Source organism: Streptomyces incarnatus, from assembly GCF_001027185.1.
Taxonomy (GTDB): domain Bacteria; phylum Actinomycetota; class Actinomycetes; order Streptomycetales; family Streptomycetaceae; genus Streptomyces; species Streptomyces puniciscabiei.
The window spans coordinates 4,503,985-4,558,492 of the sequence record NZ_CP011497.1 but is presented as its reverse complement, the minus strand read 5'-3'; the positions used below and the strand labels follow the sequence as shown (position 1 = coordinate 4,558,492).

Genomic DNA, 54,508 nt, shown 5'->3' with positions numbered 1-54,508 from the left:
CCTCGTTGGGCCGTTCCGACGTCTCAAACCTTAGCGGATCCGCTCGGCGATTCCCAATCGGACCGCCGGGCTTCCATTCGAATTGAATTCGGGCACGCCGAATACAACCCGTCCGGGAGATCGTGCTGCAGGTGTGAGGGGTGCCGCTCGAGGCGGCGGAGGCTGTCGAAGAACCGTTACGGCTCCGTGGCAACCCGAAGAACTTTACGGATCGCCCTGGGGCGTGTCAACACCCGTCTGTCAAGATTTTTTGCGCCGGTCGCCGACGGCCTCAGTCGAGGTCGCTGAGCCGGCCGCCGGCGTCCGGCTGGGCGTGCTCCACCCTGATCAGCAGCCTGGTCAGGACCTCGCCGAGGACCGCACGCTCCGCCGGCGTGAGGTCCTGGAGCAGGTCCTCCTCGAAGACCGTCGCCAGGCGCATGGCCTCCAGCCACTTCTCCCGCCCCTCCGGGGTCAGCTCGACGATGACCCGTACACGGTTGGATTCGTCCCGCTCCCGGGTGACCAGTCCCTCGGAAACCATGCGGTCGATCCGGTGGGTCATCGCGGCCGGGGTGAGACCGAGCCGCTTGGCGAGGTCGCTCGGGCCCATGCGGTACGGGGCGCCGGAGAGGACCAGTGCCTTGAGTACCTCCCACTCGGCGTTGCTGATGCCGAGGGCGGCGGTCTGGCGGCCGTAGGCGACGTTCATCCGGCGGTTGAGCCGGGACAGCGCCGACACGATCTTCTCGACCTGCGGGTCCAGGTCCCGGAACTCGCGCTGGTAGGCGGCGATCTGCTCTTCGAGCGTCGGCTCTGTGAGGTCGGGGGCTGTGTCGGCCATGGCCGCAGTATCGCACGCACAGCCTTTGCGTTGAAGTCCTTCCATGTGTAGTCTTTAGCTTCGAACTTTAGCTTTGAAGTCTTCAGGTCTAACTAGTGAGAGAGGTGAACGTGACCAGGGCGATGGGCGCAGCGATGCGCCGGATCCACGTGGGCAACGCACTCAGCGCGTTCGGGCTCGGCTTCACCGTCCCCTACCTGTACGTCTATGTGGCGCAGGTGCGGGGCCTGGGAGCCATGACGGCGGGTCTCGTACTCGCCGTCTTCGCCGTGGCCGCGCTGCTCGTGCTGCCGTTCGCCGGCCGGGCGATCGTGCGGCGCGGCCCACTGCCGGTCCTGCTCGCCGCCCTGGTCACCGCCGCGTTCGGCGCGCTGAGCCTCGGCCTCGCGGGCAACGCCACCGCCGTACTGCTGTCGGCCGCGGCGCTCGGTGCCGGGCAGGCCGTGATGCAGCCGGCGCTGGCGACGATGATCGTGGACTGCTCGACGGCCGACACACGGTCGCGGGCGTTCGCGATGCAGTTCTTCCTGCAGAACCTGGGCCTCGGTATAGGCGGGCTCATCGGCGGGCACCTCGTCGACACCACGCGCGTGTCGTCGTTCACGCTGCTGTTCGCGATCGAGGCCGCGATGTTCCTGCTGCTGGTCGCGGTGATGGCGACCGTGCGGATGCCGCACTCGCCGCGTATCGAGGACGCCCCGGCCGGGTCGGGGAGAGGCAGCTGGAAGCAGCTGCTCGGGAACCGGGCGATGGTGCAGCTGTGTGTGCTGGGTTTCGTGCTGTTCTTCGCCTGCTACGGCCAGTTCGAGTCCGGGCTGAGCGCGTACGGCGTCGAGGCGGCCGGGATATCCACCTCCGCGCTGGGGACGGCCCTGGCCGCGAACACGCTGATGATCGTGGTCGCCCAGTTCGCCGTGCTGAAGTTCGTGGAGCGTCGGCGGCGGTCCCGGGTCATCGCCGGTGTCGGCCTGATCTGGGCCGTGGCCTGGCTGGCCGCGGGGTACGCGGGGCTGGGGCATGGCAGCCGGGAGATGGCGACGGCCGCGTTCGTGTCGACGTACGCGCTGTTCGGGCTGGGTGAGGCGATGCTGTCGCCGACGGTCGCTCCGCTCGTCGCCGACTTGGCTCCCGAGGGGATGGCCGGGCAGTACAACTCGGCGTTCGCGCTGGTCAAGCAGCTGGCGCTGGCCGTCGGTCCGGCGGTGGGCGGGCCGCTGGGTGCCGAGCTGCACGGGCCGTACGTGGTGACCTTCCTGGCGTTCTCGCTGGGGATCAGCGTGCTGGCGCTGCGGCTGGGCCGGCGGCTCACCCCGGTGCAGGACCGGCCTTGGCTGGCCCGCGGGACCCGGGTGGTCGCCCGGGGTGGGGCACCTGCGGAGTCCCTGGCCGCGTAGTCGTGCGGCACCCGGTGCGGGTGCTGGGCAGGCCCGGGGCGCTGCTCGCTGGGAGGTGCCGCTGCGCCCACCCGTGCCGCCCCAGCGGCACGACTGCCCGCAGCTACGCGGGGTACGACCACAGCTGCCGGGTGGGCGCCGCACCAGCGGCACGACTGCCGCAGCTACGGCGCCCCTCCGGATGGGGCGACTGCAACTCCCCAGGGGCGCGGGGAACTGCGCGACCGGCCACGGCGTGCCCGCTCCCGGCAGCGCACCTGCACCCCCACGGCGCCTAGCCCTTCGGCAGTACGAACTCGCACCACACGGCCTTGCCGCCGCCAGGCGTTCTGCGGCAGCCCCAGGTGGAGGCGATCGTCGCCACGATGGCGATGCCCCGGCCGGACTCGTCGCCCGGTTCCGCGCGGCGGCGGCGCGGGAGGTGGTCGTCGCCGTCGGTCACCTCGATGATCAGGCGGCGGTCGGTGCGGCGGAGCCGCAGCCGCATCGGTGGAGTGCCGTGCTGGAGGGAGTTGGCGACCAGCTCGCTCGCGGCGAGGACACCGAGATCGTGCAGCTCGGGCGGGAAGCGCCAGCTCGTCAGCACGCCGGAGGCGAACGCACGGGCACGGGGCGCCGCTTCGACGCCGCCGAGGAGTTCCAGGGCCGCGTTGCGGAAGAGGTCGCCGTCGGGGCCCGTACGGGCTGGGTGCTGGAGGACGAGGACGGCGACGTCGTCGTCGTGGTCGGCGGTGACGCCGGCCGAGCGGACCAGGCGGTCGCAGATCACCTGGGGCGTGCCCGTGGCGCCGGCGAGCGCGCCTTCGAGGGCCGCGATGCCCTCGTCCAGGTCCTCGTCGCGGCGCTCGACCAGGCCGTCGGTGTAGAGGACGGCCGTGGAGCCCGGGCCGAGGGCGATGGAGCCCGACGCGTGCATCCAGCCGCCGGTGCCCAGCGGTGGGCCGGTGGGCTCGTCGGCGCGGGAGACGGTGCCGTTCTCGTCGCGGACCAGGATCGGCAGGTGGCCGGCGGAGGCGTACACCAGCCTTCCCTCGTTGGGGTCGTGGATGGCGTAGACGCAGGTGGCGATCTGGTTGGCGTCGATCTCGGCGGCCAGGCCGTCCAGCAGCTGGAGCACCTCGTGCGGGGGGAGGTCCAGGCGGGCGTAGGCCCTCACGGCCGTACGCAACTGGCCCATGACCGCCGCCGCCCGCACGCCCCGGCCCATGACGTCGCCGATCACCAGGGCCGTGCGGCCGCCGCCCAGGGTGATGACGTCGTACCAGTCGCCGCCGACGGCCGCCTCGGTGCCGCCGGGCTGGTAGGTGGCGGCGATGCGCAGGTCGTCGGGCTGTTCCAGTTCCTGGGGGAGCAGGGAGCGCTGGAGGGTCACGGCCGTCTCGCGCTGGCGGCGCTCGCTGGCGCGCAGCCGTTCGGCGGCCTCGGCGTGGTCGGTGACGTCGGTGGCGAAGACGAGCACGCCGCCGTCGCGGTCGCCGTCCTCGTCGACCGGGGTGCAGGTGAAGGTGTACGAGCGGCCGTCGACGGCCTTGCGGGACTTCAGGGTGCGGGGCTTGCCGCTGCGCAGCACCTGGTCGAGGAGGGGAAGCAGGCCGAGTTCGGCGAGCTCCGGGAGCGCCTCCCGCGCGGGCGTGCCCATCGGCCGTACGCCGAAGGCCGCCGTGTACGCGTCGTTGACGTAGGCGATGCGGTGGTCGGGGCCGTGCACCAGGGCGACCAGGGCCGGGACGCGGTCGAGGACGTCGCGCGCGGGCAGTTCGTCGACGGCGGGCACCGGGGCCGTGCCGTCGGCCGTCCGTTCGGCGCGGGCCGCGGGCACGGAGCCTTCCCCCCGCCGGTCGGGGGAGACCGGGGTCTCGGTCCGCGCGGCGGCGCGGCGCTGCGTTCCGGGGAGCCGGGCGCTCCAGCGCGTGAAGTTCACTTGGGAAGAAGCCTCGTGGGTGCTTAAGGACGGGCGGGTGGCCCGTCCGAGGACGTGGGGCAGTCTGGCAGGGGGCGCGCCGCGGCGACATCCGTCAGACGCCTGGGCGGGCCGGGGAGTTCCTGGGTCCGGTCAGGACGACCCCTTCGGGTTGTCCGAGGGGCTGTGAGGAGGCTTTCCACCGGCAGCGAGTTCGAACTCGGCTCGCGGATGTTCGAGCGAACCGAGCGAGACGATCTCCCGTTTGAAGAGTCCGGCCAGGGTCCATTCCGCCAGCACGCGGGCCTTTCGGTTGAAGGTGGGCACCCTGCTGAGGTGGTAGACGCGGTGCATGAACCAGGCAGGGTAGCCCTTCAGCCTGCGCCCGTAGACCTGGGCGACGCCCTTGTGCAGGCCGAGGGAGGCGACCGAGCCGACGTACGTGTGGGCGTACGTCTGAAGGGGCTCGCCGCGCAGCGCGCGGGCGATGTTGTCGCCGAGGGTCCGGGCCTGGCGGACGGCGTGCTGGGCGTTGGGGGCGGTCTCGGTGCCGGGTTCGGCAGCCGTGACGTCGGGTACGGCGGCCGCGTCGCCGGCCGCCCAGGCGTGCTCCGTGCCGTCGACGGTCAGCTGGGCGGTGCATTTGAGCCGGCCGCGCTCGGTGAGCGGCAGGTCGGTGGCGGCGAGCAGCGGGCTGGGCTTCACACCCGCGGTCCACACGACCGTACGGGTCGGGAAGCGCTGGCCGTCGCTGAGGACGGCGACCCGGTCGGCGCAGGAGTCCAGGCGGGTGTTGAGCAGGACCTGGATGTTGCGGCGGCGCAGCTGGGTGACGGTGTAGCGGCCCATCTCCTCGCCGACCTCGGGCAGGATCCGGTCGGAGGCCTCGACGAGGATCCACTTCATGTCCTCGGGGCGGACGTTGTGGTAGTAGCGCGCTGCGTAGCGGGCCATGTCCTCCAGCTCGGCGAGCGCCTCCACGCCCGCGTAGCCGCCGCCGACGAAGACGAAGGTGAGGGCGGCGTCGCGGACGGCGGGATCGCGGGTGGAGGAGGCGATGTCCATCTGTTCGATGACGTGGTTGCGCAGCCCGATGGCCTCCTCGACGGTCTTGAAGCCGATGCCGTATTCGGCGAGGCCGGGGATGGGCAGGGCGCGGGAGATCGAGCCGGGGGCCAGCACGAGCTCGTCGTAACCGAGGAATTCGGCCGGTTTTCCCTCCTCGGCGGTGGCGAGTGTGTGGACGGCGGCGGTGCGCACCGCGTGGTCGATGGAGGTGACCTCGCCGACGACGACATGGCACCGGTCCAGGACGCGCCGCAGCGGTACGACGACATGGCGAGGGGAGATCGAACCGGCGGCCGCTTCGGGAAGGAACGGCTGGTACGTCATGTAGGGGTCCGGGGTGACGACGGTGATCTCGACCTCACCCCGCCTGAGCTCGCCCTTCAGCTTCCGCTGCAGACGCAGTGCCGTGTACATCCCGACGTAGCCGCCGCCGACAACCAGAATGCGCGCACGTTCCTTCACCATCCCATGACGCACCCGGCGCTGTTGTTTGTCCACAGCCCCGGCAATTTGTGTGACCGGCGGCCGGGTGTGCGCGGCGCCGGGCATGATGTCGGGGCGAGCTGAAAGGGGGCAGGTCAGCGGGGGCGGACGCGGGTGCGCGAACGTGCGGAAACGGGACGTACCAGACCCGTACTCCGATCGGGGGGCGCACTGTGCGGAACCTGCCCCTTCTGAATTGACTCCCTCTCAACTATGTTCGTGTGTCGACGGGGTGTAGGGAATGTGGTCGAACCGGTGTCGCGACGGGCGAGACCGGTGGTGATCGGTGTCAGTCCCGCGCACTTCGGACTCAGTGGCGGGGAGTCTCCGGGGGGAGACGTCATAACCGGGGGAAACACATGCATGTTCAGGACACGCATTGGTCATCTGCAGCCGCCGTCGCACCGGGTGCCGGGGCGATGAGCGCGGCGGTGGGCAACGGACGCGCGGACGGGTCGCGTACGACCCCGCTGCGGGTGGACGCACAGCGCAATCTGGAGCACGTGCTGCGTGCGGCACGTGAGGTGTTCGGCGAGCTGGGATACGGCGCGCCGATGGAGGACGTGGCGCGGCGCGCGCGGGTGGGTGTCGGCACGGTGTACCGGCGCTTTCCCAGCAAGGACGTGCTGGTCCGGCGGATAGCCGAGGAGGAGACCGCGCGGCTGACCGACCAGGCGCGGGCCGCGCTCGGGCAGGAGGACGAGCCGTGGTCGGCGCTGTCCCGGTTCCTGCGGACGTCCGTGGCGTCGGGGGCGGGGCGGTTGCTGCCGCCGCAGGTCCTGCGGGTCGGCTCCGCGCAGGGCTCCGCCGGTTCGGCCGAGGGACACGCTGCGGAGGGCCCCGCCGAGGAGGCCCGGGTTCCGCAGCAGCGGGTGCAGCCGGGGACCGGGGAGCTTCGGCTGGTGCCCGGGGAGTCCGCCGGCGATGACAGCGGGGTCGGGGCGTTGCTCGATGTGGTCGGGCAGTTGGTGGAGCGGGCTCGGGCGGCCGGTGAGCTGCGGGCGGATGTGTCCGTGGGGGATGTGCTGCTGGTGATCGCGACGGCGGCGCCGTCCCTGCCGGACGCGGCACAGCAGGCGGCGGCGTCCGCACGGCTGTTGGACATCTTGCTGGAGGGGTTGCGGTCGCGTCCCGCGTAGGGGGGCCTCAGCGTCGGCGGGCGCGGGTGCCTTGGTCGGCGGGCGCGGGTGCCTTGTGGGCGGTTCGGGGTGGTGCGTGGGGCGTGTAGTCGTCTGAGTGCGGGTGCGTGGGGGCTGTTGGCGCCCACGCGGCGGAGCCGCATATGAGGCACCGCCTCGCGCCCCTGGGGGGCTGCCGGACCGCCTGCCCCCTCGGCACCCCTCGTCGCGAGTGACCTTGATTCTGCGGTCCCCCTCGTTCGAGTGATGGCCGTAAGTCCGTGCTGCCCACGGCCCTCGGATGAGTGGATGCCGTGAACATGCGGGGCTCGGCCGAAAGGCGATGTGGCACCCTGAGCCGGTGACGGGTTGGGCTGGGCCGGGGGCGGGGGCGTTCCGCGATGAGCGTTGACGGGTGGGACGAGTCACGCGGGGACGACGCCGACGCGGAGACCGCCGCAGGCCCGACCCCGCCCCAGGTGCCGAGCCAGGGCGGGCGTCCGGCTTCCGCCGGCGGGCGGAGCGCGAAGAGCGTGCCGGCCCAGCGTGAGGGCAGCGCGCTGCCGCCGTCCGGGGCGACGCCGCCCGACGACGGCGAGCTGATCGAGCGGATGCGCGGCGGAGACGACTCCGCGTACGAGGAGCTCTACCGGCGGCACGCGGGCGCCGTACGGCGGTACGCGCGGACCTGCTGCCGGGACGGGCACACCGCCGACGACCTGACGGCCGAGGTCTTCGCCCGGATGCTGCAGGCGGTGCGCGGCGGATCGGGGCCCGAGCACGCCGTGCGGGCCTATCTGCTGACCTCCGTGCGGCGCGTCGCCGCGCACTGGACCAGGTCCGCTCGGCGTGAGCAGCTCGTGGACGACTTCGCCGTCTTCTCCCAGCAGGCCTCGCGCGCCTCCGAAGTGCCCGACGACACCGCGTCCTTGGGCTCCTTCGGCGCGGGCCTGGACCTCGGCGCCGATGTGCGGGCGATGCACGAGGCCGAGCAGTCCATGGCGATGCGGGCCTTCCGCTCGCTGCCCGAGCGCTGGCAGGCCGTGCTGTGGCACACCGAGGTGGAGGACGAGTCCCCGAGCGAAGTGGCCGTGCTGTTCGGGCTGGACGCCAACGGCACGCGCGTGCTGGCGAGCCGCGCCCGCGAGGGGCTCAAGCAGGCCTATCTCCAGGCCCACGTCAGCGCCTCCCTGGCCGGTGACGAGGGGTGCGCCCGGTACGCCGACCAGCTCGGCACCTACGCCCGCCGCAAACTGCGCCTCCGCGCCGAACGGGGCCTGCGCAAGCACCTGGAGGAATGCGCCAGGTGCCGGCTGGCGGCCGCGCAGATCGAAGAGGTCGCCGGCGGTATCCCCGGTGTCGTGCCGGTCGCGGTCATCGGCTGGTTCGGGGCCGCCGGGTACGCCAAGGCGCTCGGCGTCATCGCCGGCAGCGCCGGGGCGGGGGCGGCGGGTGCCGCCGCGGCGGCCACCGGGTCGTCGTCCGGCGGGGCCGGCGGTGCGGGCGGTGCCGCGGCCGCGGAGGGGCTCGGGGCGCCGGTGAAGGCGGGGATCGCGGCCGGTGTGGTCGCGGTGGCCGCCGCCGCGGTGGCGCTGGCCCTGGTGAACGACAGCCGTCCGCCGGCGAAGGAGGCCGCCAAGCCGTCACCGTCCGCGCCGGTCGTACGGCCCCCGGCGCCGACACCGGCCCCGTCGAAGAAGAAGCCCGCGCCGAAGCCGGTGGTGCCGGTGGTGCTCGCGCCCGAGCCGGCACCCACGCCGAAGCCGACGCCGACGCCCACACCCACGCAGACGCCGGCCCCGACTCCCCAACCCAACCCGACGCCCACACACGCACCCACGCCCACGCCGACACCGAGACCCAGGCCGACACCGACGCCCACTCCGCCGCCCGCGCCCACCGTCTACGAGCTGAGCGACCTCGACTACGACGTCGACGGCGACGGCACCGAGCCCGAGATCCAGCTCGCCGAGAGCAGCTGGGTGTGGCAGCGCCACGGGATGTCGATCGGCGACAAGCAGTACGCGCGCGGGGTGACCGTGCACAGCGAGTCCTCCGTCACCATCGCCCTCAACCGGCAGTGCACCGCCTACGACGCCCTGGCCGGCGTGGACGACATGACCCTCGGCCTCGGCAAGGTGTCCTTCTCCGTCTGGGCCGACGGGGTCCCGCTCTGGCAGTCCGGCATGGTCAAGGGACACGACCGGGCCGTGCCCGTCCATGTCGACCTCACCGGGCGCAGGACCGTACGGCTCGTCGTACGGCCGCACAGCAACGTCTTCGACCAGGCAGCGCTCGCCGACTGGGCGGAGTCACGGTTCACCTGCCGCTAGGGCGGGGGCCGGAGGACTGGCGGGGCGGCCGGAAGGCCGGTGGGTGGCGGGGGCCGATGGGTCAAAAGGCCCGGGCTGCGGGCCGGAAGTCCGGGCGCCGGGGCCAAGGGACCGCAAGGCCGAAGGCCGGGCGCCGGGGCCAAGGGACCGCAAGGCCGAAGGCCGGGCGCCGGGGCCAAGGGACCGCAAGGCCGAAGGCCGGGCGCCGGAAGGGCGGCGGAGCAGCCGGGCGGGGGGCGGTGGGGCGTCATCGGCCGGGGTCGGGGGGCGGGTCCGTGGGGGCGAGTTCCCGCAGTACGTCGGGCGCGCCGAGGGACGCTCCCCGGGCGTGCTCGGCCTCGTACCGCTCGGGTGGCAGGGCCGCGCGCGCGTCGGCCTGCACCCGGGCGGCCTCGCTGCACTCCGGCTCGGGGCGCGGATTGCCGTTGCGCCAGTGGTCGGCGGCGGCGAACAGCCGTACCGCGCCGGCCAGATCTCCGCACCGGGCCAGCAGACCGGCCGCGACGTCCACCAACCCCGCCGTGATCATCTCGGCGCACCGCTGGGTCACGGCCACCCGCAGCGCCTCGGCGATGACCGGCAGCCCGTGCTCGGGGCCCGACTCGTCGGCGGCGAGGAGCGCCTCCACCGTGCGCAGGGCCGCCTCGAACTGCGGGGGCGGAGTGCCGCCGCGGGCCACCGCGCGGGTCCGCTCGTACAGCTCGCGGGCCAGGGCGGGCTGCCCGTCGTGCAGGGCGATGTGGGCGCGCATGAGCAGGACGAAAGCGCGCGACTCCGGTACCGCGTACCGGTCGGCGGCCGTTCCCGCCTCCTCCAGGGCGGCCAGTGCGGTCTCGGTGTCGCCGGAGCGGTAGGAGATCTCGGCGAGCCGGGCCATCAGGAACGGCGACTCGGCGTATGCCCCGACCTCGTAGGCCAGGCGCAGCGCCTCCTCGTACTCACCGCGCGCCTCGGCGAACCTGCCGCGGGCCATGGCCGCCTCGCCGGCCGCGCTGCACACCTGGGCCCGCATCCAGCGGTCCCCGACGCGCCGGCTGAGCGTCCTCAGCTCGGCCAGGTCCTCGTCCACGCCCCGCAGGTTGCCCGGGGAGTCGACGATGACATGGGTGCGGAACATCAGGGAGACGCCGATCTCCCAGTCGCCGCCGTGGGCACGGCAGTTGGCCACGGCCGCGGTCAGGTCCGGGCCGAGGTCCGCCGGGTCGCCCAGGTAGTAGGCGGTCAGCGGCCAGACGATGCCCGGGAGCCGGGCGGCCTGGGGACCGCCGCACTCGAAGGCGGCGCGGATCCGGGCGATGTACGCACGGGCGCGCGGGTCGGGCGCGAGGTGCTCGGTGCTCGACTCGGAGGTCAGGAACAGGTCGAGCATCCGCAGATCCATCCGCAGCTCCCGCAGCGGATGCCCGGCCTCGCCGTCGGGCCCGGCGAGAAAGGCCCCTACGGGGTCGGCCGACTCCACCAGGGCCATCAGCTGGTCTCCTGCGCCGCCACCGAGGGGGACCGCAGTCGGCGACGCGTGCGGGGAAGCCGAGGGAGCCGAGGACACCGCCGTACCCGAGGGCGCCGAGGACGCCGCCGTGTCCGAAAGCGCCGGGGTGTCCAAGGGTCCCAGGGTGTCCAGGGCCACGCCCAGGCGGAGGAGCAGGCGGACCCAGGCGATCGCTTCCTGGCGGTGGTTGCGGAGCCACCAGAACCAGCCGATGGCCCGGACGATGGCGCCGGCCTCAGGTTCGTCGCCGGCGCGCACGGAGCGGTCCAGGGCCGCCCGGATGTTGTCGAGCTCGGTCTCCAGGCGGGAGATCCAGGGCAGTTGGTCCGCCGACCGCAGGCGCGGCTCGGCCTCCTCCACCAGCGCCCGCACCCAGGCACGGTGCCGGCGCTCGGCCCCGGCGCGCAGTCCGGGGACCTCGGCCGCACGCTCGGTGGCGTACTCGTGGATGGTCTCCAGCATGCGGTAGCGCATGCCGCCGGAGCCGTCGGGACCGCTGGGCGCGGCCACGACGAGGGACTTGTCGACGAGGGCGCCGATCAGATCGGCCGCCGGGCCGGTGCACACGGCCTCGGCCGCCGCGAGGTCCCAGCCGCCGGCGAACACCGACACCTCGCGCAGCACCGTACGCTCGCGCTCGTCCAGCAGGTCCCAGGACCAGTCGACGACCGCGCGCAGGGTCTGCTGGCGGGGCAGGACCGTACGGCTTCCGGAGGTGAGCAGGCGGAAGCGGTCGTCGAGGCGATCGGCGATCTGCCGCGGGGTCAGCAGCCTGAGCCGGGCCGCGGCCAGCTCGATGGCGAGCGGCAGCCCGTCCAGGCGACGGCAGATCTCCGCCACGGCCCCGGTGTCGGCGAGCACCGCGGCGGCGTCGGGACGGACGGCCTTCGCGCGCTCGGCGAACAGGCGGTGCGCCTGCTCCGGGACCAGGGGCTCGACCGGGCGCACCGACTCACCGGGGACGCCGAGGGGTTCACGGCTGGTCGCGAGGACCGTGAGCCCCGGGCAGTGGGTGAGGAGGGTCTCGGCGAGGGCTGCGGCGGCGCCGATGACGTGTTCGCAGTTGTCAAGGATCAGGAGTTGGCTGCGCGGGGCGCAGTACTCGATCAGCAGGGCGACGGGGTCGGCCTGCGGGGTCGCCAGCTCGTTGGTCATCAGCGCGGTCTCGCGCAGACCGAGCGCGCTGACCACGGCGCCGGGCACCGCCTCCGGATGGTCGAGCGGGGCCAGCTCGACCAGCCATGCCTGGGGGAACCCTGCGGCGGTCTCCTCGGCGAGGCGGGTCTTTCCCGAGCCGCCCGGTCCGGTGAGCGTGACCAGGCGGGCCCTGTGCAAGTCGGAACGAATGGCCTCGAGTTCTGGTTCCCGCCCGACGAAGGACGTCAGGCGGGGCCGGAGGTTGCCGGTGCGTTCGGGGGGTTGAGCAGGGGTGGGGGACGGCTCGGGCACCCTCGGCTGCCTGGGCTCCCGCTGCGTGAGCAACGACGCGTGCAGGGCTCTGAGTTCCGGGCCGGGGTCGGTGCCGAGGGTGTCGGCGAGGGTGCGGCGGGCGGACTCGTACGCGGCCAGGGCGTCGGCGGTGCGGCCGCTGTCGCGCAGGGCGCGGATGAGCAGGGCCTGCAGGGGCTCGTCCAGCGGGTGGGCGGTGGTGAGCTCCGTCAGCTCCGGTACGACGTCCGGGGCGCGGCCGAGGTCGAGCGCGGCGCCGGCGCGGGCACGGATGGCCTCCAGGCGCAGGGCCTCCGGGCGGGTGGCGGCGGTGCGGTCGGGGAGGTCGGCGAGGGCGGGGCCGTGCCAGAGGGCGAGGGCCTCGGTGAGGGTGCGGTGGGCGGTGGCCGGGTCGCCGCCGGCGAGGGCCTTGGTGCCGGTGTCGACGAGGCGTTCGAAGACGTACAGGTCCACGTCGTCCTCGGTCGCCTCCAGGCGGTAGCCGCCCGGGGTGGAGGCGACAGTGTGCCGGCCGAGGGCGCGGCGGAGGCGGCCGACGAGGGCCTGGAGGGCGGCGGGGGCGTCGCTCGGGTGGTCGTCGGCCCAGATCTCGTCGATGAGGGTGTCGGGGGTGGTGGTGCGGCCTGGGCGGAGTGCCAGGACGGTGAGGAGTGTGCGCAGGCGGGGACCGCCGACAGGTACGGGGGTGCCCTGGTCGTCTGCTGCTTGGGCCACGCCCAGGATTCTGTACCGCACCGGGTCATTGTCGCGGGGTAGCTGGGGGTGGGGCGACGCGGTTTCCCTCAGCTGTGCTGGATCGGTGCCCCGTGCTGGGGCTGGGCGGGGGTTGGGTCGCTTACCGGCGCGTGCAGGGTGCCGCTGCGCCCACCCGTGCCGCCTGGGGGTCCCCCCAGGCCCTTAAGGCACTGGGGGAGGCACGACTGCCCGCAGCTGCGGCGCGAGTGCGGGTGCGAATTCGGGGGCGGCAACTGCAATGCCCTAGGGGCGCGGGGAACTGCGCGATCAGCCCCCACCGGCCCGCGGCCGACATCCGGCGGGAGCCACCCGGCGGGGGTCCGGGGGCGGCAGCCCCCGGATGGGAGCGGACGACAGCCCGAGCCGTCAGGCTCCGGAAGCCAAGGCTCCCCGGCGCGGCTGAATCCCCGACGGCACCGCACGCGCGCGTGCCGGTGTCCCCGTCCAGCACGTCCCCCGGCGGGCCAGCAGGCGGTGGAGCCAGAGTTCGAGGGAGATCAGGTCGGCGAGGCCGTCCAGGGGGAGGGTCTCGCCGGCGGCCGCCGCGCGCAGCGCCTTGCGGACGACGCGGGCCTCCACCAGGCCGGCGTCGGCCAGCAGGGGGCTGGCGAAGAGGTCCTGGAGGGGTTCGGCCGCCACGCGCAGGCCCGCGCGTGCGGCCGCCGCCGAGGAGGCGTGCGAGGGGGCGCCCCAGCCGGGCGGGAGGTCGGCGACGCCGGCGCCCTCCAGGACCGTACGGAGGATCGAGGAGCGGGCGCCCGGGCGGACGCGCAGGGCCTCCGGGAGGGCGCGGCAGGCGCGGACGACCTGGTTGTCGAGGAACGGCGCGTGCAGGCGCTGGGAGCGGATCTCGGCGGCCTGCTCCAGGACGCGCAGGTCGGCGGCGTGGCGGGCGAGGGCGGCACGCGCGCGGTACTCGCCGGGACGCTGGTGCCCGGTGGCCGAGCGGTCCGCCTCCGCCTGCAGCAGAACCGATACTTCGGCCAGTGCCTCCCCGGTCAGCCAACGCGCCGCCGGCCCGGGTCTGGCCCAGGTCAGCGCGGCGAGGGACGCGCCGACCGCTCCCCCGGGCTCGTCGAAGCGGCGCCGCATCAGCCGCTCGGCCAGCGCCTCCAGGCCGGCCCGGTAGGGCGTGCGGGCGAGCCGACGGGCGGCGCCGTACACGCGCGCGGGGACCATCACCGAGCCGTCGGCCTTGGCGAGCGCGGCGACCGGGCGCACCAGGTGGCGCCGTTGGCGGTCCATCAGGAGGTCGGCGAGGCGCGCGGGGTGGGCGTCCAGGACCTGGCGGGCGCCGTGGCCGGTGAAGTGGTCGGCGCTGCCCGCGGCGAGCCGGGCGCGGTGCCGGACGGCGGTCACCAGCGAGGGTCCGGGTTCGTCGGTGAGGGGGCCGTCGAGGTCGGCGTACGGCAGGGTGTCCTCGGCGCCGGTCACGACGACGTGGTGCAGGCGCGGGTTGGCGGCCAGGGCGCCCGCGCGCTCCAGTTCGGCCTCCCGGCCGCCCACGGCCAGGTCGTTGAAGGTGACGGCGAGGAGCCGCTCGCCCGCGCCGGTGCCGTGGCCGAGGAGCGTGCCGGGTCTGCCGGGCAGCCCGGCGGCCAGTAGCGCGAGGGTGCCGGAGGCGGGGCCGCCGGAGAGGTCGGCGCCGATGCCGGGCACGGGCATGCCGCGCCGGGCCCGCCGCTCGGCCGGTCCCATGCCGGGCACCGGGCCGGGGTCGAGGTCGGGCACGTGCCGGGGCGCCGACAGCCGGGTGCGGACCGCCTCCACCAGGGCGTCCCGTACGGCGTCCACGGCGCGGTCGGGGTCGGCGGGGGCCGCGGCGACGGCGAGGGAGGCGACCGGCTCGTACCCGGCGATCTCGCGCGCCCCGGCGCGCAGCACGAGTGCGTGCCCCGGCGGAATGCGCCGGACGCCTTCGTACGGGGTGGTGTCGCGCAGCGCGGCGGGTACGTCCGGGGCGGCGAGCAGGGCGGCCAGGTGGGCGAAGTCGAGGTTGGCCTCGATGAGGTCGGCCAGCGGCAGCGCGGCGGTGGCGTAGGCGGTGCCGCCGGCCCAGGGGGTGTGGAACACCGGGCGGGCGCCCGCGAGATCGCCGCAGACGGTGATGCGGCGGCCGACCCTGACGACCGCCGTGTAGCTGCCCGGCCAGGCGGTCAGATGGCGCAGTGCGCCCCCGCGCGCGGTGAACAGGCCGCGTCTGAGCTCCTCGTCGGAGGCGCCGCAGATGCCGAGGACGGCGATGCTGTTGTCCGCGTCGGCCCGCACCACGCGCACCTCGTCCGGGCGCCAGTCGCCGACGGCCCACAGCGGATCCGGGTCGCCCCACAGGAGTTGGGAGCCGACCGGGTGCAGGGTCTCGCCGTCGTAACCGGTGGCGCCCGCGGAACCGATCCCGGCGACGCCCGCGGCGGTGCTGCTCCAACCCACCAACCACCGCATCGACGCCTCCACAGCCTGTGGACAACAGTGCACCGCACGAACCGGACCCCCATGCTGCCACGAGAGGCGCGTTGTGGAGGGGCGGCGGCACCGGCTTCGATCGAGGGAAATGCCCAGCGGGCGGAGGGTGGGTGCGACTCGAATGCGCCCCCTGTACGCTCCCCCAAAACGCCCTTCACGCCCTCAAGTTGCATGGTCGGAGCACATGTCAACCGCGACAGGCGGGGGCGATTTTCAGCCAAATATGTTGAGCGGCACGGGATTTGAGCACGCTCCGTACAGGCCTGCGGAGCGCGTGGCGGCGCGGACACGCGCACAGTCCGGGAGGCGGGCATCGCCTCCCGGACCGGTCCGCCACCCGCGGGGATGAAGGTGGCGGTGTCCCCCAGCCCACTGGATCCAGTACAGCGGGCCGACCCACGCAAGAGCCATGGAACCGCTCCCCCGGTGGCCGGAGAAGAGCGCACGGACGGGCGCACGGCCACACGCGCGGGGGCACGTGGCGACAGGCCGTGCACGGTGCGTACAGGGCCGCACTTCCGTACGGACCACAATCCCGCCAACCGGAACAATGCCCCTTAACGCTTGGGATGCGGCGAACTACGCTGGGTTTACGAATGCCGCGTGGTTATGCCAGCGCGGCAGCCGTCTGTGTCGAGGGGTGGCGCATGTCCAGGGAGCAACGCGGGCCGAACGAAAAGCTCGGCGCCGTTCTCGCCCTCGCGGGAATCAGCAACGCAGGACTCGCCCGGCGCGTCAACGACCTTGGTGCGCAGCGCGGGTTGACTCTTCGCTACGACAAGACCTCGGTGGCGCGCTGGGTGTCGAAGGGGATGGTGCCGCAGGGTGCGGCGCCGCACCTCATCGCGGCCGCCATCGGCCAGAAGCTCGGCCGCCCGGTGCCGCTCCACGAGATCGGCCTGGCGGACGCGGATCCCGCGCCCGAAGTGGGCCTCGCCTTCCCCAGAGACGTCGGACAGGCGGTGAAGTCGGCGACGGAGCTGTACCGTCTCGACCTCGCCGGGCGCCGGGCCGGCTCCGGCGGCATCTGGCAGTCCCTCGCCGGATCGTTCGCAGTGAGCGCATACGCAACGCCCGCCTCGCGCTGGCTGATAACCCCCGCCGACAGCTCGGTCGCGCGGGAGGCGGGCTCCGCCGAGGGGTCCGGCGCACCGATCAAAGTCGGCCACAGCGATGTGCGCAAGCTGCGGGAGGCCGCCGAGGACGCGCGGCGCTGGGACTCCAAGTACGGCGGCGGGGACTGGCGTTCGTCGATGGTCCCCGAGTGCCTGCGGGTGGAGGCGGCGCCGCTGCTGCTCGGCTCCTACTCCGACGAGGTCGGCCGCGCGCTCTTCGGCGCCTCCGCCGAACTCACCCGGCTCGCCGGGTGGATGGCCTTCGACACCGGCCAGCAGGAGGCGGCGCAGCGGTACTACATCCAGGCGCTGCGGCTCGCGCGCGCGGCGGCGGACGTGCCGCTGGGCGGCTATGTGCTGGCCTCCATGTCGCTGCAGGCGACGTACCGCGGCTTCGGCGACGAGGGGGTCGACCTGGCCCAGGCCGCGCTGGAGCGCAACCGCGGGCTGGCGACCGCGCGCACGATGAGCTTCTTCCGGCTGGTGGAGGCGCGGGCACACGCGCGTGCCGGGGACGCGCAGGCGGCGGGTGCGGCACTGAAGGCGGCCGAGGGCTGGCTCGAGCGGTCCCGGGAGGGGGACAACGATCCTTCTTGGCTTGGTTTCTATGGATATGACCGTTTCGCTGCGGACGCGGCCGAGTGCTACCGGGACCTGAAGGCACCCAGGCAGGTGCGGCGCTTCACCGAGCAGGCGCTGTCCAAGCCGACGGAGGAGTTCGTGCGGTCGCACGGGCTGCGGCTGGTCGTCTCGGCGGTGGCCGAGCTGGAGTCCGGGAATCTGGACGCCGCCTGTGAGCAGGGAGTGCGGGCCGTGGAGGTGGCCGGGCGCATCTCGTCGGCGCGCACGACCGAGTACGTGAAGGATCTCCTGCACCGGCTGGAGCCGTACGGGGACGAGCCGCGGGTGGTGGAGCTGCGGGAGCGGGCCCGCCCGCTGCTGATGGCTCCGGCATGAGAGCCGGCATGAGAACCGTCACCCCTGGCGTTTGAAGCCACTGTCAGTGGCGCAGTGCACTATCGGTAGCGGGAGGTGGTGCAGGTGCCGGTCGGGGCGTACGACTGTGACGTGCTCGTGGTCGGTGGGGGGATCGTCGGGCTGTCCACGGCGTATGCGATCACGCGGGCCGCGCCGGGCACGGCGGTCACCGTGCTGGAGAAGGAGCCCGGGCCGGCCCGGCACCAGACGGGGCGCAACAGCGGGGTCATCCACAGCGGGATCTACTACCGGCCGGGCTCCCTCAAGGCGCGGTACGCGGTGCGGGGCGCCGCCGAGATGGTCAAGTTCTGCGCCGAGTACGGCATCGCGCACGCCGTCACCGGCAAGCTGATCGTCGCCACCGAGCGCGAGGAGCTGCCCCGCCTGCACGCGCTCGTGCAGCGGGGGCGGGAGAACGGCATACCGGTCCGGGAGCTCGGCTCCGCGCAGATCGGTGAGTACGAACCCGAGGTGCGGGGACTGGCGGCCATACACGTCGGCACCACCGGGGTGTGCGACTTCGTGGGCGTCGCCCGGCAGCTGGCGCGCGCCTCGGGTGCGGAGATCCGGTACGGAGCGCGGGTCGTACGGGTGGACCGGCGGCCGGAGCGGGGCGTGGCCGTGCTCACCGCGGGCGGGGACGTCGTACGGGCGCGGGTGCTGGTGAACTGCGCCGGGCTGTACTGCGACGAGATCGCCCGGCTGACCGGGGACGAGCCCGAGGTGCGGATCGTGCCGTTCCGCGGGGAGTACTACGAGCTGGCGCGCCCCGAGCTGGTGCGCGGGCTGGTGTACCCGGTGCCGGATCCTGCCTTCCCGTTCCTCGGGGTCCATCTGACCCGGGGCATCGACGGAGGCGTGCACATCGGCCCCAACGCGGTGCCCGCGCTCGCCCGGGAGGGGTACGGCTGGGGGGTCGTACGACCCCGGGAGCTGGCCGGAACCGTGGCCTGGCCGGGGTCCTGGGCGATCGCCCGGCAGCACTGGAGATACGGCGCGGGGGAGCTGCACCGGTCGCTGTCGAAGGGGGCGTTCCTGGAGGCGGTGCGCAGGCTGCTGCCCGGGGTGGACGCCGACGACCTGGTGCGGGCCCCCGCCGGGGTGCGCGCGCAGGCGGTGCTGCGGGACGGCACGCTGGTGGACGACTTCCTGATCCGCGAGGGGAGCCGGGCGGTGCACGTGCTGAACGCACCGTCTCCGGCGGCCACCGCGTCCCTGCCGATCGGGCGGGAGATCGGGCGTCGGGTGCTGGACATGCTCGAAAAGGCACGCTGACGGGGCACCGTAAAATCGGAAGCACTGTGTCTGACTTCCTCAACGTCCCCGAAGCCCCCGCGCCGGCCCCCCGCACCGCCGGCGCGTCCGTCCGGCACACCCGGGCCAAGGGAGAGCCGCGGTTTCCGGACGGTCCCAAGGCCGATCCCGCCGGGTCCCACTTCGAGCGGCGGATCCGGAGTTTTCAGCCGCGGCGCAGCCGGGTGACCGCCGGGCAGGCGGACGCGCTGCAGCGGCTGTGGCCCACATGGGGACTGGACATCGACGGGCAGCGGGTCATCGACCTCGGCGAGCTGTTCGGGAACGACAGGCCCGTGGTGCTGGAGATCGGGTTCGGGATGGGCGAGGCCACCGCGCAGATGGCCGCCGCCGACCCGGACACCAACATCCTCGCCGTCGACGTGCACACCCCGGGACAGGGCAATCTGCTGGCTCTCGCCGACCGCGGCGGACTGTCCAACGTCCGGGTGGGCAACGGGGACGCGATCATCCTGCTCCGGGAGATGCTCACCCCCGACTCGCTCGACGGGCTGCGCGTGTACTTCCCGGACCCCTGGCCCAAGAAGCGGCACCACAAGCGGCGCCTCATCCAGCCCGAGTTCCTCACGCTCGCCGCGACGCGGCTGAAGCCCGGCGCGCTCGTGCACTGCGCGACCGACTGGGAGCCGTACGCCGAGCAGATGCTCGAGGTGCTCACCGCGCACCCGGACTTCGAGAACACGCAGGCGGACGGCGGTTTCGCGGCGCGCCCCGAGTTCCGGCCGCTGACCCGTTTCGAGGGGCAGGGACTGGACAAGGGACATGTGGTGAACGATCTGCTCTTCCGGCGCGTACCGCATCAGGACCGCGACCAGTCCGGTCCTCAGGACCGATAAACCGCTCCAGCCCCTCGTCCCGCCACCGTTAGGGTCGATGCCGTGGCCACCAGTCCTCCGTTCCCGACGTATCCCCCGGGCCCCCACGGCCCCGTGCTGCTCCGCCATCCGCACTGGTGGCAGCGCAGCTGGGTGCGGTACGGAGCACTGATCACCCTGCTCGCGCTGTCCGGTCTCGTCATCCTCGCGCTGGTACGCCGGCAGACCGGTACAGAGGGGTTCCTCGTCGGGCTCGGGCTCGCCGTGCTGCCCGTGCCCTGGCTGATAGCCGCCTTCCGGTGGCTGGACCGGGTGGCGCCGGGCCCCTGGCGGAACCTGGTCTTCGCCTTCGCCTGGGGGGCGTGCGCGGCGGCGCTGATAGCCATCGTCGCCAACAGCTTCGCGACCAAGTGGATAGCCACCGCCACCGCCGATCCGGCCAGTGCCGACACCCTCGGCGCCACCGTGATAGCGCCCATCGTGGAGGAGTCCGCCAAGGCCGCCGCCGTCCTGCTCGTCTTCCTCTTCCGCAGGCGTGACTTCACCGGGATCGTCGACGGGATGGTGATAGCGGGCATCACCGCCACCGGGTTCGCGTTCACCGAGAACATCCTCTACCTGGGTACGGCCTTCGGGGCCGACCAGATCAGCGGCGGCCGCGGTATCGCCTCCGTCACCGCCGCCACCTTCTTCGTGCGCATCGTGATGTCCCCGTTCGCGCACCCGCTGTTCACCACCCTCACCGGCCTCGGCTTCGGCACCGCCGCGCTCTCCGCCGAACGGCAGCGCGCCCGGCGGGCGCTGCTGCCGGTGTGCGGTCTGCTGCTCGCGATGAGCATGCACGCCTTCTGGAACGGCTCCTCCACCTTCGGCGAGTTCGGGTTCTTCGCCGTCTACGGCTGCTTCATGGTGCCCGTGTTCGGGCTGCTGACCTGGCTCGCGATCTTCACACGGCAGCGGGAGCTGCGGACCGTGCGGGAGGAGCTGCCGGCGTATGTGCTGGCGGGATGGCTGGGGCCGGCCGAGCCGTTCGCGCTCGGGTCGATGCGGGCGCGGCGGACGGCCCGGGACTACGCCCGGCACCACGGCGGCCGGCCGGCGGCGCGGGCGGTGGCGCAGTACGAGGGGTACGCCACCTCGCTCGCCGTTCTGCGGCACCGGGGGCGCAAGGGGAAGGCCGGGGCCGGCTTCGTCGTACGGGAGCGGGAGCTGCTGGACGAGCTGTGGAAGCGGCGGGAACTGGCCCGGCCGGCGCTGGAGTACGCGGCGCGGGTGGCTCCGCCGGTTCGGCCGGTGTATCCACCGCCGGTACCGATGCCGGTGCCCATGGCGTATGAGCCGGGGTACGGCTATCCGGCGGCGCCCTACTCCGCTTACAACCCGTATCGGTCGTAGCCGATCGGGCCGCGGAGAGTTCGGCACCGCCGGAATGCGCCGTCGTGGCTGAGCGCCGTCGCGGCGGAGAAATCAAGCCGCAGCGGAGAAATCGAGCCGCGGTGGGGAAGATCAAGCCGCGGTGGGGAAGATCAAGCCCCGGCAGGCAGATCAAGCCGCAGCAGGGAGATCAAGCCGCGGCGGGGAGATCGGGCGGAGCTTGCGGCTGGCGAAGGGTCAGGCCGACGCCTCTGTCAGCTTCCGCACTTCCTCCTCCGTCAGGGTCAGGCCCACCACGTCCAGGAGGGCCGGGAGCTGGTCCACCGTGCGGGCCGAGGCGATCGGGGCCGTGACCGTCGGCTGGGCCGCGAGCCAGGCGAGGGCGACCCTGGCGACGGGGGCGTCATGGGCGGCGGCGATCTCGTCCAGGGCCGCCAGGACCCGCTGGCCGCGCTCGGACTCCGCGTACCCCTGGGCCCGGCTCGCACGGGCGCTGTCGACCTTGGTGCCGGGGCGGTACTTGCCGGTCAGGAAGCCCGAGGCGAGGGAGAAGTAGGGCACCGCGGACAGGCCTTCCTTGGCGACCAGGTCCTGCAGCGGGCCCTCGTAGGTGTCGCGGGAGACCAGGTTGTAGTGGGGCTGGAGGGCGACATAGCGGGCCAGGCCCTCGCGGTCGGAGAAGTCCAGGGAGGCCTTCAGGCGCTCGGGGCTGATGTTCGAGGCGGCGATGTGGCGGACCTTGCCCGCCTTCACCAGCTCGTCCAGCGCGCCGATGATCTCCTCGACCGGGACCTCGGGCTTGTCGAAGTGGGTGTAGTAGAGGTCGATGTGGTCGGTGTCCAGGCGGCGCAGGGAGGCGTCGGCGGCCGCCTTGATGTTGGCAGCGGACAGGCCCTGGTACTCGGGGTGCTGGCTGACCTTGGTGGCGATGACGACGTCGTCGCGGTTGCCGCGGGCCTTGACCCACTTGCTGATGATCGTCTCGGACTCGCCGCCCTTGTGGCCGTCGATCCAGGCGGAGTAGGAGTCGGCGGTGTCGATGAAGTTGCCGCCGGCCGCCGTGTAGGCGTCGAGGACGGCGAAGGAGGTCTCCTCGTCGGCGGTCCAGCCGAAGACGTTGCCGCCCAGGCAGAGCGGGAAGACCTGGAGGTCGGAGGAGCCGAGTGTGCGCAGAGAGGTCATGCCCCAAGTCAACGCCGACGGTGGATCATCCCATTCCACCGTCGGCGCCGGATTCACACGAATGCCACGGTCAGGGGTTGAGCCCCTTGTCGCGCAGCCACGGCGCCGGGTCGATGGCGGTGGCCTGGCCGTTCGGGTGGACCTCCAGGTGCAGGTGCGGGCCGGTGACGTTGCCGGTGGCGCCGACGCGGCCGATGACCTGGCCGGTGGAGACCTTCTGCCCCACGGAGACGTTGATCGAGGACTGGTGGCAGAACCACAGCTCGGTGCCGTCGTCCAGGGTGATGACGGTGCGGTAGCCGTAGGCGCCGGCCCAGCCGGCCTGGGTGACCGTGCCGCTGTGGACGGCCTTGATGAGGGTGCCGGTGGGGGCGGCGAAGTCGAGGCCGGTGTGGTAGCCGGAGGACCACATCGCGCCGGGCTGCCCGAAGGTGCCGGTGATCGTGTACGAGACGACCGGCAGCGTGTACTGCTTGGCCAGCTCGGCCAGCCGCTTGGCCTCGGCGGCCTTCTTGGCGTCGGCCTCCGCCTTCTCCTTGGCGGCGGTGGCCTGGGCGGCGGCCTCCTTCTCCGCCTTGGCGGCCGCGGCGGCGGTCTGCTGGTCGGCCGCGGCGATCGTGGCGGCGATGGCCTTGGTGTCGGCCTGGCCCTTCTGCTGCTCGGCCTGGGCCATGATCCGGTTGCGCAGGGCCTCGCCCGCGCTGCCGCTGTCCCCGCTGTCGGTGGTCACGCCGACCTTGCTGAGACCGGTGGCGGTGGCCTGGTGCGCGTCGGAGGAGCCGCCGAAGATGTGCTCGACGGAGTCCAGGTCCGGCAGGGATATGGAGACCGGCGGCTTGCCGGTGTTGGCGCTGGCCATGCCGCCCGCGCCGACCGCGGCGATCACGCCGACGCCGAGGACGGTGGAGCTGCGCGCGAAGCCGCCGCGCTGCTTGCTGACGCGGTGCCGGCCCCGGGCCGCGGCGACGGAGTCCTCGGTGGGGTTCCACTCCTCCCAGGGCCCCTCCTCGGCGCGGTAGGCGCCGTAGCCGAAGGTCTCCGGCTGGGCTTGCGAGGGCACGAACGGGGCTTCTGGGGCGGGCCGGTTGGACGCCACTCGGGCGTACTCCTTTCCTTCCTCCGCCTACCGGGTTAGCTGACGGGTTCGGAGCAGGAAGGTCTCCTACGCGCGTATACCAACTGCGGCATTCGCGCGATTCACCCCAAGGTGGTGGTTCCCCGGTTCCCTCGCGGGATTCGGCGCGTGCGCACGGAGCCGCCTCTTGTGACGGCTGGGACGACCGCGCTGCGTTATCGAACGTTAATAGACCTGCCAGTCACTTTCCAAGCCGTTCGGCTTGATCATTAACGTTTTCCGGCCCGGACTTACCGGCCAGGACCACGGCAAAACGGGCGAGTTGGCCGCAGTTCAGGAGTCTCGGCGTTTTTGATGGTGTCTCAGATGTTATGCGGAGGGCTGTCGTCCGGTCACCCTCCGTGAAGACGATCAACCACCCCGGGAAAGTGGGTGTGCATGCTGCCCTGAGCATGGGGTACTCTGGAGTCACAACGACGCGGGGTGGAGCAGCTCGGTAGCTCGCTGGGCTCATAACCCAGAGGTCGCAGGTTCAAATCCTGTCCCCGCTACTGAAGACTCAGGGCCTGGAATCCACTGGATTCCAGGCCCTGAGTGTTTCCCGGCCCGGCCGGGCCGGGCATCAGCCCAGCAGGTGCCTGTTCGGCGCCTTGGCGAGTTCCGCCAGCTCAGGCAGTACGACCACCTCGGCACCTCCCTTGACCAGGACCCCCGTCCCGTCGGCCCCCGCCACGAACGTGTCCGGCTCCTGCCACGCCGTGACCACCCTGCGCACCCCCGCCCGCAGAATCAGCTCGGCGCAGGGTGCCGGGCGGGAGGCCCGCCGGGCGCAGGGCTCCAGGCTGCTGTAGACCGTGGCACCGGCCAGCCGGGGATCCGCCGGGTCGAGCTTCGCGAGCGCCGCCTCCTCCGCGTGGACCACCGGGTCCTCACCCTCCCGCGAATGCCCCCGGGCCAGCTCGGTGCCGTCTTCGGCCACGACGACCGCCCCGACGCTGAAGGCCGTCCGCGAGGGCGGACACAGCGCGGCCAGTTCGCACGCCGTGCGCAACCAGTGACGGTCGGCCGCGGCGGGCAGCGGGCCGGTGCCGGGGGCCGTGGGCTCATAGCGCATGAGGACGACGTCCTCGATCCTGCGGGTCTCGGTCAGGCGCAGCCGGCCGGCCTGGTAGCCGCCGGGGCCGAACAGGCGGGGTGCGGCCGGGTCGCCGACGAACAGCGGGGCGAGGACCAGCTGGAGCTCGTCGGCGAGGCCCAGCCGCAGCAGCTGGGTGTGGACCGTGCCGCCGCCCTCGACCATCAGCCGCTCGACGCCGCGCACGTCGTGCAGGTGGGTCAGCAGCGCCCGCCAGTCGAGCTCGGGGCCCAGCGGCACGATGCCGGCGGTGCCGCCGACGCGTCCGGCCGCCCGCTCGGCGCCCTCGTCGGTCGTGTAGACGAGCTTCTCGCCGCCGGTGTGCCAGAAGGCGGCGCCGGGGTCGAGGTCGCCGCCGGCGGTGACGGTGACCTTCAGCGGGTACTCCGGCCGGCCCGCCCGCACCCGCGCCGCGCGGCGCTCGGCGGAGTTGACCAGCAGCCGCGGGTTGTCGGCGCGGATCGTGCCGGCGCCGACCAGGATGGCGTCGACGGAGGCCCGTACCGCGTCGACCCGGTCGAAGTCGGCCGGACTGGACAGCAGGAGCCGGTCCGGGCCGGTGTCGTCCAGGTAGCCATCGAGGGAGACGGCGGCGGACAGCAGCACGTACGGGTACGACATCGGCGCGGTCTCCCTGCGAGGCGAGTCTTGGTTCAAGTTTGAAACAAACTTACACTGGCGGCATGACGACCCGCTGGCTCAGCCCCGAGGAGCAGCGCGCCTGGCGCGCGTACCTGGCCGCGACGCACCTCCTGGAGGACGCGATCGACCGACAGCTCCAGCAGGACGCCGGCATGCCGCACCTGTTCTACTCCGTGCTGGCCAACCTCTCCGAGGCGCCCGACCGGCGGCTGCGGATGACCGACCTCGCCGAGTCCCTGAAGATCACGCGCAGTCGGCTGACGTACGCGGTGACCCGGCTGGAGCGGGACGGGCTGGTGCGCCGGGAGGACTGCCGCTGGGACAAGCGCAGCAGCATCGCCGTGCTGACGGACGAGGGGCTGGCCGTACTGCAGCGTACGGCGCCCGGGCATGTCGAGACCGTGCGCGCCACCCTGTTCGACCGGCTCACGCCGGAGCAGGTGGGCCAGCTGGAGGAGATCTGCGCGGGGATCGCGCGCGGGCTGCAGGGCGACGGTGGCGAGTCCGGCACGGAGGACGTGCCCTGGCGGCGGCGTTCGTCCTGTTCGTGACCGGCCCCCTGATCGGATCGCCTGACCACCCCTGAGTGGATCACCTCAATCCGATTGCTTTAACTTTTAAGCATGGGGTAGGGTCCCCTGCGTACCGCTGCTTCAAAACTGAAGCACATGCCCGCACCCGGAGGGACCCGCATGCCCGACACCCCCGCCGCCACGCCGCGCGCCCGCGTCCGGGTACCGCTGCGCTTCCACGACGGCTACAGCGTCGACGCCGAACTCGTCACCTTCCACGGCCTGGCCGACGGCCAGGAGCACGTCGCCGTTGTCCTCGGCGACCCCACCCCCGGCACCGTCCCGCTGGTGCGCCTGCACTCCGAGTGCCTGACCGGGGACGTCTTCGGCTCGGCCCGCTGCGACTGCGGACCCCAGCTGCGCGAGGCGGTCGAGCGCATCGCCGACCGCGGCGGCGTCCTGCTCTACCTCCGCCAGGAGGGCCGCGGCATCGGTCTCTACAACAAGCTCGACGCCTACGCCCTGCAGGACCAGGGCCTCGACACCTACGAGGCGAACGCCGCGCTCGGCCTGCCGGAGGACGCCCGCGACTACACGGCCGCCGCGCAGATGCTCGCCGCCCTCGGCATCGGGGAGCTGGACCTGCTGTCCAACAACCCCGACAAGGCCGAGCAGTTGCGCGCACTGGGCGCGGTGGTACGGGACCGGGTGCCGACCGGTGTCTTCACCACGGCCCACAACGTGCGCTACCTGCGCGCGAAGGTCCTCCAGACCCGGCACACGCTGCCGCTGGCCGAGCTGAGCGTGGGCTGAGCCCGCCGGCGGGGCGGGGACCGAACGCCGCCCGTCGGCGGGGGCCGGGGGACCGATCACCACCCGTCGACCGGGCCCGGGGGACCGATCACCACCCGTCGACCGGGCCCCTTGACCGATCACCGCCTCTGGGCGGCGCCGTCACCGCGGCCGCCGACGGCCCGGGAGGGCCAGCGCCGGGAGGGCCGCCAGGGCCAGCAGGGTCGCCGCGACGGCGTCGCGGTGCGGAAGCCGGACGGGTGCGTGCCCGCACTGCCCAGCACCACCGACAGCACGGCCGTGCCGACGGACGCGCCCAGCTGGGAGTTGATGCTCAGCGCGGTGCTCGCCGCGGCGAGCCGCTCCGCGGGCAGGCCCCGGCTCGCCGTGGTCATCGTCGGCATCAGGACCATGCCGGTGCCGACGCCCATCACCATGGCCGACGCGACCATCCGCCAGGGGGCGATCCCGGGCACGCCCACCTGCCACGCCGTCAGCGCCATCCCGAGGGCGGCCACCGCGATCCCGGCCCCGACCAGCCGGCGCGGAGCCGTCCTGTCGATCCGTCGCGCCGCGATCTGCATCGTCGTACCGACGACGAGACCGACCGGCGCGCCCAGCAGTCCGGCCGCCGTGGCGCTCAGGCCCCGCTCCTGCTGCCAGTACAGCGGGCCGAGCAGCATCGAGCCGAAGTAGCCGCAGGTGAACAGGGCGAGCGTGCCGACGCCTGCGGCGAAGGTACGGTCGCGCAGCAGCCGCAGGTCCAGCAGCGGAGCGGACGTGGTGAGCGCCCGGCGTACGAAGGCCGCGACGAGGGCCGCGCCGACGAGCACCGGCACGAGGGCACCGGACGCGGTGAGGTCACCACGCTCGCCGCCCCGGGCGAGGCCGTAGAGGAGCAGGGCGAGGCCGGGGGACAGCATCAGCAGGCCGGGGAGGTCCAGGCGGGTGGGGGGTGTCAGGGTGCCGGTGGGAGGTGCGGTGCCGGTGGTCACGGTGCCGGCGGGTGTCACGGTGCCGACGGGCGTCCCAGCCCCGGCGGTCCTGCTGGACACGGCCGTACTCTCGGTTCCGGCCGTGCTACCGATCGCCACCGGCCTCCCGGCACCGGCCGTACTCTCGGTGCCGGAGGTCCTCTCGGTTCCGGCGGTCCTCTCGGTCCCGGCGGTCGTCCCGGTCCCGGACGACGTCCCACCGATCGCCCCCGTCCTCCCGGCCCCGGCGATCCTCCCGGCCTCAGGCGGGCTGCCGGCCCCCGGCGCGCTCCCGGCCCCCGGCGTCGGTGCGTCCGCGGGCAGCAGGCGTAGCGCGAGGGTCAGGGCCAGGGCGCCGACGGGCAGGTTGACCAGGAAGATCCAGTGCCAGGAGGCGGCGTCGAGGAGCCAGCCGCCGAGTACCGGCCCGGCGACCGGCCCGACCAGGATGGGCAGCCCCGCGACGGCCATCGCGCGGCCGAGCCTGGACCGGTCGGCGGCGCCCATCACCATGGCCATGCCGACCGGCTGCAGCAGCCCGCCGCCGAGCCCCTGGACCGCGCGGAAGGCGATGAGGCTGCCCGCGTCCCAGGCGCAGGCGGCGAGCAGCGAGCCGAGGGTGAAGAGGGTGAGCGCGGTCAGATAGGTGCGCTTGGCGCCGATCCGGGCCATGGCCCAGGCGGCGGTCGGGATGACGGCGGCCAGGGCCAGCGTGTACGCCGTGGTGGTCCACTGGATGGTCTCCAGTGAGGCGCCGAAGGACTGCGAGAGCCGGCGCAGCGCGACGTTGACGATCGTCATGTCGAGCACCGCCATCACCATGCCGACGACCGTGACGGCCAGGATGCGGTTCAGGGCGGTGGCCGGGCCCGGTGCCGGGCGGGCCGGGGCCGCCGCGGTGGGCGCGGTCGTACGCATCATTTCCCCCTCCCCGCCCTCAGCCGACGTACGGGCGCTCGGCCCGCGCGGTCCGCAACGCCCGTGCCCACCAGGTGAGTTGGCCGAGCATGCCCTTGGCGGCGCCGGTGCACACGGCCGCGTCCCGCGGTGTGCCGTCCTGGCCGAGGCCGGACCAGGGGCCGTGCAGGCTGACCGAGTCGCGCACGGTCGTCGCGTGCAGCTCGGCGAAGACCAGCCGGAGCTGCTCGACCGCGCGCAGTCCGCCGCCGAGGCCGCCGTAGGAGACGAAGCCCACCGGCTTGGCCCGCCACTGGGCGTGGTGCCAGTCGATGAAGTTCTTCAGGGACGCCGGAAAGCTGTGGTTGTACTCGGGCGTGACCACGACGAACGCGTCGGCGGCGGCGAGCCGCGGCGAGACGTCCCGCAGCGCGGCGACGGCCTCGGGGCTCGGGGTACCGCCCCAGTCGGGCAGCACCAGGGGGAGGTCGATCTCGCCGAGGTCGATGACGTCGAGGTCGAGGCCGGTGTCACCGGCGGCGGTACCGAGGAACCAGTCGGCGACCGCCCGGCCCTGCCGGCCCTCCCGGACGCTGCCGACGACCACGGCGACGCGCAGCGGTGCTTCAGACATACCGTCAACAGACATGGCAAATCCCCCAACTCCGGGTGAGTGGGCCGCGGCTCGCGGCCCTCCACACCGGAAGGTACAACGCTCGTTGTAGAAAGTGCAACGCTCGTTGTAAGTCGGCTAGAGTGGCCGGTCGGAGGAGGACGACAGGAGGCAGGCGTGGGCGAAACGAACGAGGCGCGGGTGGCGCAGGCGCGACGCGAGGTCTCACCGCGCAAGCTGGAGAAGCAGATGGCGATCGCGAGCGCGTCCTGCACGGTCTTCGGCCGCGAGGGCTACGCGCGCGCCTCGGTCGACGCGCTGGCCGCCGAGGCCGGCGTCTCCACGCGCACGCTCTACAACCACTTCCCCGGCGGCAAGGCGCAGCTCTTCCAGACCGTGGTGACCTGGACGTCCAGTGAGGTCCGTGACGCCCAACTGGCCCGCCTGCGCGCGGTGCTGGACCCGGAACGCCCCCCGCACCCCGGCGACCTGGAGCGCGATCTGGTCGCCCTGGCCCGCGGGTTCGCCGACCTCATGACCGAGTACCCGAACCACTTCGCCCTCGTCCGCCACATCCACGCCGAGGCCGACCATGTGCCGCCGGAGGTCCTGAAGGCCTGGCACGAGGCGGGCCCGGAGCCGGTCGGCCGGGCCGTCGCCGAGGCGATGACGCACCTCGCCGAGGCCGGCCTGCTCGACCCGCACGGCGACGCGCCCATGGCCGCCGCCCACTTCATGGCCCTGACGACCCACACCCTCGTCCAGTCCACCCACTACGGCGTCCTCCCCCTCCCCCCGGCGGAGACGGACCACCTGATCAGGGGCGGCGTGGCGGCGTTCCTGCGGGCCTATGGGGCGGCGGGGGGCGCGGGGCGGGACGGCGTGGGGCGCTGAGGGCCGCGGGCGGACGCCGCCCGACCGTGCGGTTACCCGCGCGCGAGCGGTTCGTCCGGTGGGGGCGGCCCTGACTCCCTTGCCGACCATGGCGGTTCCCTATCTGCCACACAGCACGTTGCGCCAGGCACTGCCCTGGCGGGCGCCGATCGCCTGGGGTATCAGCAAGGGCATCACGGATGCCGACCCCGCACAGGTCCTGTCGGCCGTCGGCGCCCAGCTGATGAGCAGCTCCATGCGTTGATCCTCGGTCTTCGAAGGCCGCGCGGACGCGGAGTGCGGCGGTGGGTCGGTGTTCGGTCGGTCGGTGGTCGGCGGGTTCGGCCAGGGCTGGAAGAGGTCCTTGGCGACGCCATGGCGGACATGGGGGGGGCCGGCCCGCGTAGCAGGCGAGGTGGGTGATCGCCTCGATCAGCTCGATCAGCTCAGCTTCCGTGACGCCGTTGTCCTTGCCCGGCCCAGGTGGTGGCGCAGCTGTTCGGTGCTGCCGCTGGGGGCGCGATTCACCGAACCTCCTGGCCGCGCCCAAGAGCGATGGCCATGCGGGGGGCGGCGAGGGCGGCGACGAGCGCCACCGCTGCGGCCAGCGAGAGGCCGACTTCCACCACCCCGACGTCGGCGACCTCGACCTCGACTACGACGCCCTCGAAATCCCCGCCGTCCCGGGCCTGACCATCGCCACCTACACCCTCGCCGCCACCGCACCCCACGCTCCCGCCTTCGCACGGTTCCAAGAACATGCCGAGCATCAATGCGTGGGACGGCCGGCTGACGCTTCTCTTTCGTCCGCTCACGCATCGCTCACGCACACGCCCGAAAACGCCGCAGCGCCCGAGCCAGCCGAAGCCGACTCAGGCGCTGCGTAGCAGGTCAGAGGCCATATCCCCCGCCTACCAGCCGTAGGCCCTGTGGGACTCGAACCCACAACCAATGGATTAAAAGTCCACTGCTCTGCCAATTGAGCTAAGGGCCCAGGCGATGTTGCCTGTCCGAGCATAGCCGGACGAGGCCGGGTCTCCGATCGGGTATCGGTGACGCGGCCGCGTCGGGCGGGCGGCGAGGCGCCGGATCGTCACTTTTCGACCAGGTTCGCGACCCGGGTCCGCTGCTCGGCGAGGAACCAGTGGCGGGCCGAGGCCAGCCACCAGGTCGCGGCGAAGCCGAGGACGACCAGGACGGCGACGGGGGCGTAGTTGAACGTCTTCGAGGTGACCGGGGAGACCTGCGGGAGCATGAAGAGGACCGTGATCGCGACCACCCACACCACCGAGACGACCCCGATCGCCCTCGACCAGCGGCCCAGGTGCCAGGGCCCGCGTTCGAAGGCCGCACCCCTGCGGACCCGCAGGAAGGTCGGGATGACGTAGGCGATGTAGAGGCCGATGACGGCGATCGAGGTCACCGCGGCGTACGCCGTCGAGTTGATCAGATAGGGCAGGCCGAGGGCCAGGGCGCCCAGTGCGGCCAGCCAGACCGCCGCCACGGGGGTGCGGGTGCGCGGGCTGACCGTGTGCCAGATGCCGGAGAAGGGCAGCGCGCCGTCGCGGGAAAAGGCGTAGATCATGCGGCTGTTGGCGGTCACCGAGGCCATGCCGCAGAAGAGCTGGGCGCCGATCACGACGAGGAGCAGGAGCTTGCCCGTCGTCGCTCCCAACGCGTCCAGCAGGATCTGGGCCGGGGGCGCGCCCGTCGGGGACGTCAGTTCCTTGTCGTACGACTGGATCGCGAAGGTGAAGCCGAGCAGGAGGACGAAGCCGGCGATCCAGGAGGTCCAGATCGAGCGGACGATGCCCTTCGGGCCGGCCGTGGCCGCGTCGTGGGTCTCCTCGGTCATGTGGGCGGAGGCGTCGTAGCCGGTGAAGGTGTACTGGGCCATGAGGAGGCCGAGGAGGACGACGTACGGGCCGCTGCCCCAGCCCGTCTCGTTGACGAACTTCGTGAAGACGAACGTCGCCGACTGGTGGTGGTCGGGGACGAAGGCAAGCGCGCCGACGATCACCGCCACGCCCAGCACGTGCCACCACACGCTCACGTCGTTCAGGAACGCGACGATCCGCACGCCGAAGGTGTTCAGCAGGCCGTGCAGGACGAGGATCGCCGCGAACAGCAGGACCGTGCGGCCCGGGGTCACCTCGAAGCCGAACTGCAGGTTCAGGTACGCGCCGAGGAAGGAGGCCGCGCCGAAGTCGATGCCGGCGGTCACCGCGACCTGGCCCAGCACGTTGAACCAGCCGGTGAACCAGGCCCAGGCCGCCGCCGAGCGGGGTGGTGCGAGGCGGTGCGCCCAGAAGTACAGGCCGGCCGACGTCGGGTACGCCGAGCAGATCTCGGCCATCGACAGGCCGACGAACAGTGTCATGAGGCCCACCGCCACCCAGCCCCAGGTGATCACCGCGGGGCCGCCGGTGGTCATGCCGAAGAGGTAGAGGGTCAGGCAGCCGGACAGGACCGAGATGATCGTGAAGGAGACGGCGTAGTTCGAGAACGCCGACATCCGGCGCGCCAGGACCTGGGTGTAACCGAGCTGGGCCAGCCGTTCCTCGTCCGACGGCCCACTCACTCTCGCATCTTCTGTCATGCCCCCAGCAATTCCCTCGGCGGGGGCGTGACATGCGTCACCCGGTGACGGAAAAGGGCCCGTACGACCGGAGTCGTACGGGCCCTTCCCGGGTCACCCGGAAGTCACTCGGCGTCAGCCGTTGCGCTTCCAGCGCGGCTTGTCCTCGCGGCGGCCGAAGGAGGAGCCGTTGCCACGGTGGTCGTCACGGCGGCCGTAGGGGCGCTCGTGGCCGCCGGAGCGGAAGCCCGGGCGGTCGTCGCGGCGGTCACGGTTGAACGGACGGTCGCTGCCCCGGTGCCCGCCGCGCTCGTCCCGGCGGAAGCCGGCCCGGTCGCCACGGTCGCGGTCGAAGGAGCGGCCACCGCGGTCGTCACGACGGTCACGGTCGAACGGACGGCGGTCGTCCCGACGCTCGTCGCGACGCTCGAAGCCACGGCCACCACGGTCACCGCGGTCCCGGTCGAAGGAACGGCCACCGCGGTCGTCACGGCGGTCACGGTCGAACGGACGGCGGTCGTCCCGGCGGTCGTCACGGCGCTCGAAGCCACGGCCACCACGGTCGCCCCGCTCCTCACGGCGCTCGAAACCGCGGTCACCACGGTCGCGGTCGAACGGACGGCGCTCGTCGCGACGCTCGAAGCCGCGGCCACCGCGCTCGCCCCGCTCCTCACGGCGCTCGAAGCCCCGCTCACCACGGTCCCGGTCGAAACCGCGGTCCCGGTCGAAGCCACGGCGCTCCCGGCGCTCGTACGGCGCCGAAGCCGCCGGACGCTCCTCGCGCTCGGTCTCCCGCGCCACCGGCTCCTCGGCCACGGCCGCGAGCTCCTCCGCCGCCGTCGCCTGGGCCTCGGCCACCGCGGCCTCCGGGTCCTCGCCGCGCTCACGGGCGACCCGGGCGACCAGCCGGTCGGCCTCCTCGCGCAGCTCGGTCGCACGGCGCTGGGCGCGCTCCAGCTCCTTGGTGAGCTGGGCGACCTCGCGCTCGGCCTGCTGGGCGGCGTTGTTCGCGGACTCGGCCTGGACCTCGGTCATGGAGCGGGCGCCGGTGATCTCGGCGACCTCCGGGTCGAAGGCGCCGGCGCCCTGGATGATGTGGCGGGCCGCGTCGACGCCGGCGTCCTCCATGAGGCGGAAGATCTGGCGGCGCTGGTGCGGCAGGGAGAGCGACACGACCGTGCCGGTACGGCCCGCCCGCGCGGTACGGCCGGCGCGGTGCAGGTAGTCCTTGTGGTCGCCGGCCGGGTCCACGTTCAGGACCAGGTCGATGCCGTCGACGTGGATGCCGCGGGCGGCGACGTCGGTGGCGACCAGGACGTTGACGTAGCCGTCCTTGAAGTCGGCCAGGGTGCGGGTGCGCGCGCCCTGGGTCATGCCGCCGTGCAGCGCGTCGGCCTTCACACCGGCGTCGCGCAGCTGCTCGGCGACGCGGTCGGCGCCCAGCTGGGTGCGGACGAAGATGATCGTGCGGCCCTTGCGGGAGGCGATCGCGGCGGTGACCGGCGCCTTGTCCTTGGGCTTCACGATGAGGATGTGGTGCGACATGGTCGTCACCGCGCCCTGGGCCGCGTCCACCTCGTGGGAGACGGGGCTGTTCAGGTAGCGGTCGACCAGGGTCTGGATCTCGTTCTCCATCGTGGCGGAGAAGAGCATGCGCTGGCCGCCGGCCGGGACCTGGTCGAGCAGCTCGGTGACCTCGGGCAGGAAGCCCAGGTCGGACATCTGGTCGGCCTCGTCGAGGACGGCGATCTGCACGTCCTCCAGGGAGCAGGCGCCGCGGTTGATGATGTCGCGCAGGCGGCCCGGGGTGGCGACGAGGATGTCGACACCGCGCTCCAGGGCGTAGATCTGGTTGCCCATCGAGGTGCCGCCGCAGACGACCTTCATCTTCAGGCCGACGACGTCGCCGTACGGCTGGAGGGCGTCGGCGACCTGCATGGCCAGCTCGCGGGTCGGGGTGAGGATGACCGCGCGGGGCCGCTTCTTCTCGGTGCGGCCGCCGGCCAGCTGGGCCAGGGTCGGCAGACCGAAGGAGAGGGTCTTGCCGGAGCCGGTGCGGCCCCGGCCGAGGATGTCCTTGCCGGCCAGGGCGTCCGGGATGGTCGCGGCCTGGATCGGGAAGGGGGTCGTCACACCGTTCTGCGCGAGCTTGCGCACGACGCCCTCGGGCAGGCCGAGGTCGGCGAAGGTGATCTGGGGGGTCTGGGTCTGGGTGGTGTCAGCGGCCTCGGGGGCCTCGGTGATCTCGGTCGTCGCGTCGGCGAGGTCGCCCTCGAACTCGGCGAGCTCGTTCTCGGACACGACGAACTGATCAGTACTGGACACGGACATGCGAATGCGAAACCTTCCGGAGTCTCTTCGGCACGCGCCCGTCAACTCCGTGATTCGCTCACGACCGCCTCAATGCGGTCCGCCACGGCAAAGGAGAGTACGCGCCACACGGCGCGCTCTGTGGTGGCGCCGGGCAAATGGGATCAAACGATCTACCACCATACGCACCCACCACCCCTGAAGGCAAACCGGCGCCGTTTCCGCAGGTGAGCCGCGTATCCATCAGCCCCGGAGATCACGCTCCGCCGTCCACCCCGGGCTCCGGAGCCGGTTCGCGCTGGACGAGCTGGGTTCCCGTCGCCTCGTGGGCGGAGGAGGACGGCTCGGCCGACGGGGGCTGTGAGGTCGCCGGCGGCGGGGTGGAGGCGGGCGGCTCGGGCGGGGCGGAGGTGACCGGCGGGGTCGGCGGGGCGTTGGTCGGCCCTGGGTTCCCGGGGTCGACGGTCCTGCCGGGCTTGCCGGGCTTCGCCGGGGCCGCGGGCGAGCTGCCCGCGCCGGACGGGGCGGTGGCCGACGGGGAGGCCGACTCCTTGCCCGGCTCGGTCTTGCCGCCGTGTTCGTGCTTTCCGTCACCGGCCGCGCCGCCGTGCCCGCCGAAGCCTCCGGAGCCGCCCCCCGGGCCGCCGTCGGGCGCGGCGCCGCCATGCTGCCCCGCCGAGTGCGCGGGCCTGGCCCGGCCCGCGTCGTCACCCACGTTCACACAGCCGGCGGCAGCGGCGAGGGCCAGCACCGTGACGGTGAGCCGGACGGGTACGGACAAGGGGCGCACGGCGGCCACCTCCGGAGCAAAGGAAAGGAGTCAACCTTCCCAACTCCCGCCGCCCACAAGAGGACACGCGCCCCGCAGGACGACGACGGCACGGACGCCCCACAGGGGCCACCCGCACCCGACGACGCAAGCCCGCGCCCCCCGGCAGGTCAGCCGTACCCGAGGGCGTGCAGCCGGGCGTCGTCGATGCCGAAGTGGTGGGCGATCTCGTGCACCACGGTCACCTCGGTCTCCGCGACGACGTCCTCGCGGTTGTCGCACATCCGCAGCGTCGGCCCCCGGTAGACGGTGATCCGGTCGGGCAGCACGCCCGCGTACCACTCGCCCCGCTCGGTCAGCGGCGTGCCCTCGTACAGGCCGAGCAGCCCGGGGTCATGGGCGGGCGGTTCGTCCTCCACGAACACCGCCACGTTGTCCATGAGCCGCATCAGCTCCGGCGGGATCCGGTCGAGCGCCTCGGCGACCAGTTCCTCGAACTCCTCGCGCGTCATCTCCAGCACACCGTCATTGTCCGGTACGAGGGCCCGTACGGGAGGGGTGCGGCACCGCATATCCGGCCCGGTACACGGGCATACGGCACCAATGGTCCGCGTCTTTGCCGCCGCCCTCCGCACGATGACGAACCGCATACGTCCCGCCGACCCCGCCGACCCCGCCCGCCCCGGCACCCGCGGGCTGCCCGCCCTGGAGCTCGCCGCCCGCCCCCGCCCCTGGCTCCACGCCCTCGCCCTGACGGCCGTCGTCCTGGTCGGCGCGTGGCTGGGCCTGCTGATCGTCGGAAACGTACGGGCCCCGGTCGGCCCGATGAACACGACCATGGCGCTGCGCCCGTCGCTCAGCGGCGGCACGAAGATCAACGTCTCACCGCTGGGCGCCCTCACCCTGGACAGCCATGTGGCGCCCCTCCGCCTGGACGTCAACGTCGACCAGCTGGACCCGCTGCGCTCCCAGGCCCTGGTCGACCACCCGGAGCGGATCTCCGGCCTCCAGGACGAGGTCGCCAGGGACGTCGAGCACGGCACGCTGGACCTCGCCCTGCGCTCCTGTGTCGCCGTGGTCGCCGGCGCCACGGCCCTCGGCCTCGCCGTCTACCGCAGCCCCCGCCGCGCCCTGACCGCCGGCGGCCTCGCCCTGGCCCTGCTGGCCGCGTCCGGGGCGAGCGCGTACGCCACCTGGAACCCGAAGTCGATCCTCGAGCCGAAGTTCTCCGGGCTGCTCAGCTCGGCGCCGTCGGTGGTCGGCAACGCGCGCAGCATCGTCACGGAGTTCAACGTCTACCAGCAGGAGCTGGCCCGCCTGGTGACGAACGTGACGAAGCTCTACGACGTCACCTCCACGCTCCCGGCCTACCAGCCGGACCCCTCCACCATCCGGGTCCTGCACGTGTCGGACATCCACCTCAACCCGGCGAGCTGGAAGATCATCGCCTCGCTCGTGGAGCAGTACAAGGTGAACGTGATCGTCGACTCCGGCGACACGATGGACCACGGCACGGCGGCGGAGAACGGCTTCCTGGACCCGATCCGGGACCTGGGCGTGCCGTACGTCTGGGTGCGCGGCAACCACGACTCCCGGGTCACCCAGCGCTATCTGCAGCGGATGAAGAACGTGCACGTCCTGGACGACGGCCGGGCGCAGACCGTCGCGGGCCTGCGTTTCGCGGGCATCGGCGATCCGCAGTTCACCCCGGACCGCTCGGTGGTGCCGGGCGGGAACGCGGCCGAGCAGCTGGCGGGAGACCGTCTGGCCAGCGCCCTGCGCGACCAGAAGGCGGCCGGCACCCCGGTCGATGTCGCGATCGCCCACGAGCCGTCCGCGGCCCGGGAGACGGACGGCGAGGTGCCGCTGGTGCTGTGCGGCCATCTGCATCACGAGGGGGACGAGATGCTGCCCTACGGCACCCGGCTGCGCATGGAGGGCTCCACGGGCGGCAGCGGGCTGCGGGCGGTGGAACACAAGTACCCCGCGCCCATCGAGGCCTCGATCCTGTACTTCGACCGCGACAGCCACCGTCTCCAGGCCTGGGACGCGATCAAGCTGGGCGGGCTGGGCGAGACGACGGCCGAGGTCAGCCGCCATCTGGCGGACGAGAACCGACCGAGGAGCACGCCTTCCCGGAGCACCCCGTCCCCCTCCTCCGCCACCTCGTCCGCCCCGGCGCCGTAAACCGTTTTGGCGATACTCCCCGCCATCCCATATGCTTCTCACGTCCCCGACGCGCTGAGAAGCGCCCAGGCGGGCCGATAGCCCTCATCGTCTAGCGGCCTAGGACGCCGCCCTTTCAAGGCGGTAGCACGGGTTCGAATCCCGTTGGGGGCACGCAATACCGTGTGCGACACTGTTGCACGCAAGCTTGGTCCTGTGGAGCAGTTTGGAGTGCTCGCCACCCTGTCAAGGTGGAGGCCGCGGGTTCAAATCCCGTCAGGACCGCTGGTGTTTCACGTGAAACACCGTGGCTGGGTAGCTCAGTTGGTACGAGCGTCCGCCTGAAAAGCGGAAGGTCGCCGGTTCGACCCCGGCCCCAGCCACAGCCGCCCTGTCCGGGCATGAGCCCCTCCCCGATTCCACCGGGGAGGGGCTCTTTCGTGCCGCGTACGGGCTCTTTCGTGCCGCCTACGCCAACCGGTACACCGACGATCCTCAGCTGGGACCGGGGCTGCTGGGATCGCTGCGGATCGCGGCAAGCTCGATGCCCCGGATCTTCCGCAACCAGCCGACGAACAGCCGGAGCGCCACACCACAACCGGCACACCAGCCCCAGCCCTCGGTCACCAGGGCATGGAATCCGTCCTGGTACTCGACGTACACCACCTGAGCACCGACGGTGAGCGCGACGGCTCCTCGCGTGCGCGACTCGGCCGACAGGAGCCAGTCGACAGGCATCCACAAAGGAGCGGCAAGGTCACGCATCCGCATGCGAAGCGCCGCCCAGAGGAAACCGATGGCGTAGCGCATCCTGCGCCCCGGAGAAAGCACGATGCCGTTGTCCGGGTCGCCGGTGAGGACCGCGGCCCACTCCTCCCTGAGGTGTGCCCTGCGTTCGCCGACGACGAGGTAGGCCAGTCCCAGGGTTCGGCGGGCCGCACCGCCAAGGGGGCGGGCCGGGCTCTCTGACGCCTCAGGGTCCTCCTCCGCCGACAGGCGATGACGCAGGGCGGTGAGCAGCAGCCCGACGGATGCGACGAGGAGCGCCGCCGCACTCACGGCTCCGAACACCCAGCCGCTGGTGATCACCGTCTGGGCGATCGGCGCCCCGGGGAAAACCGTGTCCAGGAGGTAGCCGACGAGCAAGAAGACCGCTGCCAAGGTGCCGGCCAGGAACGGTGCGACCACCGCCGCGACAGCGAGCGCTCGCGCACGAGCGGTCCCGGCAACGTCGGCAAGCACTCCTTCGAACGCGGCACGCGCCTCATCACGTGCCTGTTCGAGCCGCTCGTCCGCATTCACGACCCGCCCCCCTCAGCTGCCGTGCGCAGCCCGAACAAGCGGGGCTTGCGCTGCCCGGCCTCGTGGGCGGCTTGTCGGCCGACCGCGGTCAGCTCGTAGTAGAACCGCTTGGGTCGCCCCGGATGATCACCCTTCTCCTCGTACCGGGTGACCCAACCGGCGTCCATCAGCCGCTCCAGGATGGGGTAGACCGTCCCCGAGCCCAGATCGGCCTCCTCGCAGATCTTCAGCCCCCATGCGGGGTTGTCGGACGTCGACGCCATCAACACCTTGATCACTTCAAGTGTCGGGCGCGTCAAGCGAATTGATGCCATATCAGAAGTGAAGCAGCGGACCGACCATATGTCGAGTACGACACTTGCCCAGCAGCCGTCGTCCGCGTGGAGGGCCCTATGATCAGGCCGCGCCCCATTCAGCGGACGGGGCCTTCGTCGTGGGGGACATTCATGGCTGACGGCTTCCAGGATTTCCAGGGTTTCGACATCGCCCGGCGTGGTTACGACCGCGCCCAGGTGGACGCGTATCTGGCCGGGATGGCCGCGGGTACGGCATCCGGGGCGCCGCCGGTTTTCGACATCGTCCGGCGCGGGTACGACCGAGCGCAGGTGGACGCACGGGTGGCGCAGCTGCGGAACGGGGGAACGGGGAGATGAACCAGGACCAGGTCAGAGCGATACCGGAGACCGAGCTGGAGAAGGACCGGGCGCGGTACGGGCTGCTCGCGGTCGTCGTCAGCAATCTCGCGATCGCCGGTGTCGCGATCTTCGGGGTGTGGCGGCTCGACGGCGACAAGTCCGTGATCGTCGGCGTCCTGACCGCCGCGTTCACCGCCGTGAGCAGCATGACGACCGCCTACCTGGGCATCAAGGCCGTCTCCAACACGGCGAAGTCGATCGCCCTCAGGGACGCGGCACCCCGGCAGCACACCGAGCCGGCCGCCTCCACGGCACCCGCCCAGCGCACCCCCTAGGCACCCCCGGTGAAATCGTTCGCGTGTTTTTCGGGCGGGGTGCGATCCTGGATCCCGTATGTCTACGCATCCCGCCCCCGCTCTCGGCACCCTCGCCCCCCGTCTGACCGAGTTGTCGCTGCGCGACGCGCATCGGCTCGGCCGGCGGCTCGAGGGCGCGCGCAAGATCCGTAAGCCGGAGGCCCGTGCCGCCGTCCTCGCCGAGATCGAGGCGGAGGTCGGCAAGGCCGAGGCCCGGATGGCCGAGCGGCGCTCCCGTGTGCCCGCCATCGGCTATCCGGAGCAGCTGCCGGTCAGCCAGAAGAAGGACGAGATCGCGGCGGCCATCCGCGATCACCAGGTCGTCATCGTGGCCGGTGAGACCGGCTCCGGCAAGACCACGCAGATCCCGAAGATCTGTCTGGAGCTGGGGCGCGGCGTGCGCGGCATGATCGGGCACACGCAGCCCCGGCGCATCGCCGCCCGTACGGTCGCCGAGCGCGTCGCGGAGGAGATGCGGACGCCGCTCGGCGAGGCCGTCGGCTGGAAGGTGCGGTTCACCGACCAGGTGAACCCGGAGGCCACGTTCATCAAGCTGATGACGGACGGCATCCTGCTCGCCGAGATCCAGACGGACCGCGAGCTGCGCGCCTACGACACGATCATCATCGACGAGGCCCACGAGCGGTCCCTCAACATCGACTTCCTGCTCGGTTACCTGGCCCAGCTGCTGCCGAAGCGGCCGGACCTCAAGGTCGTCATCACCTCGGCGACGATCGACCCCGAGCGCTTCTCCCGGCACTTCGGCGACGCCCCGATCATCGAGGTCAGCGGGCGGACGTACCCGGTGGAGGTGCGCTACCGGCCGCTGCTGGAGGAGGACTCGGACGACGCCGACCGGGACCAGATCACCGCCATCTGCGATGCGGTCGAGGAGCTCCAGGCCGAGGGCCCGGGAGACATCCTGGTCTTCCTCTCCGGTGAGCGGGAGATCCGGGACACCGCGGACGCGCTGGAGAAGAAGAAGTACAGGTTCACCGAGGTGCTGCCCCTGTACGCCCGGCTCTCGCACGCCGAGCAGCACCGCGTGTTCCAGCCGCACACCGGGCGCAGGATCGTTCTGGCCACCAACGTCGCCGAGACGTCCCTCACCGTCCCCGGCATCAAGTACGTCATCGACCCCGGCTTCGCCCGGATCAGCCGCTACAGCCACCGCACCAAGGTCCAGCGGCTGCCCATCGAGCCGGTCTCGCAGGCCAGCGCCAATCAGCGCAAGGGCCGCTGCGGCCGTACCAGCGACGGCATCTGCATCCGGCTGTACTCCGAGGACGACTTCCTCGCCCGCCCGGAGTTCACGGACGCGGAGATCCTCCGTACGAACCTCGCCTCCGTCATCCTGCAGATGACCGCGGCCGGCCTCGGCGACATCGAGAAGTTCCCCTTCATCGACCCGCCGGACCACCGCAACATCCGCGACGGCGTGCAGCTGCTGCAGGAGCTGGGCGCGCTGGACGCCACGCAGAAGGACCCGCGCAAACGCCTCACCGACACCGGCCGCAAGCTGGCCCAGCTGCCCGTCGACCCGCGTCTTGCCCGCATGGTGCTGGAGGCCGACCGGAACGACTGTGTCCGCGAGGTCATGGTCATCGCGGCCGCGCTGTCCATCCAGGACCCGCGCGAGCGCCCGGCCGACAAGCAGACCCAGGCCGACCAGCAGCACGCCCGCTTCAAGGACGAGACCAGCGACTTCCTCGCCTACCTCAACCTGTGGCGGTACGTCCGCGAGCAGCAGAAGGAGCGCGGATCCAGCTCCTTCCGCCGGATGTGCAAGCAGGAGTACCTGAACTTCCTGCGCATCCGCGAATGGCAGGACATCTACACCCAGCTGCGGACGGTCGCCAAGCAGATGGGCATCCACCTCAGCGACGAGGACGCCCCGGCCGACCGCATCCACACCTCCCTCCTCGCCGGCCTCCTGTCCCACATCGGGATGAAGGACGTACGCGAGGGCAACAAGAACGAGTACCTGGGCGCCCGCAACGCCAAGTTCGCGATCTTCCCGGGTTCGGCGCTGTTCAAGAAGCAGCCGAAGTTTGTGATGTCGGCCGAGCTGGTGGAGACGAGCCGGCTGTGGGCGCGGGTCAACGCGAAGATCGAGCCGGAGTGGGTCGAACCGCTCGCCGGGCACCTGCTGAAGCGGACGTACAGCGAACCGCACTGGGAGAAGGACCAGGCGGCCGTGATGGCGTACGAGAAGGTCACGCTGTACGGCGTCCCGATCGTCGCCCAGCGCAAGGTGAACTACGGCCGCATCGATCCGGAGACCTCCCGCGAGCTGTTCATCCGCAACGCGCTGGTGGAGGGCGACTGGCGCACGCACCACAAGTTCTTCGCCGACAACCGCAAGCTGCTGAGCGAGGTCGAGGAGCTGGAGCACCGCGCCCGGCGCCGGGACATCGTCGTCGACGACGACACGCTCTTCGACTTCTACGACCAGCGGGTGCCCGAACACGTCGTGTCCGGCGCGCACTTCGACTCCTGGTGGAAGCGGAAGCGGCACGAGCAGCCGGACTTCCTGGACTTCGAGCGGGAGATGCTCATCCGGGAGTCGGCGGAGGCGGTCACCAAGGCCGACTACCCGGACTCCTGGCGGCAGGGGCAGCTGAAGTTCCGGGTGACGTACCAGTTCGAGCCGGGCGCGGACGCGGACGGCGTGACGGTCCACATCCCGCTCCAGGTCCTCAACCAGGTCACGGACGAGGGCTTCGACTGGCAGATCCCGGGGCTGCGCGAGGAGGTCGTCACGGAGCTGATCCGCTCCCTGCCGAAGCCGATCCGCCGCAACTACGTGCCCGCGCCGAACTACGCCAAGGCGTTCCTGGAGAAGGCGGTGCCCCTGCAGGAGCCGCTGACGGTGACGATGGCCCGCGAGCTGAAGCGCATGGTCGGCGTCCCCTTCGAGGCCGACGACTTCGACTGGTCGAGGGTCCCCGACCACCTCAAGATCACCTTCCGGATCGTCGACGAGCGGCGCCGGAAGCTGGCCGAGGACAAGGACCTCCAGGCGCTGAAGCTCCGGCTGAAGCCGAAGGCGCGCAAGGCCCTGTCCCAGGCGGCAGCGGCGACCGCGTCCCGTGAGGGCGGCGAGTCCCTGGAGCGCAAGGGTCTGACCGACTGGACGATCGGCGCGCTGACCCGGGTCTTCGAGACGCGCCGGGCCGGCCAGCCGGTGAAGGCGTACCCGGCGCTGGTGGACGACGGCGACACGGTCTCGGTGCGGCTCTTCGACACGGAGGCCGAGCAGGCCGAGGCCATGTGGCAGGGCACCCGGCGGCTGATCCTGCGCAACATTCCCGTGAACCCGGCGAAGTTCGCGTCCGAGAAGCTGACGAACGCCCAGAAGCTGGCGCTCTCCGCCAACCCGCACGGCTCCATCCAGGCGCTGTTCGACGACTGCGCGATGGCGGCGGCCGACAAGCTGATCGCCGACTTCGGGGGTCCGGTGTGGGACGAGGAGTCGTACCGGAAGCTGTACGACAAGGTGCGCGCGGAGATCGTCGACACGACGGTCCGTACGGTCGCCCAGGTGCAGCAGGTCCTCGCCGCCTGGCAGGCGTGTGAGCGCCGTCTGAAGGCCGTGCGCAGCCCCGCGCTGCTGGCGAACCTGACGGACGTACGCAAGCAGCTGGACGCGCTCGTGAAGCCGGGGTTCGTCACCTGGGCGGGCATACGGCGGCTGCCCGACCTGATGCGCTACCTGGTGGCCGTGGACCGGCGTCTGCAGCAGATGCCGACGAACGTCCAGCGGGACACCACGCGCATGGAGAAGGTCCACGAGATGCAGGACGAGTACGCCTGGCTCCTGGAGCAGCTCCCCCAGGGCCGCCCGGTCCCCTCCTCGGTCCTGGACATCCGCTGGATGATCGAGGAGCTGCGGGTCAGCTACTTCGCCCACGCCCTCGGCACCGCGTACCCCGTCTCCGACAAGCGGATCGTGAAGGCGATCGACGCGGCCGTACCGTAATCGGACGGGCACAGGGGGTGAGTTCGACCAGGCGGCCTCACCTCCTGTACAGTCTCTTCTCGCAGCGCAGTGCACGCACCAAGCGCCGCGAAACCTGGTCCTGTGGAGCAGTTTGGAGTGCTCGCCACCCTGTCAAGGTGGAGGCCGCGGGTTCAAATCCCGTCAGGACCGCATCAAAGAAGGGCCCGCATCCGGCAACGGAAGCGGGCCCTTCCGCGTACCACCGCTCCAACCCTGCCGAGGCGGAGGGCCCCTCATGAGGTCCTTCTTCGTGTTCCGGGACGGTGGGTCGCCTGGAGGCCCCTGCGGGGGGCGCCTCCCTCTTCCTCAGCGGGTGCCGGTGGCCTTGACGGCGTCACTTTCCGTCGGTACCCAGGGAGACAGGGCCCGTTCCCCTGTGCGGTCCGCGGAGGTGGCGTATGGCGGCATCGGTCAGGCACGAGACGCGGGCGCTGCTGAGGGCCCATCTCGCGGCCGCGTCGTCCTACCGGCATCTCACCCGCCACTGCCCCATCTGTCATCACCTGCTGCGGCTGGCGATGGACGCCGGCCCGCGGGTCCCCGAAGCGGGCGACGGGGAGGGCGAGGACCAGCGTCCCCGCAGCGCGTGACCGGCGCCGGCCCAACACCCCTTCCCGCGTGGGACGCTGGAGCGTGCCGCTCCACTAGCGCACCCGTGCCGTCGGCAACAACCGCCGGGGTGTGTGACGGGAGTCACCGCATGAGTTTTTGAAAGGGCGGTACTTACCCCTGCCCTACAACGGGTCAATTTAATATGTGCAATTGCACCCTGCTCAGGCCTCACACACAGCCGTTCCGACAGCCCTGCCCAGACTCCGACAAGGCCGCTCACAGCGCCCGCCCGCACCCCCGACCAGCGCACAAAAAAGATCGCGCTGGACCCGGCGGAGTCCAGCGCGATCTACGACGCACCCTGTGTCGCTGCCTGCAACGTGCTGTTCGGCTTGGGCGAGGGGCCTGTTGGGGCAGGTCCCGCGTCGCTTGGAGCTAGGGTTCGGGCGCCTCGGCCGGTTGGGGGACCTGCCGGTTTGCCCGGTTATTCGGTTGTTCAGGCCTCGCTGCGCTGCTGCGGGATGCCCGCGAGCAGTGCGCGGACCTCGGCCTCGCGGTAGCGGCGGTGCCCGCCGAGCGTACGGATGGACGTGAGCTTGCCGGCCTTCGCCCACCGCGTGACCGTCTTGGGGTCGACGCGGAACATGGTGGCGACCTCAGCCGGGGTCAGCAGCGGCTCGGCATCAGGGGTGCGAGCGGTCATGAGCGGCCTCCTCGGGAGAACCGAACCTTCTCGGTTCTTTCCTCTAAATTCTGCACCTTGACCCGCGTTGCCCGAAATGGCGGACGCGAGTCGAGTCGGTTATAGGACGAACGGCTTGTCCTCGGCACTACAACTACACCATCTGTCCAGCCGCGTCGGCCAAACCGATGGAATTGCCCTCCCAGGTGTTCATCAGCGACGGAAGCCGATGGACCATGCCATAGCGGACAGTCACGCCACTGTGACGATCAGTCACAGGACGATCAGGAGCCACAAGACCCCCCAAAGCGCGCAATGCCGAGAATCCGCCCGCAGTGGAGCACAGTTGGACGGAAGGAGCCCTCCCCGGACTCCTTGTCCTATTTTGGCATGAGGGGTGGCAAGAGGCGCAAGGGCCGTGTAAGTGCCGTCCATCACCCTTGGGGCAAAAGTCCAGATCGGGACCAACGTCCCGTCACATGGTCAAGTGGCCTAGACCGTACGTCGTTCGGCGCCGTTTGGGCCGTGACCTACGTCACTCTTCGATCGCGTCCGGAACCTCAGTTCGCCGAGCGCCGGTCCCGGACCGCCCGCCACCGCTCCACGAGCCGCGCGTAGGCCTCCCCGGCCGCCGCGCCGTCGCCCCGCCGCAGCGCCTGGATGCCCTCGGCCACGTCCGCCGCCGAGTGGTCGCCCTCCAGCTCACCGGCCGACAGCACATGCACCAGGCCGCCGTAGTCCAGCTCCACCAGCGAGCGCGGGTGGAACTCCTCCAGCCAGCGGCCGACGTCCACCAGGCCGTCGATCAGCGGGCTCTCCTCGACGGTGTCCCGCAGCGTGCGCAGCGCCCGCGCCACCCGCCGCCGGGCCTGCACCATCGGCGTGCGGTAGCGCAGCAGCGGCGGCACCTCGGCGGTGCCCTTCTCATAGCGCCGCTCCTCGTCCGAGACCAGCACGAACCAGTTCAGCGGCACCTGCCAGGTCGCCGTGCGGATCCACGGGCGGGCGTCGGGGTTGCGGGCCAGCCAGCGCTCGTAGTCCTGGGCGGCCTGACGGCGTACGACCGGCGGCAGCACCGCGTCCAGCACCGGCGCCGGCAGCTCCTCGGCCAGCTCGCCGAGCGCCAGCCAGCCGCGCAGCCGGGTGCGCCACGGGCACACGCAGACCACGCCGTCGACCTCCAGCACGAAGGCGTCGCTGGACTCGTGCACCGGCACGGCGACCGGCGGGGTGGGCAGCAAGTCGGCCAGGGACCGGCGCAGTTCGTCCTGGTACGAGGGGCGGTCGGAGCGGCGGGCGTAGCGCGCCCAGTGGCCGCGCTCCGGCTCCGGGAAGGCGCCCAGCGGCTCGTACACGCGCAGGTACGCGGCATAGGGGACGACCACGGAGGACACCTTCGGCACGCCTGCTCCCTCCCCAGCGGACCCGGCTCGAAACACTGCAAATCGTGCCACGGTCCTACGTGCGCGAGCGCCTCGCGAGAGTGATCCTGAACACTGCACGGATGGTGGTCGTGCCAAGGCTCTACGCTCATGCCACGGCACCCCGCCACCCGTACGGGGTTCCACCCCACTCGCCGCTCTTTACACAGGAGTCACCACAGTGACCGACGTAATTGGGGCACCTGCTGATGTCCTGCACACCCTGTTCCACTCGGACCAGGGCGGCCATGAGCAGGTCGTGCTCTGCCAGGACCGCGCGAGCGGCCTCAAGGCCGTGATCGCCATCCACTCCACCGCCCTGGGCCCGGCCCTCGGCGGCACGCGCTTCTATCCCTACGCCACCGAGGCCGAGGCCGTCGCCGACGCCCTCAACCTCGCGCGCGGAATGTCGTACAAGAACGCCATGGCCGGACTCGACCACGGCGGCGGCAAGGCCGTGATCATCGGCGACCCGGAGCGCGACAAGACCGAGGAGCTGCTCCTCGCCTACGGCCGCATGGTCGCCTCGCTCGGCGGGCGCTACGTCACCGCCTGCGACGTCGGCACCTACGTCGCCGACATGGACGTCGTGGCCCGTGAGTGCCGTTGGACCACCGGCCGCTCCCCCGAGAACGGCGGCGCCGGCGACTCCTCGGTGCTCACCGCCTTCGGTGTCTACCAGGGCATGCGCGCCTCCGCCCAGCACCTGTGGGGCGACCCCCTGCTGCGCGGCCGCAAGGTCGGCATCGCCGGCGTCGGCAAGGTCGGCCACCACCTGGTGCGCCACCTGCTGGACGAGGGCGCCGAGGTCGTCATCACCGACGTGCGCCCGGACGCCGTCCAGCGCATCCTCGACCAGCACCCCGAGCGCGTGACGGCCGTCGCCGACACCGAGGAGCTGATCCGGGTCGAGGGGCTCGACATCTACGCCCCCTGCGCGCTCGGCGGCGCCCTGAACGACCACAGCGTGCCGGTGCTCACCGCCAAGGTGGTCTGCGGCGCGGCCAACAACCAGCTCGCCCACCCGGGCGTGGAGAAGGACCTCGCCGACCGCGGGATCCTCTACGCGCCGGACTACGTGGTGAACGCGGGCGGGGTCATCCAGGTGGCCGACGAGCTGCACGGGTTCGACTTCGACCGGTGCAGGACGAAGGCGGCGAAGATCTTCGACACCACGCTGGCCATATTCGCACGTGCGAAGGAAGACGGGATTCCGCCGGCCGCCGCGGCCGACCGGATCGCCGAGCAGCGGATGGCCGAGGCACGCGCCGGACACGCTGTGCACTGACCCGGTCGCACAGCTGAGCGGTACCCGCCGGTGGGCACTTCGAGAGAACTCTCACTTCCATCGGCGGGTCGTTCCCCGATAAGTGGTTAAAATCGCCACTGACCAGCGAGGACGGGGCGCCTCGAAGGTCCTGGGCACACGCGCGTGCTGCGGGCGACGTACCGTATGGGCGCGGGCTCAGGTACCGTGGAAGCCCTACGGACCGGCCTCTCTACGGAGGGTCCGTTCCGGATCATGAACGCGTGTCAGACTCTGGGGCCGTGAGCCCCGTCACCGAGGGGGTCGAGCCATGGGGCGCGGCCGGGCCAAGGCCAAGCAGACAAAGGTCGCCCGCCAGCTGAAGTACAACAGCGGTGGGACTGACCTGTCACGTCTGGCCAGTGAACTGGGCGCATCGACTTCGAGCCAGCCGCCGAACGGCGAGCCGTTCGAGGACGATGAGCATGACGAGGACGACCTGTACTCCCGTTACGCCGACCTCTATGAGGACGACGACGACGAGGACGAGGGTCCCTCACAACACCGTCGCGGCGCTTGACCTTGCACTGAGCACCAGTCCGGTCGGTGGCACAGCCACCGACCGGCTTCTGTGCTACCCGCAGACTCGGCGGGCGCAGTCACCCGCCGACGCTCAGCGGGCGTAGTCCCCCACCAGCTCCGCGCCCGTCTCCTTGGCGCCGCGCTCGGTGATCTCGCCGGCCACCCAGGCGTCGACCCCTCGGTCGGCCAGGGTCGCGAGGGCCACCTCGGTGGATTCCGCGGGGACGATCGCCATCATGCCGACGCCCATGTTGAGGGTCTTCTCCAGCTCCAGGCGCTCGACGTTCCCGGTCCTGCCGACCAGGTCGAAGATCGCGCCCGGGGTCCAGGTGGAGCGGTCGACCACGGCGTGCAGCCCGTCCGGGATCACGCGGGCCAGGTTGGCCGCGAGTCCGCCGCCGGTGATGTGCGAGAACGCGTGCACCTCGGTGGTCCGGGTCAGCGCCAGGCAGTCCAGCGAGTAGATCTTGGTCGGCTCCAGCAGCTCCTCGCCGAGGGTGCGGCCGAACTCGGCGACCTCCGACTCCAGGGCCAGCCCGGCCGTGTTCAGCAGGACGTGGCGGACCAGGGAGTACCCGTTCGAGTGAAGGCCGGAGGACGCCATGGCGATCACCGCGTCACCCGTACGGATGCGATCCGCGCCGAGCAGCCGGTCGGCCTCCACGACGCCCGTACCGGCCCCGGCGACGTCGAAGTCGTCCTCGCCCAGCAGGCCCGGGTGCTCGGCCGTCTCGCCGCCCACCAGGGCGCATCCGGCGAGCACACAGCCCTCCGCGATGCCCTTCACGATGGCCGCGACGCGCTCGGGGTGGACCTTGCCGACGCAGATGTAGTCGGTCATGAACAGCGGCTCGGCGCCGCACACCACGATGTCGTCCATGACCATGGCGACCAGATCGTGGCCGATGGTGTCGTAGACGCCCATGCGGCGCGCGACATCGACCTTCGTGCCGACGCCGTCCGTGGCGGAGGCGAGCAGCGGGCGCTCGTAGCGCTTGAGGGCGGAGGCGTCGAAGAGGCCGGCGAAGCCGCCGAGGCCGCCGAGGACCTCGGGGCGCCGGGTCTTCTTCACCCACTCCTTCATCAGCTCGACCGCGCGGTCGCCCGCCTCGATGTCGACGCCCGCCGCTGCGTAGCTGGCACCGGTTGTCTCAGACATGACTGTGAGAGCTTTCGTGTCGTCCTGCTGGATGTGCAGGGTGTTACGGGCGGCGGATCGCGTCGGCGGCGGCCGTCGCGGCCGGGCCGGCGGCCAGCTCGGTCTCCAGCAGCTGCTTGCCGAGCAGCTCCGGGTCCGGCAGCTCCATCGGGTACTCGCCGTCGAAGCAGGCGCGGCACAGGTTCGGCTTGGCGATGGTGGTCGCCTCGATCATGCCGTCGATGGAGATGTAGGCGAGCGAGTCGGCGCCGAGCGAGGTGCCGATCTCCTCGATGGTCATGCCGTTGGCGATGAGCTCCGCGCGCGTGGCGAAGTCGATGCCGAAGAAGCAGGGCCACTTCACGGGCGGCGAGGAGATCCGGATGTGGACCTCGGCGGCGCCCGCCTCGCGGAGCATGCGGACCAGGGCCCGCTGGGTGTTGCCGCGCACGATGGAGTCGTCGACGACGACCAGGCGCTTGCCCTTGATGACTTCCTTCAGCGGGTTCAGCTTCAGGCGGATGCCCAGCTGGCGGATGGTCTGCGAGGGCTGGATGAAGGTCCGGCCGACGTAGGCGTTCTTCACCAGACCCGCGCCGAAGGGGATGCCGGACGCCTCCGCGTAGCCGATGGCGGCCGGGGTGCCGGACTCCGGGGTCGCTATGACCAGGTCGGCCTCGACGGGGGCTTCCTTGGCGAGCCGGCGGCCCATCTCCACGCGGGACAGGTACACGTTCCGGCCGGCGATGTCGGTGTCCGGGCGGGCCAGGTACACGTACTCGAAGACACAGCCCTTGGGCTTCGCTTCTGCGAACCGAGAGCTGCGCAGGCCGTTCTCGTCGATGGCGACGAACTCGCCCGGCTCGATCTCGCGCACGAAGCTGGCGCCGCAGATGTCCAGGGCGGCGGTCTCGGAGGCGACCACCCAGCCGCGCTCCAGCCGGCCGAGGACCAGCGGGCGGATGCCCTGCGGGTCACGGGCGGCGTAGAGGGTGCCCTCGTCCATGAAGACCAGGGAGAAGGCGCCCCGCACCTTCGGGAGGACCTGGTGGGCCGCCTCCTCGATGGTCAGCGGCTTGCCGTCCTCGTCGACCTGGGCGGCGAGCAGCGCCGTCAGCAGGTCGGTGTCGTTGGTGGCCGCGACCCGGGTGGAGCGGCTGTTGTTGTCGTTGGGCAGGTCGGCGACCATCTCGGCGAGCTGCGCCGTGTTGACCAGGTTGCCGTTGTGGCCGAGCGCGATCGAGCCGTGCGCGGTGGCGCGGAACGTCGGCTGGGCGTTCTCCCACACGGAGGCGCCGGTGGTCGAGTAGCGGGCGTGTCCGACCGCGATATGACCCTGGAGGGAACCGAGCGAGGTCTCGTCGAAGACCTGGGAGACCAGGCCCATGTCCTTGAAGACGAGGATCTGGGAGCCGTTGCTGACCGCGATTCCCGCGGATTCCTGACCCCGGTGCTGGAGGGCGTAGAGCCCGAAGTACGTGAGCTTTGCGACCTCTTCACCCGGAGCCCAGACACCGAAGACGCCGCAAGCGTCCTGGGGGCCCTTCTCGCCGGGAAGCAGATCGTGATTGAGTCGACCGTCACCACGTGGCACGCCACCGAGTGTAGGCGAGATCGACCACTGGTCCGAATTGGGGATCCGTGCCCCTGACGGGCAGGGCCTTCCCGATCACCTTGTCGGTTTCCTCGTCTGCGCAGGTCAGCGAGGTTCGCTCGGGGCTTCGAGAGCCGACGGCGGCTGCGCTGACGCCGGTCACGGTCCGGTTCGCCGGATGCGTGAGTGAGGTGTCGCACATCGACCGACGGTCACTCGGAACCCGGTCATCGCTCTGCGCCTCGCCGTCACTCGCGGCCCGGCGGTCACTCGGAGGCGTTGCGGCTGAGGTGGATGCGGTCGCCGTCGCCGTCGGTGAGCGTCAGTTTCGCGTGGTCGGCCTTGGCGACGAGCGTGCCGGTGGTGAGGGCCCGGGCGAGCGCGCGCTCGAAGTCCATCCGGTCCGGGGCGCAGGCCATCCGGGTCGTGCGCAGGTCGCCGAAGGTGAGGTGGTCGCCGTGGACGGTGACCCGGGCGCTGAACTGGTTGCAGCCGAGGTTGCCGGCCGCCTTGCCGTTCGCGTCGATGCGGAGGCGGGCGGCGGCGGGCGCGTGCCGGGTCGTACCGCCGACGGTGAGGCCGTCGACCCGCCAGTCGACGCCCGTCACGGGCTGCGGGGGCGGCTGCTGGACGGTCACCGCTCCACTGTCCGCCCTCCCGGTGCCGCACGCCACCATGAGCGCGGCGAGCGAGACGGCCCCCGGTCCGAGGATCATGCGCTTCTTGTACCGGTTCATGGCGATTCGACGGTAGAGCGGTCCCGCCGGTTCCGCTACGAGTTCCGCTACGAGTTCCGCTACGACATGAGCGGCAGCAGCCCCCCGAGGTCCGCCCGCTCCCCGCTGGCGCTCACCTTGGCCTCCGCCAGGGCGTCCTTCCAGCTCAGGCGCCCGGTGGCGAGCCGGATCCAGGTCAGCGGGTCGGTCTCCACGACGTTGGGCGGGGTACCGCGGGTGTGCCGGGGCCCCTCGACGCACTGCACCACGGCGAACGGCGGCACCCGCACCTCGGTCGAGCCGCCGGGCGCCTTCACGGCCAGGGCGTCGGCGAGCAGCCGGGTGGCGGCGGCCAGGGCCTGCCGGTCGCAGGGCACGTCCAGGCCGGGCACGGCGGCGTTGAGGTCGTCGGTGTGGACGACGAGCTCGGCGGTGCGGGTGACGAGGTAGTCGTCCAGGGACATCGCACCGGCACTCGTCCGCAGGATCCGGCTGCCGGGATGCTCGTCGAGGGCGGCGCGCAGGGACCGCTCGACGTCCGCGAGGCAGGAGCCGGGGTCGGGCTCTCCGGCGGCGAGGTTCCGGGTGAACTCGTCGATGGCGGCGGCGTTGGCCGCGGTGGCGAAGGGCCAGTCGAGCGGGACGGCGTCCGCCTTCGGCGGCTCGGGCTGGTCGAGCGCCCGGGGGATCGCGGTGAGCGCCATACCGATGTGCGCGATCAGGTCGCGTACGGTCCACTCGCCGAGCCGGGTGGGCAGGGCGAGCTGTTCGGGGCCGAGGCCTCGTACGGCCTCGCGCACGTTTCCGAACTGGGCGAGGACCGCTGCCCGGGTCCTGGCGGGGTCGTAACTGCGGGCGCGCTTCTTGGCCGGTGGCATGGCGGTGAGCCTATGCCCTGACGGTGTCCCCCTTCAGGCCGTTTTCGACCAGGCCGAAGGCGCGGTGCGCCCGCTCGGCGGCGTCGGCCGCGACCGACTCCGGACTCTCGCCCGCGGCGATGCGCCGGTGGCGCTCCTCGATCAGCGCGGTGCGCCCGGCGCTCAGGGCGGACACCGCGGTCCGCTTCTTCCAGACCTTCGGCGGAGCCCTCGGCGCGAGCGGCTTCGGCACCCCGCTCAGCCGGCTCTACGACGGCCCCGGCGGCGTCGGCTCCCCGGCCGTCCTGCGCGGAGCGGACCGCGCGGCGGGTGTGGCGGCGTACGTCTCCGCGCTGGACACGGTCTTCCTGTGCGGGGCCGCGGTCATGGTGCTGGCCGTGCTGCTCGCCCTGCGGCTGCCGGGGACGCGCCCGGCCCGGTCGGAGACCGTCACGCGCACCGCGGCCGCGTGACGAGGGGCCCGCCCCGGCCTCCTCACCTCGCCGCGGGCCGGTGGACGGGCGGTGCCTCCCCGTCGGTCGGCCGGGTGCCGATCAGCCGGATGGCACAGGAACCGACCGCACGGCTCAGCCCTCAACCGCCCAGGCCGCGCCCGGCCCAGCCGAAGACCGTCACGCACCCCGCAACCGCGCGACGACCATCCATCCCACCCCCGACCCCCTCACCGCACCGCGGGCGGTGGGCGGGCGGTTCCTCCCCGTCGGTCGGCCGGGTGCCGGTCAGCCGGGTGGCACCGGAAGTGTTATGAAGGGTACGTGGAGGTGCCTTTCGGGCGATATCGGATACAGTCGCATGATCCGCTCGCCGCCCGCTCCCGTCGGCTTCCCCGCCTGATCGACCCCCGCAGCTCGGCCGGGCAGGTGTTCCTCATCCAGGTCCTGATCGTGCTGCTGCTGGTCTGCGCCGGAGTGGCGGGGCTGGTGATGCAGGCGGCGAACGACGCCGTCCGGCAGGGGCGCCGGGCGTCGGTGATCGCGGCCCAGTCCTTCGCGAACGCCCCCGGCACGGCCCAGGCGCTGCTCGGCCCCCATCCCAGCGCGGTGCTGCAACCGCGGGCCGAGGCGGCACGCAAGCGAGCCGGCGTGGACTTCGTCGTCGTCATGAACACCCAGGGGATCCGCTACACCTATCCCTACCCGCGGGAGATCGGGAAGAAGTTCGTCGGCACCATCGAACCGGCGCTGCACGGCCGCACCGTCATCGAGCAGGCCGGCGGGCCGCCGCTGCCCGCGGGCAAGGGCACGGCCGTGCAGTCGGTGGTCCCGGTGACCGACGCGCGCGGCAGGATCGTCGGGCTCGTCTCCGCGGGCATCACGGTCCGGAACGTGGCCCACCTGTGGCTGCCGGAGCTGGCGATGGCCCTCGGCGCCGGCGTGGTCGCCCTGGTGCTGGCCGGGACGGGGACGACGCTGGTGGCCCGGCGGCTGCTGCGGCAGACGCACGGCCTGGCCCCGGCGGAGCTCGCGGGGATGTACGAGCACCACCACGCGGTCCTGCACGCCGTACGGGAAGGCGTGCTGATCACCGACGTCGACGGGCGGCTGGTGCTCGCCAACGACGAGGCGCGGCGCCTGCTGGCCCTGCCGGCGGACGTACGGGGCACCGACGTGCGGGACCTGGGCCTGCCGGAAGGCCTCACCGGCCTGCTCACCTCACCGGACGCCGTCACCGACGCGGTGCAGCCGGTGCGCGACCGGCTGCTGGCGGTGAACAAGCGGCCCACCTTCCCCGGCGACCGCCCGAGCGGCAGCGTCGTGACGCTGCGCGACACCACGGAGCTGGCGGCGGTGTCGGGGCGGGCCGAGGTGGCGCGGTCGCGGCTGCGGCTGCTGTACGAGGCCGGCATGCGGATCGGGACGACGCTGGACGTGCGGCGCACGGCCCAGGAGCTGGCCGAGGCCGCCGTGCCGCAGTTCGCCGACCTCGTCACGGTGGATCTGCTCGATCCGGTGCTGCACGGGCGGGAGCCGACGGCGGAAGGCTGGCACCACCTGCGGCGCACGGCGATCGGCGGCGACCGGGAGATGCTGCCGG

Annotated in this window: 44 protein-coding genes, 6 tRNA genes and 1 riboswitch (1 of these 51 cut by a window edge); of the genes, 26 read left to right on the top strand and 24 right to left on the bottom strand. The window is 72.2% G+C overall.

Features of this window, described 5'->3' with window-relative positions:
• Window positions 1-271 precede the first annotated feature (271 nt).
• Complete coding sequence (locus tag ABB07_RS20445) at window positions 272-823, bottom strand: MarR family winged helix-turn-helix transcriptional regulator (RefSeq protein ID WP_142218721.1); 552 nt, start codon at window positions 821-823, stop codon at window positions 272-274.
• 110 nt (window positions 824-933) lie between these two features.
• On the opposite strand from ABB07_RS20445, the gene ABB07_RS20440 reads away from it, so the two are divergent.
• Complete coding sequence (locus tag ABB07_RS20440) at window positions 934-2,217, top strand: MDR family MFS transporter (protein ID WP_244189440.1); 1,284 nt, start codon at window positions 934-936, stop codon at window positions 2,215-2,217.
• 274 nt (window positions 2,218-2,491) lie between these two features.
• On the opposite strand, the gene ABB07_RS20435 is transcribed toward ABB07_RS20440, so the two are convergent.
• Both ABB07_RS20435 and ABB07_RS20430 read right to left on the bottom strand, forming a co-directional pair.
• Complete coding sequence (locus ABB07_RS20435; RefSeq protein WP_208900051.1) at window positions 2,492-4,138, bottom strand: ATP-binding SpoIIE family protein phosphatase; 1,647 nt, start codon at window positions 4,136-4,138, stop codon at window positions 2,492-2,494.
• A gap of 132 nt (window positions 4,139-4,270) precedes the next feature.
• Window positions 4,271-5,650 (bottom strand): NAD(P)/FAD-dependent oxidoreductase, encoded by a 1,380-nt coding sequence (locus tag ABB07_RS20430; RefSeq protein ID WP_208900050.1) that lies wholly within the window; start codon window positions 5,648-5,650, stop codon window positions 4,271-4,273.
• Window positions 5,651-6,027: 377 nt separating this feature from the next.
• Here ABB07_RS20430 and ABB07_RS20425 point away from each other — a divergent pair, with 377 nt between their 5' ends.
• Complete coding sequence (locus ABB07_RS20425; protein ID WP_208900049.1) at window positions 6,028-6,807, top strand: TetR/AcrR family transcriptional regulator; 780 nt, start codon at window positions 6,028-6,030, stop codon at window positions 6,805-6,807.
• Window positions 6,808-7,187: 380 nt separating this feature from the next.
• Window positions 7,188-9,119 carry a sigma-70 family RNA polymerase sigma factor gene (locus tag ABB07_RS20420; protein ID WP_208900048.1) on the top strand — a complete coding sequence of 644 codons (1,932 nt, stop codon included), beginning with the start codon at window positions 7,188-7,190 and terminating at the stop codon, window positions 9,117-9,119.
• Window positions 9,120-9,366: 247 nt separating this feature from the next.
• On the opposite strand, the gene ABB07_RS20415 is transcribed toward ABB07_RS20420, so the two are convergent.
• Together ABB07_RS20415 and ABB07_RS20410 are read right to left on the bottom strand one after the other, a co-directional pair.
• Complete coding sequence (locus ABB07_RS20415) at window positions 9,367-12,792, bottom strand: BTAD domain-containing putative transcriptional regulator (protein ID WP_208900047.1); 3,426 nt, start codon at window positions 12,790-12,792, stop codon at window positions 9,367-9,369.
• 366 nt (window positions 12,793-13,158) lie between these two features.
• Window positions 13,159-15,234 carry an asparagine synthase-related protein gene (locus ABB07_RS20410; RefSeq protein ID WP_208900046.1) on the bottom strand — a complete coding sequence of 692 codons (2,076 nt, stop codon included), beginning with the start codon at window positions 15,232-15,234 and terminating at the stop codon, window positions 13,159-13,161.
• A 668-nt stretch (window positions 15,235-15,902) separates the two neighbouring features.
• On the opposite strand from ABB07_RS20410, the gene ABB07_RS20405 reads away from it, so the two are divergent.
• The 4 genes from ABB07_RS20405 (at window position 15,903) to ABB07_RS20390 (ending at window position 20,872) form a co-directional block, all read left to right on the top strand.
• A complete protein-coding gene (locus tag ABB07_RS20405) occupies window positions 15,903-17,327 on the top strand; it encodes an NsdA family TPR-like regulatory protein (protein WP_208900045.1) in 1,425 nt (474 codons plus the stop codon).
• 75 nt (window positions 17,328-17,402) lie between these two features.
• Window positions 17,403-18,623 (top strand): L-2-hydroxyglutarate oxidase, encoded by a 1,221-nt coding sequence (gene lhgO, locus ABB07_RS20400; protein WP_208900044.1) that lies wholly within the window; start codon window positions 17,403-17,405, stop codon window positions 18,621-18,623.
• Between the two features lie 26 nt (window positions 18,624-18,649).
• On the top strand, window positions 18,650-19,498 hold the full coding sequence (trmB, locus tag ABB07_RS20395) for a tRNA (guanosine(46)-N7)-methyltransferase TrmB (protein WP_208900043.1): 849 nt from the start codon (window positions 18,650-18,652) through the stop codon (window positions 19,496-19,498).
• A 42-nt stretch (window positions 19,499-19,540) separates the two neighbouring features.
• Entirely contained in the window at window positions 19,541-20,872 is a 1,332-nt protein-coding gene (locus tag ABB07_RS20390) for a PrsW family intramembrane metalloprotease (protein ID WP_208900042.1), read from the top strand.
• A gap of 216 nt (window positions 20,873-21,088) precedes the next feature.
• Here the strand turns inward: ABB07_RS20390 and ABB07_RS20385 are convergent, their stop codons facing one another.
• Window positions 21,089-22,033: an aldo/keto reductase gene (locus ABB07_RS20385; RefSeq protein ID WP_208900041.1), complete on the bottom strand. Its 945-nt coding sequence runs from the start codon at window positions 22,031-22,033 to the stop codon at window positions 21,089-21,091.
• A 70-nt stretch (window positions 22,034-22,103) separates the two neighbouring features.
• Complete coding sequence (locus ABB07_RS20380) at window positions 22,104-23,129, bottom strand: M23 family metallopeptidase (protein WP_208900040.1); 1,026 nt, start codon at window positions 23,127-23,129, stop codon at window positions 22,104-22,106.
• Between the two features lie 9 nt (window positions 23,130-23,138).
• Window positions 23,139-23,285, bottom strand: a riboswitch (cyclic di-AMP (ydaO/yuaA leader).
• A gap of 300 nt (window positions 23,286-23,585) precedes the next feature.
• Between ABB07_RS20380 and ABB07_RS20375 the strand changes: the two genes are divergently transcribed.
• A tRNA-Met gene (locus ABB07_RS20375) sits at window positions 23,586-23,659 on the top strand.
• 71 nt (window positions 23,660-23,730) lie between these two features.
• Here the strand turns inward: ABB07_RS20375 and ABB07_RS20370 are convergent.
• Window positions 23,731-24,864 (bottom strand): dihydrofolate reductase family protein, encoded by a 1,134-nt coding sequence (locus ABB07_RS20370; protein WP_208900039.1) that lies wholly within the window; start codon window positions 24,862-24,864, stop codon window positions 23,731-23,733.
• Between the two features lie 62 nt (window positions 24,865-24,926).
• Here ABB07_RS20370 and ABB07_RS20365 point away from each other — a divergent pair, with 62 nt between their 5' ends.
• Together ABB07_RS20365 and ABB07_RS20360 are read left to right on the top strand one after the other, a co-directional pair.
• Window positions 24,927-25,436, top strand: coding sequence for a MarR family winged helix-turn-helix transcriptional regulator (locus ABB07_RS20365; protein ID WP_208900038.1), 510 nt, complete (start codon window positions 24,927-24,929; stop codon window positions 25,434-25,436).
• A 141-nt stretch (window positions 25,437-25,577) separates the two neighbouring features.
• On the top strand, window positions 25,578-26,210 hold the full coding sequence (locus ABB07_RS20360) for a GTP cyclohydrolase II (protein ID WP_208900037.1): 633 nt from the start codon (window positions 25,578-25,580) through the stop codon (window positions 26,208-26,210).
• A 119-nt stretch (window positions 26,211-26,329) separates the two neighbouring features.
• Here ABB07_RS20360 and ABB07_RS20355 read toward each other — a convergent pair whose 3' ends face one another.
• The gene (locus ABB07_RS20355) at window positions 26,330-28,084 is read right to left on the bottom strand and encodes an MFS transporter (RefSeq protein WP_208900036.1); all 1,755 of its coding nucleotides are present in this window, start codon (window positions 28,082-28,084) and stop codon (window positions 26,330-26,332) included.
• A 16-nt stretch (window positions 28,085-28,100) separates the two neighbouring features.
• Window positions 28,101-28,694, bottom strand: coding sequence for an NADPH-dependent FMN reductase (locus ABB07_RS20350; RefSeq protein WP_425264739.1), 594 nt, complete (start codon window positions 28,692-28,694; stop codon window positions 28,101-28,103).
• Window positions 28,695-28,850: 156 nt separating this feature from the next.
• Between ABB07_RS20350 and ABB07_RS20345 the strand changes: the two genes are divergently transcribed.
• The 3 genes from ABB07_RS20345 (at window position 28,851) to ABB07_RS20335 (ending at window position 30,433) form a co-directional block, all read left to right on the top strand.
• Window positions 28,851-29,567, top strand: a complete 717-nt coding sequence (locus ABB07_RS20345; protein WP_208900034.1) for a TetR/AcrR family transcriptional regulator — start codon at window positions 28,851-28,853, stop codon at window positions 29,565-29,567.
• Window positions 29,568-29,655: 88 nt separating this feature from the next.
• The gene (locus ABB07_RS20340) at window positions 29,656-29,811 is read left to right on the top strand and encodes a hypothetical protein (RefSeq protein WP_208900033.1); all 156 of its coding nucleotides are present in this window, start codon (window positions 29,656-29,658) and stop codon (window positions 29,809-29,811) included.
• Between the two features lie 154 nt (window positions 29,812-29,965).
• Entirely contained in the window at window positions 29,966-30,433 is a 468-nt protein-coding gene (locus ABB07_RS20335) for an MmyB family transcriptional regulator (protein ID WP_244189439.1), read from the top strand.
• A 34-nt stretch (window positions 30,434-30,467) separates the two neighbouring features.
• Here ABB07_RS20335 and ABB07_RS20330 read toward each other — a convergent pair.
• From ABB07_RS20330 to ABB07_RS20310, 5 genes are all read right to left on the bottom strand, one after another.
• Window positions 30,468-30,540 (bottom strand) — tRNA-Lys (locus ABB07_RS20330).
• Window positions 30,541-30,639: 99 nt separating this feature from the next.
• Window positions 30,640-32,145: an amino acid permease gene (locus ABB07_RS20325; protein WP_208900032.1), complete on the bottom strand. Its 1,506-nt coding sequence runs from the start codon at window positions 32,143-32,145 to the stop codon at window positions 30,640-30,642.
• Between the two features lie 114 nt (window positions 32,146-32,259).
• Entirely contained in the window at window positions 32,260-34,455 is a 2,196-nt protein-coding gene (locus ABB07_RS20320) for a DEAD/DEAH box helicase (RefSeq protein ID WP_208900031.1), read from the bottom strand.
• Window positions 34,456-34,690: 235 nt separating this feature from the next.
• Entirely contained in the window at window positions 34,691-35,224 is a 534-nt protein-coding gene (locus tag ABB07_RS20315) for a hypothetical protein (protein ID WP_208900030.1), read from the bottom strand.
• Window positions 35,225-35,373: 149 nt separating this feature from the next.
• Complete coding sequence (locus ABB07_RS20310; protein WP_142218716.1) at window positions 35,374-35,724, bottom strand: metallopeptidase family protein; 351 nt, start codon at window positions 35,722-35,724, stop codon at window positions 35,374-35,376.
• 82 nt (window positions 35,725-35,806) lie between these two features.
• On the opposite strand from ABB07_RS20310, the gene ABB07_RS20305 reads away from it, so the two are divergent.
• From ABB07_RS20305 to ABB07_RS20290, 4 genes are all read left to right on the top strand, one after another.
• Window positions 35,807-37,390 (top strand): metallophosphoesterase family protein, encoded by a 1,584-nt coding sequence (locus ABB07_RS20305; protein ID WP_208900029.1) that lies wholly within the window; start codon window positions 35,807-35,809, stop codon window positions 37,388-37,390.
• A gap of 80 nt (window positions 37,391-37,470) precedes the next feature.
• Window positions 37,471-37,543 (top strand) — tRNA-Glu (locus ABB07_RS20300).
• Window positions 37,544-37,579: 36 nt separating this feature from the next.
• A tRNA-Asp gene (locus tag ABB07_RS20295) sits at window positions 37,580-37,654 on the top strand.
• A gap of 24 nt (window positions 37,655-37,678) precedes the next feature.
• Window positions 37,679-37,752, top strand: a tRNA-Phe gene (locus tag ABB07_RS20290).
• A 112-nt stretch (window positions 37,753-37,864) separates the two neighbouring features.
• Here the strand turns inward: ABB07_RS20290 and ABB07_RS20285 are convergent.
• Both ABB07_RS20285 and ABB07_RS20280 read right to left on the bottom strand, forming a co-directional pair.
• The gene (locus tag ABB07_RS20285) at window positions 37,865-38,671 is read right to left on the bottom strand and encodes a hypothetical protein (protein WP_208900028.1); all 807 of its coding nucleotides are present in this window, start codon (window positions 38,669-38,671) and stop codon (window positions 37,865-37,867) included.
• Window positions 38,668-38,934, bottom strand: a complete 267-nt coding sequence (locus tag ABB07_RS20280) for a PadR family transcriptional regulator (RefSeq protein ID WP_244189438.1) — start codon at window positions 38,932-38,934, stop codon at window positions 38,668-38,670. Before ABB07_RS20280 ends, ABB07_RS20285 begins: the two co-directional genes overlap by 4 nt.
• 183 nt (window positions 38,935-39,117) lie before the next feature.
• Here ABB07_RS20280 and ABB07_RS20275 point away from each other — a divergent pair, with 183 nt between their 5' ends.
• From ABB07_RS20275 to ABB07_RS20255, 5 genes are all read left to right on the top strand, one after another.
• Complete coding sequence (locus tag ABB07_RS20275) at window positions 39,118-39,324, top strand: DivIVA domain-containing protein (RefSeq protein ID WP_208900026.1); 207 nt, start codon at window positions 39,118-39,120, stop codon at window positions 39,322-39,324.
• Window positions 39,321-39,641: a hypothetical protein gene (locus ABB07_RS20270; protein ID WP_244189437.1), complete on the top strand. Its 321-nt coding sequence runs from the start codon at window positions 39,321-39,323 to the stop codon at window positions 39,639-39,641. The genes ABB07_RS20275 and ABB07_RS20270 overlap by 4 nt, the downstream gene beginning before the upstream one ends.
• 58 nt (window positions 39,642-39,699) lie before the next feature.
• Complete coding sequence (hrpA, locus tag ABB07_RS20265; RefSeq protein ID WP_208900025.1) at window positions 39,700-43,644, top strand: ATP-dependent RNA helicase HrpA; 3,945 nt, start codon at window positions 39,700-39,702, stop codon at window positions 43,642-43,644.
• A gap of 96 nt (window positions 43,645-43,740) precedes the next feature.
• Window positions 43,741-43,815: transfer RNA gene (locus tag ABB07_RS20260), tRNA-Asp, on the top strand.
• Between the two features lie 248 nt (window positions 43,816-44,063).
• The gene (locus tag ABB07_RS20255) at window positions 44,064-44,255 is read left to right on the top strand and encodes a DUF6274 family protein (protein WP_208900024.1); all 192 of its coding nucleotides are present in this window, start codon (window positions 44,064-44,066) and stop codon (window positions 44,253-44,255) included.
• 458 nt (window positions 44,256-44,713) lie between these two features.
• Here ABB07_RS20255 and bldC read toward each other — a convergent pair whose 3' ends face one another.
• Window positions 44,714-44,920, bottom strand: coding sequence for a developmental transcriptional regulator BldC (gene bldC, locus ABB07_RS20250; RefSeq protein ID WP_003949541.1), 207 nt, complete (start codon window positions 44,918-44,920; stop codon window positions 44,714-44,716).
• A 539-nt stretch (window positions 44,921-45,459) separates the two neighbouring features.
• On the bottom strand, window positions 45,460-46,302 hold the full coding sequence (locus ABB07_RS20245) for a DUF8083 family protein (RefSeq protein ID WP_208900023.1): 843 nt from the start codon (window positions 46,300-46,302) through the stop codon (window positions 45,460-45,462).
• 199 nt (window positions 46,303-46,501) lie between these two features.
• Between ABB07_RS20245 and ABB07_RS20240 the strand changes: the two genes are divergently transcribed.
• Together ABB07_RS20240 and ABB07_RS20235 are read left to right on the top strand one after the other, a co-directional pair.
• On the top strand, window positions 46,502-47,608 hold the full coding sequence (locus ABB07_RS20240) for a Leu/Phe/Val dehydrogenase (protein ID WP_208900022.1): 1,107 nt from the start codon (window positions 46,502-46,504) through the stop codon (window positions 47,606-47,608).
• Between the two features lie 289 nt (window positions 47,609-47,897).
• Window positions 47,898-48,146 (top strand): DUF3073 domain-containing protein, encoded by a 249-nt coding sequence (locus ABB07_RS20235; RefSeq protein WP_208900021.1) that lies wholly within the window; start codon window positions 47,898-47,900, stop codon window positions 48,144-48,146.
• A gap of 93 nt (window positions 48,147-48,239) precedes the next feature.
• Here ABB07_RS20235 and purM read toward each other — a convergent pair whose 3' ends face one another.
• From purM to ABB07_RS20210, 5 genes are all read right to left on the bottom strand, one after another.
• Complete coding sequence (gene purM / locus ABB07_RS20230; RefSeq protein ID WP_208900020.1) at window positions 48,240-49,307, bottom strand: phosphoribosylformylglycinamidine cyclo-ligase; 1,068 nt, start codon at window positions 49,305-49,307, stop codon at window positions 48,240-48,242.
• 43 nt (window positions 49,308-49,350) lie between these two features.
• Window positions 49,351-50,880, bottom strand: coding sequence for an amidophosphoribosyltransferase (gene purF / locus ABB07_RS20225; protein WP_208900019.1), 1,530 nt, complete (start codon window positions 50,878-50,880; stop codon window positions 49,351-49,353).
• A 266-nt stretch (window positions 50,881-51,146) separates the two neighbouring features.
• Window positions 51,147-51,617 (bottom strand): META domain-containing protein, encoded by a 471-nt coding sequence (locus ABB07_RS20220; protein ID WP_208900018.1) that lies wholly within the window; start codon window positions 51,615-51,617, stop codon window positions 51,147-51,149.
• A gap of 59 nt (window positions 51,618-51,676) precedes the next feature.
• The gene (locus ABB07_RS20215; RefSeq protein ID WP_208900017.1) at window positions 51,677-52,474 is read right to left on the bottom strand and encodes a maleylpyruvate isomerase family mycothiol-dependent enzyme; all 798 of its coding nucleotides are present in this window, start codon (window positions 52,472-52,474) and stop codon (window positions 51,677-51,679) included.
• 10 nt (window positions 52,475-52,484) lie between these two features.
• Complete coding sequence (locus ABB07_RS20210) at window positions 52,485-52,649, bottom strand: hypothetical protein (RefSeq protein WP_208900016.1); 165 nt, start codon at window positions 52,647-52,649, stop codon at window positions 52,485-52,487.
• Here ABB07_RS20210 and ABB07_RS20205 point away from each other — a divergent pair.
• Both ABB07_RS20205 and ABB07_RS20200 read left to right on the top strand, forming a co-directional pair.
• On the top strand, window positions 52,624-52,926 hold the full coding sequence (locus tag ABB07_RS20205) for a hypothetical protein (protein WP_208900015.1): 303 nt from the start codon (window positions 52,624-52,626) through the stop codon (window positions 52,924-52,926). The genes ABB07_RS20210 and ABB07_RS20205 overlap by 26 nt on opposite strands.
• Before the next feature lie 471 nt (window positions 52,927-53,397).
• Window positions 53,398-54,508, top strand: partial view of a SpoIIE family protein phosphatase gene (locus tag ABB07_RS20200; protein ID WP_244189779.1) — the beginning only. Its footprint extends 1,529 nt past the window's final position; only the first 1,111 of its 2,640 coding nucleotides appear in the window; it begins with the start codon at window positions 53,398-53,400; the stop codon falls past the right edge of the window.

Bases quoted from the DNA above. Each gene is read 5' to 3' on its own strand.
- ABB07_RS20445 (WP_142218721.1), bottom strand. From the start codon at position 823: ATGGCCGACACAGCCCCCGACCTCACAGAGCCGACGCTCGAAGAGCAG.
- ABB07_RS20430 (WP_208900050.1), bottom strand. From the start codon at position 5,650: ATGGTGAAGGAACGTGCGCGCATTCTGGTTGTCGGCGGCGGCTACGTC.
- ABB07_RS20425 (WP_208900049.1), top strand. From the start codon at position 6,028: ATGCATGTTCAGGACACGCATTGGTCATCTGCAGCCGCCGTCGCACCG.
- ABB07_RS20420 (WP_208900048.1), top strand. From the start codon at position 7,188: ATGAGCGTTGACGGGTGGGACGAGTCACGCGGGGACGACGCCGACGCG.
- ABB07_RS20410 (WP_208900046.1), bottom strand. From the start codon at position 15,234: ATGCGGTGGTTGGTGGGTTGGAGCAGCACCGCCGCGGGCGTCGCCGGG.
- ABB07_RS20405 (WP_208900045.1), top strand. From the start codon at position 15,903: ATGTCCAGGGAGCAACGCGGGCCGAACGAAAAGCTCGGCGCCGTTCTC.
- ABB07_RS20385 (WP_208900041.1), bottom strand. From the start codon at position 22,033: ATGACCTCTCTGCGCACACTCGGCTCCTCCGACCTCCAGGTCTTCCCG.
- ABB07_RS20370 (WP_208900039.1), bottom strand. From the start codon at position 24,864: ATGTCGTACCCGTACGTGCTGCTGTCCGCCGCCGTCTCCCTCGATGGC.
- ABB07_RS20365 (WP_208900038.1), top strand. From the start codon at position 24,927: ATGACGACCCGCTGGCTCAGCCCCGAGGAGCAGCGCGCCTGGCGCGCG.
- ABB07_RS20360 (WP_208900037.1), top strand. From the start codon at position 25,578: ATGCCCGACACCCCCGCCGCCACGCCGCGCGCCCGCGTCCGGGTACCG.
- ABB07_RS20355 (WP_208900036.1), bottom strand. From the start codon at position 28,084: ATGATGCGTACGACCGCGCCCACCGCGGCGGCCCCGGCCCGCCCGGCA.
- ABB07_RS20350 (WP_425264739.1), bottom strand. From the start codon at position 28,694: ATGTCTGAAGCACCGCTGCGCGTCGCCGTGGTCGTCGGCAGCGTCCGG.
- ABB07_RS20340 (WP_208900033.1), top strand. From the start codon at position 29,656: ATGGCGGTTCCCTATCTGCCACACAGCACGTTGCGCCAGGCACTGCCC.
- ABB07_RS20325 (WP_208900032.1), bottom strand. From the start codon at position 32,145: ATGACAGAAGATGCGAGAGTGAGTGGGCCGTCGGACGAGGAACGGCTG.
- ABB07_RS20320 (WP_208900031.1), bottom strand. From the start codon at position 34,455: ATGTCCGTGTCCAGTACTGATCAGTTCGTCGTGTCCGAGAACGAGCTC.
- ABB07_RS20305 (WP_208900029.1), top strand. From the start codon at position 35,807: ATGGTCCGCGTCTTTGCCGCCGCCCTCCGCACGATGACGAACCGCATA.
- ABB07_RS20280 (WP_244189438.1), bottom strand. From the start codon at position 38,934: ATGGCGTCGACGTCCGACAACCCCGCATGGGGGCTGAAGATCTGCGAG.
- ABB07_RS20275 (WP_208900026.1), top strand. From the start codon at position 39,118: ATGGCTGACGGCTTCCAGGATTTCCAGGGTTTCGACATCGCCCGGCGT.
- ABB07_RS20270 (WP_244189437.1), top strand. From the start codon at position 39,321: ATGAACCAGGACCAGGTCAGAGCGATACCGGAGACCGAGCTGGAGAAG.
- hrpA (WP_208900025.1), top strand. From the start codon at position 39,700: ATGTCTACGCATCCCGCCCCCGCTCTCGGCACCCTCGCCCCCCGTCTG.
- ABB07_RS20255 (WP_208900024.1), top strand. From the start codon at position 44,064: ATGGCGGCATCGGTCAGGCACGAGACGCGGGCGCTGCTGAGGGCCCAT.
- bldC (WP_003949541.1), bottom strand. From the start codon at position 44,920: ATGACCGCTCGCACCCCTGATGCCGAGCCGCTGCTGACCCCGGCTGAG.
- ABB07_RS20235 (WP_208900021.1), top strand. From the start codon at position 47,898: ATGGGGCGCGGCCGGGCCAAGGCCAAGCAGACAAAGGTCGCCCGCCAG.
- purM (WP_208900020.1), bottom strand. From the start codon at position 49,307: ATGTCTGAGACAACCGGTGCCAGCTACGCAGCGGCGGGCGTCGACATC.
- ABB07_RS20220 (WP_208900018.1), bottom strand. From the start codon at position 51,617: ATGAACCGGTACAAGAAGCGCATGATCCTCGGACCGGGGGCCGTCTCG.
- ABB07_RS20215 (WP_208900017.1), bottom strand. From the start codon at position 52,474: ATGCCACCGGCCAAGAAGCGCGCCCGCAGTTACGACCCCGCCAGGACC.